The sequence below is a fragment of the Paenibacillus sp. OK003 genome, assembly GCF_900109515.1.
GTDB classification, from domain to species: Bacteria; Bacillota; Bacilli; order Paenibacillales; family Paenibacillaceae; genus Paenibacillus; species Paenibacillus marchantiae.
Genome location: NZ_FOBD01000010.1, coordinates 1 through 57,671 on the forward strand (window position 1 = coordinate 1; position 57,671 = coordinate 57,671).

General features: G+C 45.6%; 62 protein-coding genes, 1 riboswitch and 1 other annotated feature (1 of these 64 running past the window's edge). Of the genes, 56 read left to right on the forward strand and 6 right to left on the reverse strand.

The features are described from left to right. Positions 1 to 577: 577 nt before the first annotated feature. From BMW94_RS16760 to BMW94_RS16830, 15 genes are all read left to right on the forward strand, one after another. Positions 578 to 1,234 (forward strand): stage V sporulation protein AA, encoded by a 657-nt coding sequence (locus BMW94_RS16760; RefSeq protein ID WP_091000190.1) that lies wholly within the window; start codon positions 578 to 580, stop codon positions 1,232 to 1,234. Further along, a complete protein-coding gene (locus BMW94_RS16765) occupies positions 1,215 to 1,643 on the forward strand; it encodes a stage V sporulation protein AB (RefSeq protein ID WP_175480740.1) in 429 nt (142 codons plus the stop codon). The genes BMW94_RS16760 and BMW94_RS16765 overlap by 20 nt, the downstream gene beginning before the upstream one ends. Positions 1,644 to 1,726: 83 nt before the next feature. After that, positions 1,727 to 3,337 carry a spore germination protein gene (locus BMW94_RS16770; RefSeq protein WP_091000378.1) on the forward strand — a complete coding sequence of 537 codons (1,611 nt, stop codon included), beginning with the start codon at positions 1,727 to 1,729 and terminating at the stop codon, positions 3,335 to 3,337. A 104-nt stretch (positions 3,338 to 3,441) separates the two neighbouring features. Next, complete coding sequence (gene lysA, locus BMW94_RS16775; protein ID WP_091000194.1) at positions 3,442 to 4,773, forward strand: diaminopimelate decarboxylase; 1,332 nt, start codon at positions 3,442 to 3,444, stop codon at positions 4,771 to 4,773. A gap of 223 nt (positions 4,774 to 4,996) precedes the next feature. After that, positions 4,997 to 5,428 (forward strand): peptidylprolyl isomerase, encoded by a 432-nt coding sequence (locus BMW94_RS16780; RefSeq protein WP_024630947.1) that lies wholly within the window; start codon positions 4,997 to 4,999, stop codon positions 5,426 to 5,428. 146 nt (positions 5,429 to 5,574) lie between these two features. Further along, positions 5,575 to 5,738, forward strand: a riboswitch (FMN riboswitch). A 477-nt stretch (positions 5,739 to 6,215) separates the two neighbouring features. Then, positions 6,216 to 7,319: a bifunctional diaminohydroxyphosphoribosylaminopyrimidine deaminase/5-amino-6-(5-phosphoribosylamino)uracil reductase RibD gene (gene ribD / locus BMW94_RS16785; protein WP_175480741.1), complete on the forward strand. Its 1,104-nt coding sequence runs from the start codon at positions 6,216 to 6,218 to the stop codon at positions 7,317 to 7,319. 40 nt (positions 7,320 to 7,359) lie between these two features. Continuing rightward, complete coding sequence (gene ribE / locus BMW94_RS16790; RefSeq protein WP_064636805.1) at positions 7,360 to 8,028, forward strand: riboflavin synthase; 669 nt, start codon at positions 7,360 to 7,362, stop codon at positions 8,026 to 8,028. A gap of 51 nt (positions 8,029 to 8,079) precedes the next feature. Further along, complete coding sequence (locus BMW94_RS16795; RefSeq protein ID WP_091000196.1) at positions 8,080 to 9,318, forward strand: bifunctional 3,4-dihydroxy-2-butanone-4-phosphate synthase/GTP cyclohydrolase II; 1,239 nt, start codon at positions 8,080 to 8,082, stop codon at positions 9,316 to 9,318. 85 nt (positions 9,319 to 9,403) lie between these two features. Further along, positions 9,404 to 9,871, forward strand: a complete 468-nt coding sequence (gene ribE, locus BMW94_RS16800; RefSeq protein ID WP_024630943.1) for a 6,7-dimethyl-8-ribityllumazine synthase — start codon at positions 9,404 to 9,406, stop codon at positions 9,869 to 9,871. Between the two features lie 102 nt (positions 9,872 to 9,973). Further along, on the forward strand, positions 9,974 to 10,774 hold the full coding sequence (locus BMW94_RS16805) for a segregation and condensation protein A (protein WP_063565744.1): 801 nt from the start codon (positions 9,974 to 9,976) through the stop codon (positions 10,772 to 10,774). After that, the gene (gene scpB / locus BMW94_RS16810) at positions 10,743 to 11,405 is read left to right on the forward strand and encodes an SMC-Scp complex subunit ScpB (protein ID WP_091000200.1); all 663 of its coding nucleotides are present in this window, start codon (positions 10,743 to 10,745) and stop codon (positions 11,403 to 11,405) included. The genes BMW94_RS16805 and scpB overlap by 32 nt, the downstream gene beginning before the upstream one ends. A 188-nt stretch (positions 11,406 to 11,593) precedes the next feature. After that, positions 11,594 to 12,325, forward strand: a complete 732-nt coding sequence (locus tag BMW94_RS16815) for a DUF2953 domain-containing protein (protein WP_091000201.1) — start codon at positions 11,594 to 11,596, stop codon at positions 12,323 to 12,325. Between the two features lie 278 nt (positions 12,326 to 12,603). After that, complete coding sequence (gene ytfJ / locus BMW94_RS16820) at positions 12,604 to 13,098, forward strand: GerW family sporulation protein (RefSeq protein WP_091000202.1); 495 nt, start codon at positions 12,604 to 12,606, stop codon at positions 13,096 to 13,098. A 167-nt stretch (positions 13,099 to 13,265) separates the two neighbouring features. After that, a complete protein-coding gene (locus BMW94_RS16825) occupies positions 13,266 to 13,691 on the forward strand; it encodes a phage holin family protein (protein ID WP_254790268.1) in 426 nt (141 codons plus the stop codon). Then, positions 13,691 to 14,449 (forward strand): peptidoglycan recognition protein family protein, encoded by a 759-nt coding sequence (locus tag BMW94_RS16830; RefSeq protein ID WP_091000203.1) that lies wholly within the window; start codon positions 13,691 to 13,693, stop codon positions 14,447 to 14,449. Before BMW94_RS16825 ends, BMW94_RS16830 begins: the two co-directional genes overlap by 1 nt. 436 nt (positions 14,450 to 14,885) lie before the next feature. On the opposite strand, the gene BMW94_RS16835 is transcribed toward BMW94_RS16830, so the two are convergent. From BMW94_RS16835 to BMW94_RS16845, 3 genes are all read right to left on the reverse strand, one after another. After that, positions 14,886 to 15,122, reverse strand: coding sequence for a hypothetical protein (locus BMW94_RS16835; RefSeq protein ID WP_111620742.1), 237 nt, complete (start codon positions 15,120 to 15,122; stop codon positions 14,886 to 14,888). A gap of 197 nt (positions 15,123 to 15,319) precedes the next feature. Then, positions 15,320 to 15,589 (reverse strand): hypothetical protein, encoded by a 270-nt coding sequence (locus BMW94_RS16840; protein WP_091000207.1) that lies wholly within the window; start codon positions 15,587 to 15,589, stop codon positions 15,320 to 15,322. Between the two features lie 183 nt (positions 15,590 to 15,772). Beyond that, positions 15,773 to 15,988, reverse strand: coding sequence for a GT-D fold domain-containing protein (locus tag BMW94_RS16845; protein ID WP_091000209.1), 216 nt, complete (start codon positions 15,986 to 15,988; stop codon positions 15,773 to 15,775). 78 nt (positions 15,989 to 16,066) lie between these two features. Here BMW94_RS16845 and BMW94_RS16850 point away from each other — a divergent pair, with 78 nt between their 5' ends. The 18 genes from BMW94_RS16850 (at position 16,067) to BMW94_RS30215 (ending at position 35,487) form a co-directional block, all read left to right on the forward strand. Further along, the gene (locus tag BMW94_RS16850; protein WP_091000210.1) at positions 16,067 to 16,264 is read left to right on the forward strand and encodes a hypothetical protein; all 198 of its coding nucleotides are present in this window, start codon (positions 16,067 to 16,069) and stop codon (positions 16,262 to 16,264) included. 94 nt (positions 16,265 to 16,358) lie between these two features. After that, on the forward strand, positions 16,359 to 16,550 hold the full coding sequence (locus tag BMW94_RS16855; protein ID WP_091000211.1) for a hypothetical protein: 192 nt from the start codon (positions 16,359 to 16,361) through the stop codon (positions 16,548 to 16,550). 260 nt (positions 16,551 to 16,810) lie between these two features. Further along, a complete protein-coding gene (locus BMW94_RS16860; protein ID WP_091000213.1) occupies positions 16,811 to 17,227 on the forward strand; it encodes a Na-translocating system protein MpsC family protein in 417 nt (138 codons plus the stop codon). 739 nt (positions 17,228 to 17,966) lie between these two features. Further along, positions 17,967 to 18,533 (forward strand): sigma-70 family RNA polymerase sigma factor, encoded by a 567-nt coding sequence (locus BMW94_RS16865; RefSeq protein WP_175480742.1) that lies wholly within the window; start codon positions 17,967 to 17,969, stop codon positions 18,531 to 18,533. A gap of 146 nt (positions 18,534 to 18,679) precedes the next feature. Then, entirely contained in the window at positions 18,680 to 19,057 is a 378-nt protein-coding gene (locus BMW94_RS16870; protein ID WP_091000217.1) for a hypothetical protein, read from the forward strand. A gap of 497 nt (positions 19,058 to 19,554) precedes the next feature. Next, positions 19,555 to 20,187, forward strand: a complete 633-nt coding sequence (locus BMW94_RS16875; protein WP_091000219.1) for a lytic transglycosylase domain-containing protein — start codon at positions 19,555 to 19,557, stop codon at positions 20,185 to 20,187. A 42-nt stretch (positions 20,188 to 20,229) separates the two neighbouring features. Beyond that, entirely contained in the window at positions 20,230 to 21,024 is a 795-nt protein-coding gene (locus BMW94_RS16880; RefSeq protein ID WP_091000220.1) for a sigma-70 family RNA polymerase sigma factor, read from the forward strand. Positions 21,025 to 21,181: 157 nt separating this feature from the next. After that, entirely contained in the window at positions 21,182 to 22,369 is a 1,188-nt protein-coding gene (locus BMW94_RS16885; RefSeq protein ID WP_091000221.1) for a D-alanyl-D-alanine carboxypeptidase family protein, read from the forward strand. 18 nt (positions 22,370 to 22,387) lie between these two features. Next, complete coding sequence (locus BMW94_RS16890) at positions 22,388 to 23,014, forward strand: nucleoside recognition domain-containing protein (RefSeq protein ID WP_063568316.1); 627 nt, start codon at positions 22,388 to 22,390, stop codon at positions 23,012 to 23,014. Positions 23,015 to 23,020: 6 nt separating this feature from the next. Beyond that, entirely contained in the window at positions 23,021 to 23,554 is a 534-nt protein-coding gene (locus BMW94_RS16895; protein ID WP_063568317.1) for a spore maturation protein, read from the forward strand. A gap of 64 nt (positions 23,555 to 23,618) precedes the next feature. Next, positions 23,619 to 24,437, forward strand: coding sequence for a S1 family peptidase (locus tag BMW94_RS16900; RefSeq protein WP_091000222.1), 819 nt, complete (start codon positions 23,619 to 23,621; stop codon positions 24,435 to 24,437). 222 nt (positions 24,438 to 24,659) lie between these two features. Beyond that, positions 24,660 to 25,409, forward strand: coding sequence for a pseudouridine synthase (locus BMW94_RS16905; protein WP_063568319.1), 750 nt, complete (start codon positions 24,660 to 24,662; stop codon positions 25,407 to 25,409). A gap of 131 nt (positions 25,410 to 25,540) precedes the next feature. After that, a complete protein-coding gene (locus BMW94_RS16910) occupies positions 25,541 to 26,068 on the forward strand; it encodes a redoxin domain-containing protein (protein WP_063568320.1) in 528 nt (175 codons plus the stop codon). 14 nt (positions 26,069 to 26,082) lie between these two features. Further along, entirely contained in the window at positions 26,083 to 27,756 is a 1,674-nt protein-coding gene (locus BMW94_RS16915; protein WP_091000223.1) for a cytochrome c biogenesis protein ResB, read from the forward strand. Next, positions 27,753 to 29,015: a cytochrome c biogenesis protein CcsA gene (gene ccsA / locus BMW94_RS16920; protein WP_091000224.1), complete on the forward strand. Its 1,263-nt coding sequence runs from the start codon at positions 27,753 to 27,755 to the stop codon at positions 29,013 to 29,015. The genes BMW94_RS16915 and ccsA overlap by 4 nt, the downstream gene beginning before the upstream one ends. 143 nt (positions 29,016 to 29,158) lie before the next feature. Continuing rightward, entirely contained in the window at positions 29,159 to 29,875 is a 717-nt protein-coding gene (locus BMW94_RS16925) for a response regulator transcription factor (RefSeq protein WP_017687664.1), read from the forward strand. Between the two features lie 55 nt (positions 29,876 to 29,930). Next, the gene (locus BMW94_RS16930; protein WP_302848007.1) at positions 29,931 to 31,328 is read left to right on the forward strand and encodes an ATP-binding protein; all 1,398 of its coding nucleotides are present in this window, start codon (positions 29,931 to 29,933) and stop codon (positions 31,326 to 31,328) included. A gap of 196 nt (positions 31,329 to 31,524) precedes the next feature. Continuing rightward, the gene (locus BMW94_RS30215) at positions 31,525 to 35,487 is read left to right on the forward strand and encodes a BclA C-terminal domain-containing protein (RefSeq protein WP_139209359.1); all 3,963 of its coding nucleotides are present in this window, start codon (positions 31,525 to 31,527) and stop codon (positions 35,485 to 35,487) included. A 103-nt stretch (positions 35,488 to 35,590) separates the two neighbouring features. Here BMW94_RS30215 and serA read toward each other — a convergent pair whose 3' ends face one another. Beyond that, positions 35,591 to 37,186, reverse strand: coding sequence for a phosphoglycerate dehydrogenase (gene serA, locus BMW94_RS16950; RefSeq protein WP_091000225.1), 1,596 nt, complete (start codon positions 37,184 to 37,186; stop codon positions 35,591 to 35,593). A 199-nt stretch (positions 37,187 to 37,385) separates the two neighbouring features. Continuing rightward, positions 37,386 to 37,616, reverse strand: a binding site (T-box leader). Positions 37,617 to 37,962: 346 nt separating this feature from the next. Here serA and BMW94_RS16955 point away from each other — a divergent pair. The 3 genes from BMW94_RS16955 to BMW94_RS16965 are packed head-to-tail and all read left to right on the forward strand — an operon-like array spanning position 37,963 to position 39,817. After that, positions 37,963 to 38,556, forward strand: a complete 594-nt coding sequence (locus BMW94_RS16955) for a type II CAAX endopeptidase family protein (RefSeq protein ID WP_091000226.1) — start codon at positions 37,963 to 37,965, stop codon at positions 38,554 to 38,556. Continuing rightward, positions 38,553 to 39,005, forward strand: coding sequence for a hypothetical protein (locus BMW94_RS16960; protein ID WP_091000227.1), 453 nt, complete (start codon positions 38,553 to 38,555; stop codon positions 39,003 to 39,005). The genes BMW94_RS16955 and BMW94_RS16960 overlap by 4 nt, the downstream gene beginning before the upstream one ends. Continuing rightward, positions 38,993 to 39,817, forward strand: coding sequence for a metallophosphoesterase (locus BMW94_RS16965; RefSeq protein WP_091000228.1), 825 nt, complete (start codon positions 38,993 to 38,995; stop codon positions 39,815 to 39,817). Before BMW94_RS16960 ends, BMW94_RS16965 begins: the two co-directional genes overlap by 13 nt. A gap of 112 nt (positions 39,818 to 39,929) precedes the next feature. Here the strand turns inward: BMW94_RS16965 and BMW94_RS16970 are convergent, their stop codons facing one another. Next, positions 39,930 to 40,865, reverse strand: coding sequence for a polysaccharide deacetylase family protein (locus BMW94_RS16970; RefSeq protein ID WP_091000229.1), 936 nt, complete (start codon positions 40,863 to 40,865; stop codon positions 39,930 to 39,932). Between the two features lie 94 nt (positions 40,866 to 40,959). On the opposite strand from BMW94_RS16970, the gene BMW94_RS16975 reads away from it, so the two are divergent. From BMW94_RS16975 to BMW94_RS17055, 18 genes are all read left to right on the forward strand, one after another. Further along, positions 40,960 to 41,316 (forward strand): hypothetical protein, encoded by a 357-nt coding sequence (locus tag BMW94_RS16975; RefSeq protein WP_053780665.1) that lies wholly within the window; start codon positions 40,960 to 40,962, stop codon positions 41,314 to 41,316. A 187-nt stretch (positions 41,317 to 41,503) separates the two neighbouring features. Next, positions 41,504 to 42,118 (forward strand): genetic competence negative regulator, encoded by a 615-nt coding sequence (locus BMW94_RS16980; RefSeq protein ID WP_091000230.1) that lies wholly within the window; start codon positions 41,504 to 41,506, stop codon positions 42,116 to 42,118. A gap of 42 nt (positions 42,119 to 42,160) precedes the next feature. After that, on the forward strand, positions 42,161 to 42,856 hold the full coding sequence (gene prsW, locus BMW94_RS16985; protein WP_091000231.1) for a glutamic-type intramembrane protease PrsW: 696 nt from the start codon (positions 42,161 to 42,163) through the stop codon (positions 42,854 to 42,856). Between the two features lie 118 nt (positions 42,857 to 42,974). Then, complete coding sequence (locus tag BMW94_RS30565; RefSeq protein WP_167434663.1) at positions 42,975 to 43,145, forward strand: hypothetical protein; 171 nt, start codon at positions 42,975 to 42,977, stop codon at positions 43,143 to 43,145. Between the two features lie 122 nt (positions 43,146 to 43,267). Continuing rightward, positions 43,268 to 44,614 (forward strand): germination protein YpeB, encoded by a 1,347-nt coding sequence (gene ypeB, locus BMW94_RS16990; protein ID WP_091000232.1) that lies wholly within the window; start codon positions 43,268 to 43,270, stop codon positions 44,612 to 44,614. Between the two features lie 154 nt (positions 44,615 to 44,768). Further along, positions 44,769 to 45,422 (forward strand): flagellar brake protein, encoded by a 654-nt coding sequence (locus tag BMW94_RS16995; RefSeq protein ID WP_091000233.1) that lies wholly within the window; start codon positions 44,769 to 44,771, stop codon positions 45,420 to 45,422. Between the two features lie 71 nt (positions 45,423 to 45,493). Then, the gene (locus BMW94_RS17000) at positions 45,494 to 45,718 is read left to right on the forward strand and encodes a hypothetical protein (RefSeq protein ID WP_139209360.1); all 225 of its coding nucleotides are present in this window, start codon (positions 45,494 to 45,496) and stop codon (positions 45,716 to 45,718) included. 103 nt (positions 45,719 to 45,821) lie between these two features. Beyond that, positions 45,822 to 46,526 carry a (d)CMP kinase gene (cmk, locus tag BMW94_RS17005; RefSeq protein WP_091000235.1) on the forward strand — a complete coding sequence of 235 codons (705 nt, stop codon included), beginning with the start codon at positions 45,822 to 45,824 and terminating at the stop codon, positions 46,524 to 46,526. Continuing rightward, positions 46,523 to 47,110: a lysophospholipid acyltransferase family protein gene (locus BMW94_RS17010; protein ID WP_091000236.1), complete on the forward strand. Its 588-nt coding sequence runs from the start codon at positions 46,523 to 46,525 to the stop codon at positions 47,108 to 47,110. Before cmk ends, BMW94_RS17010 begins: the two co-directional genes overlap by 4 nt. Before the next feature lie 141 nt (positions 47,111 to 47,251). Beyond that, positions 47,252 to 48,466, forward strand: coding sequence for a 30S ribosomal protein S1 (rpsA, locus tag BMW94_RS17015; RefSeq protein WP_076288924.1), 1,215 nt, complete (start codon positions 47,252 to 47,254; stop codon positions 48,464 to 48,466). Positions 48,467 to 48,650: 184 nt separating this feature from the next. Then, positions 48,651 to 49,973, forward strand: coding sequence for a ribosome biogenesis GTPase Der (der, locus tag BMW94_RS17020; protein ID WP_024630683.1), 1,323 nt, complete (start codon positions 48,651 to 48,653; stop codon positions 49,971 to 49,973). Positions 49,974 to 49,984: 11 nt separating this feature from the next. Further along, entirely contained in the window at positions 49,985 to 50,608 is a 624-nt protein-coding gene (gene plsY, locus BMW94_RS17025) for a glycerol-3-phosphate 1-O-acyltransferase PlsY (RefSeq protein ID WP_076288925.1), read from the forward strand. Next, the gene (locus BMW94_RS17030; protein ID WP_091000237.1) at positions 50,601 to 51,641 is read left to right on the forward strand and encodes an NAD(P)H-dependent glycerol-3-phosphate dehydrogenase; all 1,041 of its coding nucleotides are present in this window, start codon (positions 50,601 to 50,603) and stop codon (positions 51,639 to 51,641) included. Before plsY ends, BMW94_RS17030 begins: the two co-directional genes overlap by 8 nt. A 101-nt stretch (positions 51,642 to 51,742) precedes the next feature. After that, a complete protein-coding gene (locus BMW94_RS17035) occupies positions 51,743 to 52,018 on the forward strand; it encodes a stage VI sporulation protein F (RefSeq protein WP_091000238.1) in 276 nt (91 codons plus the stop codon). A gap of 169 nt (positions 52,019 to 52,187) precedes the next feature. Next, the gene (locus BMW94_RS17040; protein WP_063566757.1) at positions 52,188 to 52,367 is read left to right on the forward strand and encodes a DUF2768 family protein; all 180 of its coding nucleotides are present in this window, start codon (positions 52,188 to 52,190) and stop codon (positions 52,365 to 52,367) included. 83 nt (positions 52,368 to 52,450) lie between these two features. Next, positions 52,451 to 53,068, forward strand: coding sequence for a hypothetical protein (locus BMW94_RS17045; protein ID WP_063566758.1), 618 nt, complete (start codon positions 52,451 to 52,453; stop codon positions 53,066 to 53,068). 16 nt (positions 53,069 to 53,084) lie between these two features. Next, a complete protein-coding gene (locus BMW94_RS17050) occupies positions 53,085 to 53,438 on the forward strand; it encodes a 2Fe-2S iron-sulfur cluster-binding protein (protein ID WP_063566759.1) in 354 nt (117 codons plus the stop codon). A 35-nt stretch (positions 53,439 to 53,473) separates the two neighbouring features. Then, a complete protein-coding gene (locus tag BMW94_RS17055; RefSeq protein WP_254790269.1) occupies positions 53,474 to 54,247 on the forward strand; it encodes a hypothetical protein in 774 nt (257 codons plus the stop codon). Between the two features lie 153 nt (positions 54,248 to 54,400). On the opposite strand, the gene BMW94_RS17060 is transcribed toward BMW94_RS17055, so the two are convergent. After that, on the reverse strand, positions 54,401 to 54,790 hold the full coding sequence (locus BMW94_RS17060) for a tautomerase family protein (RefSeq protein WP_063566760.1): 390 nt from the start codon (positions 54,788 to 54,790) through the stop codon (positions 54,401 to 54,403). Between the two features lie 456 nt (positions 54,791 to 55,246). On the opposite strand from BMW94_RS17060, the gene spoIVA reads away from it, so the two are divergent. Both spoIVA and BMW94_RS17070 read left to right on the forward strand, forming a co-directional pair. After that, positions 55,247 to 56,725 carry a stage IV sporulation protein A gene (gene spoIVA / locus BMW94_RS17065; protein WP_091000239.1) on the forward strand — a complete coding sequence of 493 codons (1,479 nt, stop codon included), beginning with the start codon at positions 55,247 to 55,249 and terminating at the stop codon, positions 56,723 to 56,725. Between the two features lie 217 nt (positions 56,726 to 56,942). Continuing rightward, on the forward strand, positions 56,943 to 57,671 hold the 5' portion of the coding sequence (locus BMW94_RS17070) for a sugar ABC transporter substrate-binding protein (protein ID WP_091000240.1). 369 nt of this gene lie beyond the right edge of the window; 729 of the gene's 1,098 nt are visible here — the first part of the coding sequence; it begins with the start codon at positions 56,943 to 56,945; its stop codon lies off the right edge, out of view.

Below are 57,671 nucleotides of genomic sequence, written 5' to 3' on the forward strand. Positions count from 1 at the left end.
ATAGCAGTGGAGGTTATTCGTGTTGGTCGGAAAAAGTATAACACGAAAAAAGAACTCATCCAACAAGAAATGCTTGACAAACATTAGCTGGTTTTTGTTTTGTGTTCGTTAGTCATAAAAGAAATGTAATAGGAAAAAGCTGTAATTAAACCAGCTTAAAAAATCTCCTACTACCGCCTCCCTGCACATTTATTGCAGGCCTTTGAAAAAAAGGGACCCGTGCAGCGGAGGGATGGAATCGGACAAAGGAGCGAAGCGTGAGGGCTCGTCTAAGGATACACACAAGCAACGTAGGCGGCAGATTTGACCTGAAGAAGCGAAGCGTTCGCCTTTGTCTCCAAATTTCTAACATTTAGAAATAAATCAAAAGAATTTGGAGACAACAGCGATCGGAAGGTTGGTCTGCAGCTGGAGCGCCTGCGTGTAGTTCCCTTACTAACCTGAGAGCAACAGCGACCGAGGCCGATCTATCCCGAAGCGCCCGCAGGGTCCACACAACCTTTTTCCAACCAGAATGTAATAAATTTGCACATTCTTCAAATACTAACCTAAATTACGCAGTAAAGGAGTGTTCCGGATGTCCCTGACACCCACTCCAACGGTCTATGTTCGTTTGCGCAGCCGTATTCGCATCCAAAGAGGCCGAAGTGTCAAGCTTGGAGATGTAGCTCACTTGCTCACCTCTCCCGAAGAACAGGAAGGAAGGCTGCTTGAGCTTGAATTGCTGCGCCCCGGACCGGAGGACGGCAATCTGATTCTCATTGATATATTGCAGATCATCCCCGAGATCCGTCGTGCCTTGCCAGATGTCACTGTTGAATTAATCGGCTCGGGTCATACGCTGGTTGAGGTGGTTGTGGGAAGTGGCAAGCCTTCCAAATCTCTGTTTATCCTGGTGTGGCTGCTGCTTTTCTTTGGATCAGCATTGACCATTATGAATTTTCATGCGGACGTAAACATGCAGGAAGTTCAGATTCGAATTGTAGAGATGATTACAGGCCGCCGGGATGAGCATCCGTATCTGTTTCAGGTGGCATATTCCATCGGGATCGGTTTTGGCATGGCGGTGTTCTTCAATCATTTATTTAAGAAAAAATGGAATGAAGAACCTACCCCTTTGGAAGTAGAAATGTTCCTATATCAGCAAAATGTAGACAAGTATGTGGTGATTGAAGAAACCGAACGTATGCATGAAGAGGAACGCAGGGAGATGAATGCGGATGAGCGTTCTTAACGGAGCAATCAGCATTGTGCTGGGCATTGCGGGGGGAATCGCTGTAGGAAGCGGTGTGATTGCGCTTATTCTCGTGCTTGATATGATCCCCAGACTAGCTCAGCTTACGCGATCCTATGACAAAACCCATTGGTATGAAGGGGCCTTAATTGGAGGTTCGCTGCTCGGTACCGTTGCGGATTTTTGGCACTGGAAGGTGCATGGAGTGCTGTTGCTCAGCCCGATCATTGGACTGTTTTGCGGTGTGTTCATCGGTCTGCTTGCGGCGGCACTGACTGAAGTGCTGAATGTACTGCCAGTGCTGGCGAAACGACTGGGCATGAAATCGTATTTGTTTGGATTGTTGCTTGCTATGATTTTGGGGAAGATGACAGGTTCCCTGTTTGACTTTTTTGTATACCAGCGTTAAAACGTTAGGCCTAAGGAGGATGGGAAATGGACGTAAGATCGGACAACGACGGGCATGACTCCAGCGAAGCAACATCCGAAGAGATGATGCATAAATCTCCTTATGAGATTCAGGAGGAAGAAGAAAAGAAGGCTTACGAAAAGAAGAAGCAAAATGAAATGTCTGACAGTATCGAGGAATCGGTAGAATATTGGCAGGAAAACGACGATATATCCCCTCGCATGAGTGATAACAAATATACGCTTCAGCAAGTGTTGGGACTTGGAGAGTCCTTTGATGTGAATATGAGGGAAATGGTTTTGGGTGGCAAACACGTTGGATTGCTGCTGCTGACTGGATTTGCGAAGGATGAGATTCTGCTTGAAGTGTTAAAAAGGTTAACCTATCTTACACCGGAGCAAGTGTCCGGACATGCGTTAAAATCGTATTTTGAATGTTACATTCCTCATATTCAAGTTGAGCGAGTGGAGAAAATGAGCGCCGTCATCAACAAGGTCCTCACAGGCATGAGTGCCATGTTTGTCGAAGGGGATCGTTCCGTTATTATTATGGATACCCGTAGCTATCCGGTACGTTCTCCAGAGGAACCTTCGCTGGAGAGAGTGGTGCGGGGTTCAAGAGACGGATTCACGGAGACACTTCTGACTAACGTGGCGTTAGTGCGCCGAAGAATACGGGACCCTGGGTTAAAGTTTGAAATTATGCAGGTCGGACGCAGATCGCAAACGGATGTCTGTGTTGTATATATTGACGATATCGTGGACAAGGTTCAGGTGGATTCCGTTCGTGAAAAAATCAAACGAGTAAATATCGATGGTATCCCTGCTGCCGATAAACAGCTTGAAGAAGCGATTATTAACAAGGGGTGGCACCCGTATCCATTGGTTCGTTATTCGGAACGACCGGATGTGACAGCTTCCCACCTGATGGACGGGCGGGTTGTTGTTTTTGTAGATACTTCACCCAGTGTGATGATTCTGCCCACGACCTTTTTTGACCTGTGTGAGCATGCAGAAGAGAACAGGCAGACCGCGTTTATGGGAACCTATCTGCGCTGGGTACGATTTGGGGGCATTCTGATTTCGCTTTTCCTGTTGCCGCTGTGGTTGCTGATGGTGATTGACCCTGCCATCAAGCCAGCAGGAATGGAGTTCATCGGTCCTCATGAGAATGCTCAGCTTCCGCTGATTCTGCAGTTCCTGCTTATTGAATTCGGGGTGGATTTATTGCGGATGGCCGCAGTCCATACCCCGACGCCACTCGCTTCGGCCATGGGTTTGATCGCGGCCATTTTGGTCGGGGATATCGCTGTGAAAACAGGATATTTTGTGAATGAAGTGGTACTTTACATGGCGATTGCCGCGATTGGTATGTTTGCAACACCCAGTTATGAGCTTGGTTTGGCGAATCGTTTGGTCAGATTGTTTTTGCTGGTTGCGGTGGCGATATTCAAGGTTCCCGGCTTCGTTGTCGGGACGACGTTCATTATCGTGGCTCTCACCTTGCATCGCTCCTACAACTCTTCTTATCTCTGGCCGTTCATACCTTTTAATGCAAAGGCTTTGGGTAACTTTTTGTTCCGTTTGCCGCTGTTGGAAAATAAAAAACGTCCTTCGATCAACAAAACGCGTGACAATACCAAAATGGACAGTGATCCAGACGGGGAGCTGCAAAAAAGTAAAAAACACAAATGATCTGCCGAAAAATCCATTCTTCTCATTTTCTAATTTGATATACTGGTGTAAAATCATTGGAATAACAGCTGTTCCAGTATATAAAAAAGTGAGGAATGCAGATTATGTATTTACATGGTACAAGTAAAATAAATGCACAGGGACATCTGGAAATTGGTGGAGTCGATACAACCGACTTGAAAGAACAATTTGGAACTCCCCTGTATGTTGTGGACGAGCAATTGGTTCGTGAGCGTTGCAGAGAGTACATGGAAGCGTTCCGTGCTTCAGGTCTGGGCTTTCAGGTTGCTTATGCAAGTAAAGCATTCTGCGTAATGGCGATGTGTGCCCTTGCTGCGGAAGAAGGACTTTCCCTGGATGTTGTATCCGACGGTGAATTGTTCACGGCACTGCAAGCCGGTTTCCCGGCAGAGCGTATTCATTTCCACGGTAACAACAAAACGCTGGAAGAGATCGAAATGGCGCTTGATGCAGAGATTGGCTGCTTCGTTGTGGATAACTTCAATGAACTGCACTTGCTGCAAGCTGTAGCCGCAGACAAAAATCGCAAAGTTAACATTTTGCTTCGTGTGACGCCTGGTGTTGAAGCGCATACGCATGAATATATCTCGACAGGACAAACGGATTCCAAATTTGGATTCGATATCGGAAATGGAACCGCATTTGAAGCCATTGAATTGGCTTCCAAGCAGTCAAATCTGGTATTGCTCGGTGTGCATTCACACATCGGATCCCAAATTTTTGAAGTTGAAGGTTTCCAAATGGCCGTTCAACGCGTTGCTGAGTTTGCAGCAGCTGTGTATGAGCGTCTTAACGTGGCATTCAAAGTGGTTAATCTGGGCGGTGGCTTCGGCATCCGCTATATCGATGGAGATACACCGCTTGAAGTTTCACAATACGTAAAAGCCATCACGGATGCGGTGAAAAATCATTTTGCTCAAATCGGCTATGCCGTGCCTGAGATCTGGGTTGAACCAGGCCGCAGCATCGTAGGTGAAGCGGGAACTACGCTCTACACTGTTGGAACAAGCAAAGATATTCCAGGAGTTCGTAAATACGTAGCTGTTGATGGTGGAATGACAGACAATCCACGTCCAGCGCTGTATGAGTCCAAATATGAGGCTGTATTGGCAAACCGTGCAAATGAGGCTGCTCAGGAAACGGTATCTGTTGCTGGTAAATGTTGTGAGAGCGGCGATATGCTGATCTGGGATCTGGACCTGCCTAAAGTGCAAAGCGGCGATCTGCTCGCAGTAGCTTGCACAGGCGCATACAACTACTCGATGGCAAGCAATTACAACCGGATTCGTCGTCCGGCAGTGGTATTTGTCAAAGACGGTCAAGGGGATGTTGTCGTACGCCGTGAGACGTATCAGGACATCATCCAGAATGATCTGGTACCTGAGCGCATTGCAAAACAGCCAGTTACCCGTTAATTAAAGAACAAATAGCGGAGCACTATAGGAAGAAGACAAAAAAAGGACACTCCTTTTTTGTCTTCTTTTGCATCTTTAGGGCTGAAATTTGAAAAAATCTTGCTGATTATTTTGCGATCAATCCATTTTCGGTGTACACTAAGAAAAGTGCTATAAAGCTTGGCCCAGGGTCATGCGTTCTGGCACCATTAACGATGGTCAATACGAAAGGAGTCATTTACATATGGCGAAACAAGCGAAAATCAAAATGGCAAACGGCGGAGAAGTTGTAATCGATCTGTTCGATCAAGAAGCTCCAAACACAGTAGCAAACTTTGAGAAACTGGCTAACTCCGGTTTCTACAACGGTCTTGTATTCCACCGTGTTATCCCGGGCTTTGTAGCTCAAGGCGGATGCCCTAACGGTTCCGGTGCAGGCGGCCCAGGTTACACAATTAACTGTGAAATCAACCCGAACAAACATGAGCGTGGAACATTGGCTATGGCACATGCAGGCCGTAACACAGGCGGAAGCCAGTTCTACATCTGCTACCAACCGCAACCACATTTGGATGGACAACATACTGTGTTTGGTAAAGTAACCAAAGGTATGGAGTTCGTGGACGCTTTCGAAGGTCGCGACAAAATGGAAACTGTTGAAGTAGTAGAAGCTTAATCAATAACTGTATGCAAACCGTTTCGCAATGAGCGAAGCGGTTTTTGTTTACACTTAAGCTTATTAAAAGTTAGTATGTGACAAAAAGGAACAAAAAACAATTGATTTTTTGGCGTTAAAGTGCTAACATCCAATTAATAACGCAACGAATCCTTCAGGGCAGGGTGTAATTCCCTACCGGCGGTGATGCAGTATGTGAGGGTATCTATCCAGCATTGATGCAAAGTCCGTGACCTGTCTGCCTGTGGCAGATGGCTGATCTGGTGTAATTCCAGAACCGACAGTATAGTCTGGATGGGAGAAGGAGAGGGTGCAGTCTTTACGGGCCGCATTCCGCAGTAGTGTTGCTGTACAGTTTTTGACGAATTCATTTTCATTTCCTGTGCAGGGAGAAATCCGGTTACTTCCGGCAATCTTCATACATATGCCACATCATAGAAGCTCTTTACCTGTTAATTGAAGTTCATTAAGGTATGTGTCTGCTTTCACTTGCCTGAAATGAAGTTTTGGGCGATGTGTTGTTGGCACTGTATCAATAGTACTGCTGGTGACACATGTCTCTCATCATCCCCATCGAACGGTTTGTTCGACGGGGATTTTTTTATAATATCAGTAAAGTAAAAACTTCGAAGCATGATGTTCCTGATATTGCAAGAAAAATTTCCGCTAAACGCGGTCTAGCTTTCTTGAAGTACTTCGATAGACGTTTTTCTTATTGGATATGGAACATGCCTCTCTGTTGGAAGGGAGGTCTAAACTTATGATTTTAACCGTGGGGTGAACGGACTTGGAAATGATTAATGATGAATTTTATATGGCGCTGGCACTGGATATGGCAGAGCGGGCACAAGGACAGACCGGAATCAATCCGGTAGTAGGTTGTGTCGTTGTAAAAGAAGGACGTATCGTTGGCCTCGGAAGTCATCTCAAACGGGGAACGGGTCATGCAGAGGTTCATGCGCTGAACATGGCGGGCAGTGATGCCGAAGGCAGTACAGTATACGTTACGCTTGAACCCTGTAGTCACTATGGCAAGACTCCACCGTGCAGCGAACGTCTCATTCATGAGAAAGTGAAACGTGTCGTCGTATGCTGCGAAGATCCAAATCCGCAAGTATCCGGCAGAGGGATCAGCATGCTGCGTCAACAAGGGATTGAAGTTGAAGTTGGAGTGCTGCGCGAGCGCGGAAGACGGATGAACGAGAAATTCATCAAATACATTACAACAGGTTTGCCCTTTGTAACTTTGAAGACAGCTTCTACACTGGATGGCAAAATTGCTACGCGTAGCGGTGACAGCAAATGGATTTCTAACGAGTCAGCTCGCGAGATTGTACACGCTCTTCGCCATCGCCATCAAGGAATTATGGTTGGTGTGGAAACGGTCATTGCAGACAATCCCGAACTCACGACTCGCTTGCAAGTGGAAGGGATCAGCCCAGTGCGAATCGTCGTCGATTCCAAGCTGCGTCTGCCTGTAGGCGCCAAAATGGTCAAGGATGGCCTTGCACCAACCTGGGTGCTTACAACGGATGAGGCGAGCTCTGAAGCGGCTGAGCGGCTGGAAGCCTATGGGGTGGAGATTATACGTTGTGGTCCAGGACCACGTGTCGATTTGTTGAGTGCACTTAGCAAGCTTGGTGAGCGTGAGATTGGTTCGATTTTGCTTGAAGGCGGTGGCACATTGAATGGGGCCATGCTGGAAGCACGGTTGGTAGATCGACTGCTCATGTTCATTGCTCCGAAAATTGTCGGAGGATATGATACACCAGGCAGTTTCCGCTTCGAGGGTGTGGAGCGCATGAGTCAGGCGATTCAATTACATCAGCTGGAAATGGAGCAAGTTGGAGATAATATCAGCATTGGCGGAATTCCGGTTTGGCCTGAATAAATGAACTAACGATATCGAAATAAATAAAGGAGGCGGTAGCATGTTTACCGGTTTGGTGGAAGAAGTCGGTCAGATTCGGCGTATAGGTCGGAAAGGCGAAGCGATGGTCCTGAATATCGGAGCTTCCGCCATTATGAACGACTTGAAGATTGGCGATAGTGTAGCTGTAAACGGGGTATGCTTAACTGCAACAACCCTGGAGGGTGGCGGTTTTACTGCTGATGTGATGCCTGAGACATATCGACATACCAATCTTAGTCAATTGCAATCCGGCAGCAAAGTTAATCTGGAGCGAGCCATGCTGTCAGGCGGTCGTTTTGGCGGGCATATCGTTCAGGGCCATGTCGATGGCACTGGGGTCATTGGCAGCATTACACGTGACCAGAATGCGATTGTATTCGAGATCAAACCTGACGATACGCAGCTGTTTAAATATCTGATACCCAAAGGGTCTGTAACCCTGGACGGAATTAGTCTGACCGTTGTGCATACTTCACAGACCGCATTCACCGTATCCATTATTCCACATACCATTGGTGAGACCGTATTAAATGTGAAAAAGACGGGGGATACCATCAATATTGAGTGTGATATTTTGGGCAAATATGTGGATCATCTGCTGCACTATGGTAAGGGACATCAGGAGACTGGTGCGGGCAAGCCGCGAAGTATCAGTGAGGATTTCCTCGCTAATCACGGATTTGCGTAACTAATCGATTAAATACAAATATAAATTAAAATGGAAACTGGAGGGGGACCTATGTCAGAGAAATCCATTCTGAATTCTATTGAGGAAGCCATCTACGATCTCATGCAGGGTAAACCGGTTATTGTGGTGGATGATGAGGATCGGGAGAATGAAGGCGACTTTATCGCTTTGGCGGAAAAGGCTACACCTGAAGTGATCAATTTCATGATTACCGAAGGCAGAGGTCTGGTGTGTGTTCCCATTACGCAGCAACGTGCCGATGAACTCAACCTGAAACCTATGGTTCAGCAAAATACGGACTTTCATGGGACGGCTTTCACCGTCTCTGTAGATCATAAAGATACCACAACGGGCATCTCGGCTCATGAACGCTCCATTACAGTTAAGGGTCTAATCGATCCTGAAGCGAAAAGTGGAGATTTCCGCAAGCCGGGCCACATGTTCCCACTTATCGCCAAAGACGGCGGTGTGCTAAGACGCGCGGGACATACGGAAGCGGCTGTAGATCTCGCCATTATGTGCGGTTCCTATCCGGCAGGTGTAATCTGTGAAGTGATCAAGGAAGATGGCACGATGGCCAGACTTCCCGATCTGCAGGAGATCGCCCGCAAGCATGATCTGAAGCTAATCAGCATTCAGGACATGATTCGGTATCGGAATGAGAAGGAACAGCTGGTTCAACGCGAAGTAGCTGTGCGTATGCCAACGGACTTTGGTGAATTCCAGGCAGTGGCGTACACCAATGCGGTGGATAACAAGGAGCATGTCGCTTTGGTTAAAGGCGAAATTGACGGATCGAAGCCTGTATTGGTTCGTGTACACTCCGAATGTCTCACAGGAGATGTATTCCATTCTCATCGATGCGACTGTGGTCCACAATTCGATGCAGCATTGAAACAGATTCATGACGAAGGCAATGGCGTTCTGCTCTACATGAGACAGGAAGGACGAGGCATTGGACTGATCAACAAGCTCAAAGCCTACAAGCTGCAAGAGGAAGGTCTGGACACCGTGGATGCCAATCTGAAGCTTGGGTTTGCTGCCGATCTTCGAGATTACGGCATTGGTGCCCAAATTCTCAAGGATCTTGGTGTTCGTCAAATACGTTTGTTAACCAACAATCCACGCAAAATTAAAGGGCTTGAAGGTTACGGACTTGAAGTGGTGGAACGAGTTCCGATTCAGATGGAAGAGAACGACGATAATACGGTCTACTTGCATACGAAGCAGGCGAAGCTCGGCCATATGTTGAATTTCGACGATATCGAGCAGAATGAAGAAAAAAACTGAGCAGATTTCTGAGGTTATACGGGGTGAAATAGTTCCCGAAGATATGCTGCGTACATCATATAATACAATTAGGGAGATGACTTGAATGCCACACTTTTTTGAAGGACATTTGGTATCAGAAGGATTAAAATATGGAGTGGTTGTAGGACGTTTTAACGAGTTCATTACAAGCAAATTGCTCAGCGGAGCACTGGACGCGTTCAAACGTCACGGTGTACAGGATGATGAAGTGGATGTAGCCTGGGTTCCTGGAGCCTTCGAAATCCCGTTGATTGCCCAAAAAATGGCTGAAAGTGGCAAATACGATGCTGTCATTACGTTGGGGACGGTTATCCGTGGTTCAACAACACATTATGATTATGTGTGCAATGAGATGGCTAAGGGTGTAGCCGCAATTAACCTGAAAACAGGCGTACCTACAATCTTCGGTCTGGTTACAACTGAGAATATTGAACAGGCCATTGAGCGCGCTGGAACAAAGGCAGGAAACAAAGGCTGGGATGCAGCTACTGCCGCGATTGAAATGGCGAACTTGACGAAACAGCTAAAATAGTGCTTATTTAATATAGTGCCCTGCTCTGCGCAGACGAAAACGGGAGACCGGATTCGGCGGCTTAGCGGGGGTTTTTATTTTTCTGGCGGGAGGATTCGTCTAGTGACGGTAGTTACATACAAACTGGAGACTTTTGAAGGGCCTTTGGATCTGCTGCTTCATCTGATCGATAAGGCAGAGATTCATATCCAGGATATTCCCATCAGCGATATTACCGATCAATATATGGCGTATCTGCATTCGATGCAGGAGCTGGAGCTGGATATTACGAGTGAATTTCTGGTAATGGCGGCAACACTGCTGTCGATCAAGAGCAAACTGTTATTGCCCAAACCACCGGTAATCGAGGACTTTGAGGATTATGCATATATGGAAGATGAAGATTATGATCCACGTGCCGAACTGATTGCACGTCTGATTGAATATCGCAAATACAAGGGAATCGCGCGTCACTTGCACGAACGGGAGTGGGAACGCAGCCTTATTTTCTCCAAAGAACCCGAGGATTTGCGGCCGTATATGCCTGTAGAAGCACAATCGAATCCGGTCGAGGGTTTGCATACCTCGGATCTGATTGCGGCCTTCCAGAAGGCGCTGCGCAAGGCGGAGAAGCGGACAACCGTAACTCGAATCCATCGGGATGAAATCTCGGTGAAGGATCGTATCCGCGATGTCATCGGCGCGTTGGAAAGTATGGGACCGGGAGGCAGGCTGTTATTCTCCAAGCTGCTGGATAACCAAATTTATCGGCATGAGATTGTCGTAACTTTTCTGGCGGTACTGGAGCTGATGAAGATGAAGCAGATTGTCTGTTATCAGGAGCGGATGTTTGAGGATATCGTTATGGAGTGGAGAGGGGAAACAAAGAATCATGGATTTTCTGAAATTGAAATCGATTATTGAAGGCCTGCTGTTTTTGTCCGGAGAAGAAGGTCTGAGCATTAAACAACTGGCCGAAATCGTGGATCAGCGAACTGAACTTGTGTCGGATGCGATTGAAGAAATGATCGCTGAGTTTGCCAAGCAGGGACGAGGCGTACAAATTCTTAAAATTGCAGGGGTTGTCCAACTGGGTACATTACCGGAACATGCGCCTTATTTTGAGAAATTGGCGTATTCACCTGCACGGACTTCTTTATCCCAGGCGGCACTGGAGACGCTCGCTATTGTGGCTTATCGTCAGCCTATCACTCGTGTGGAGATTGAGGAGATCCGTGGCGTAAAATCCGAACGTGCCATTCATACCCTTGTGAACAAGGATCTCATTCAGGAAGTGGGACGGGCTGAGGCCATTGGACGCCCAATTCTATATGGCACTACCAAGTCCTTCTTGGATTACTTTGGTTTGGCTTCGCTCAAAGATCTGCCGGAGCCAGGGTTGTTTGAAGATTCCGAGAATCTGGAGGAAGAAACACAGCTGCTTTTTGAAAAATTGGATGTGCAGCATGCGGACCTGGACCTGGATAGAACTAATCTCGAAGACGATGCAAATGCAAATGATATAAATAATGAAGATGATCCTTTGAACTCATAAATTTGCAGTCTGGATCGATTCAAAACCGGTACCCTTTCGGAGGGCCGGTTTTTTTGACGTGGTTTGCGGAATGGAGTTCAAGGTGGTCCAAAGATTTAATATGGAATTTTAAGGTCAGACGTGAATTTTTTCCTATATAGAGTGTCATACTAGACGAGAAAAGAATTGAGGGCTTGGAGGTAAGGCCTGTGTGGATTTGGCTTGGAGGAATCGGCTTGTTGATCGCACTGCTTCTTGTCGCAGTCCTCATCTCATATGTTCATGTGCATTTCACATTCAAGAAACACAATCATGACGATTATGCCAAGATTACGGTTCGTCTGCTATATGGCATTGTGCGTATTAACTATGAAATTCCTAGTATTGTCTTTCGTAATATGAAGGAAGGTTTTCTGGTGAAGACGGAGCAGCGAATGAATCATTCGAGGGGAGAAACCCAGAGCAGCGAGCGTGTTAACAAACGTAAAGTCAAAAAATGGGCTAAGGATGTAAAAATCATGCTCAGGGCAACAGAAGCATTAAAGCTCTGGATCAAGCAAACGCTCTCTCGTGTACATATGACTCATTTGTCCTGGTCTACTCGCATTGGCGTCGGAGATGCAGCTTATACGGCTGTTCTTATAGGTTGGGTGTGGAGTATCAAGTCGATCCTCATTGGATACCTCTCTTATCAAATCCGTTTTGGACAAACGCCAAATTTACAAGTTGTGCCGGTGTGGGAAGACGAGATGGAGTTCCAAACCGAGCTGGATTGGAAATTAAAGATCCGCATTACAGCAGTTATGATTGCAGGACTTACGCTCTTAACCCGGGTGCTCCAAGTAGATGGCGGATGGCGGATGTGGTTCAAACTTTTACAAGAACAACGGCGTAGACGTAAGCTAAAGCTCAAGAAACAACACAGTAAATCGCAAATTTAAGTGTTGTATTGTTCCCGAGTTATATAGTTTTCATAAAGATGATTGCGGTTGGAGGGTGGAACTATACCCCTTGGCTGGATCAATTTGGGAGTGAAGAAGCAACCGAGTATGCGAAAATTTTCTACAGTTTGCTTGCTACTGCCGGGTTTAATTTTGCCGAGTCAGCGGTTTGAAGTATTGAGGTTTAGTTAAAAGGCTGGCTTACATAAGTCCCTTCAAGTTGGGGGATGATATGGTTAGATCAAACCTAGCTTAAATTGAAACTGGAGGGAATTTAAATGTCAGATCATCCAATTCAAGGCTTAATGGAAACCGCAATGGAAAATATCAAGGCCATGGTGGATGTCAATACAATCGTGGGCGATGCGGTTGAAACACCTGATGGTACTGTAATTTTGCCGATCAGTAAAGTGGGATTCGGGTTCGCTGCGGGTGGCAGTGATTTTCATGTGAGTGACGGAAGCAGCAAAGGTGGAAGCGGTGGTGGCAGTGGAAACAGTACTACTGAACATGCCAGCACTGCATCGGTTGCGTCACCATTTGGCGGCGGAAGTGGGGGCGGCGTATCCATTCGTCCGATCGCATTCCTGGTGGTTGGCAAACAGGGCGTTCATATCGTGCCGCTTGACAACTCAACGCATTTGTTCGAGAAATTGATTGATTCCACACCGTATGTGATGGACAGAATTCAGGACATGTTCCGCAATCGTAATACAGCACAACCTGCGGAGTCCGGCATTCCTGTCACACCTAATCCTTCTACGTATAGCTAAATGATTTGTTTAAAATCCCTTCCGCAGCGCATGCGAGAGGGATTTTTGTTGTTAGCTTAGTGAAATGCTTGTGAGTATATCCAAAGGGAACGATATCTAATGAGACTTATCTCCTTGTTCCGCCTAACCTAAACATGAAAAAGAAGATGTTGAAGGGGGAAGGCAAATTGCAAAGAGATACGATTTTTACCGTTTTATTTGGATGGCTATTGTCTGCCATGGTGTACTTGGTTGGAGGGATGGATCACCTGTTTATTGCAGTAACGATTTTTGTGGGACTCGATTACATCACAGGTGTGTTATCTGCATGGTACAAAAAAGAACTTTCCAGCAGGGTCGGATGGTGGGGACTTGCCCGTAAGTCGTTAACATTTGTATTCGTCATTATTGCTCATCAACTGGATATTGTAGCTGGCAATTCGAACGACTTTATGAGAGATGCCATGCTGATGTTCATCATCGGTACTGAAGGAATAAGCATTCTTGAGAATATGGGGAAATTGGGACTTCCTGTCCCGAAATTTATCACTTCTGCTCTTTTCAAGCTTCGGGGTGAGGAAGATAATCAAGCTGAAGGCAAGGAGAAGATTTAATGCTTCCGATTACAAAGGACTACATACCTGTTAATAAATACAGTCGAGCGGGAATGAAACTGAAGGCTAAACGAGGAATTGTTATGCATTATACGGCTTCCCCAGGCGCATCGGCCAAAAACATCAGTACATATTTTGCAAGCTTAGCACAGCAAGTTGGAAAAGGTCGTTACGCAAGTGCACATTACTCTGTAGATCGAACCTCCATTTATAACAGTCTGCCAGATAATGAACTTGCATACCATTGCGGTAGCGATACTTACACAAATGAAGCTGTGGCCCGTCTTGGAACATATCCCAACAATAGTACGGTTGGTATTGAAATGTGCATTGAGAAGGATGGTAGCATTCATGAGGATACATTTAATAACGTTGTAGACCTGGCAGTATATCTGATTAGAGAACGTGGCTTTCCCAATGTGTTTTTTACGCATAAAGAAGTTGTCGGGTGGAAGGAATGCCCACTACCTTGGATCAAAACCCCTGGGGAATATGAAAGGTTTAAGCAAGCAGTCAATTCTAAATTGAATCCACTGAAGGAAGAAGTGGTCACGGAGGATGAAGATGATATGAATAAAGTGCTGGATTATGCGCAATGGACATGGAATGAACTTGATAAATACATAGGAGATGCCTATAACGACAAAATCATTGACGAATGGGCATGGGTGGAGAAAGTACGCAAGAAGAAGCTGACCTACGGGGAATTGCTCATGTTGAAGGTTCTGATTGATGAACGAAGACGCAAAAAAGGATGAGATAAGCCACGAACTGAAAAAGGGGCTATTCGGTACGTCTTTTTAACCAATCATTAAAATGAGCTGCGTCTTTCAAAAAATAATAATGTTGTATGATCACAATTTTGTTAGGATGTTCATGCTCATATTGTGAGTGAAACAAGGATGAATCTACGGTTCCAATTAGAGGGTGATGTAAGTCTATAACATGTTCAAAAATTTCTTGGGTCATACAACCGTCCTTTCGTTAAAAGATTCATATTGAAGAAGTAGATATCCGCGATGTCTCCTTCATTTCTATACGAATTCAGAGAAAGGGTGTTAAGACGTCACATGTTAAATTTGAAAAAAGTAGAGCCCCAAGTCCAATGACTTGAGGCTCTACTTTTTAGCACGCTTCCTTTTCTAAGAAACCTGTATCCGGTCAATCTAATTGGTAATTACTAAAACGCTGTAGCTACTCTTGTAAAAAAGCGGAAAGGGCCTCATCTGCAAGATCGAGTTCTGCGAAGGCTCTGCACACTTTCTGGAAGGATCTAATGGTATTGGTCTCGTATAAAATGTTAATGGGATCGAAACCTAGCATAACTAGTGAATCCACAAGTTCTGTCTGGTCCACTTCGATATGGTGCAGTGCTTCAAGCATGGTTTCAATGACTGCTAAAAATAGAATTGCTTTATTTACTTGATCCATACGTGTTGCTCCCTTCGTTATTTTCATTTCTCCTGTCATTCTGCCAAGGTACATTCTTAGAATAAGCAGGGTGAGATGGAAAATAACGCGAATCACGTAAGCGAGCCATTATTAACTAAATAAATCTGAAATGAGGGGAGAACCAAGGCATGAAAAAAGTCAGATGATTTTCAATGAATCTCCCCTCGTATGTAAGATTAAGCGTTCTCGTTCACTTCATTGATGATGGAATCAATTAACTCATCATCAACCAATGTGCTGGCTTTTTCAAGAGCGGATAAAATGCCTTCTGGATTATCGAAAAAAACATTGAACAGGACGGGAGCGACGTCGTCTATATCAATTTTTTGGGCTTTAACCATACTAATCAGGGCAACAACGATCTCGTGCCCTTCTACATTGCCTTCCATGAATCTATTTCTTAAGTGAGTTGCGACTGCTTCGGTCTTTGACTGCGAGTACGCCATTACATTCCCTCCAACGATTGAATAATCTAAGTAGTGCTCCTCTTTTATGCAAGTCTAAACCAGGTTAGATTAGGAGTTATCTTAACAATAATAAGTCAGTTAGTTCAAATTATCAATAACTACTATAGCAATGAAATTTCACTTGAATCCCGTCTTTACTCAACAAAAAAGACCCTGGACGGGTCATTTTTTGGGTCTTCCTTCCCAATAATCGGGAAATCCCTCGTAATCCCAAGCATATAGGTTTTCGTTGTCCGCCTGAATAGCAACATCTGCTCCTGAGCCAAAATCAACACCTACAGAGCCAAGTTCTTTTGCTTTAATGGCTAATACCTTGCCAGGTGCCCCTGCACATATGAGAGCCAGTTTCCAAGGTGTTTTTTTGTGGATGTTTTCCATTTCTTTAGAGGCTGCGCTCACATGAGACCAAGAGGGACAGTACGTTAGAACATTAATTTAGCCAGAAGGTATTACTAGATGAATATTGGACTCACCGCTCATTTCTATTTCAAGGGAAGTGGCAAAAAGAAAACAGTGACATGGATTGAGGACAATCCCCGGCTGCAACAGAAAGAGAAGGGTTCCGATAAGGTTGTTCGCGAGATTCCTTTAAATGCCGATGAAGTCAAGCAAGAATCCCGCAGACTTTTTACCAAACATAAAATTGAAGGATAGTCGATCACTTTGGAAGATACATATGATGTTGTGCACATCATTGATCTCACTGATGTTCGCAATATTGAACTAACTTCAAGGGAGGAAACCATCGATGCTGTACAGACTGACCTTTGCGTTGAATCATAAGGAGATTATCACGATGGAGATGACCACGGAGAAGGACGACCTAGTTGGTGCAACGGAAGAAGCGTTCGATGTAATTGAGAAGGAATATGGTGCCAATGTGGTCTTGAATCTGGTGGCGTTCAGCCTGCTCAAAGTTGACGTGCCTAATAAACAATAAGGTTAAAAATAGATGCTAAAACGAGATAGTATAGTTGTAAACTTAATGTGCAGCTTTATTTGCATAATTGTAAACCATAGTAAAACCAGTAATATACCCCAAGCCTACTTCTGGGGTATATTCCTTTTTCATGAAAAGATCGTGGACTTTAGTTCGTAAACGCATTGAAACTTGTCTTGTGTAAGGAGTTTTGATTATATTAGGTTTGATTATTGTATTCAGGGGCATTATTGTATTCAGGGGCAATAGGAGGAAAAAGGATGATTGTAGGGAGGGATGTGAACATTGAAATAAAAGACTTGGAAAGAGAACTCGCGAAAATGGCATCAAGAATAAGGAAAGATTTTACTGAACGCGGGCCAGTAGATACCAGAGTCGTCATCATGAATCATTTTATCATCCTGAAGTTTACAGCGAAATTCACCAAACCTGAAGCGTTCATGCTTGAACACATGCAATCGCATTCCAGTCAGATCTTTACCGAATACAAGCTGAAGCTTGCACAAATGATGAGAGAAGATTTCAGTCCTGTATTCTCCTATATTCACCTGGGTTTGAAAATTGAAGATATTGAAACCATGTTCTTTGGCACTGATTTTGCGGAACAGGTAACTGTCTTTAAAATGAACAAGGATGTTGAGGGGTTGCTGAAAAATAATGCTATAAACATGCCTTAAGGCCCATTAAAGATCATTTTTTTATTGGATAGGTTCTTCGGAACTAATTTTGATGTTGACAATATCCTACATATTTCCTTATACTACCCTTATGGCGATCAGATAGAATTAATAATCTTGACGAAGCCTGTAATCGTATTAAAGGGCTTCAAGACCATATCTTCGGTAATTGGAACGAAATAGATGTCAGACCAAGACCGACACATTCCACCATTTTGGTATTTTCCTAGTGGTGCGCTCTGTGTTGGTCTTTTTGTTTGCAAAAAACGGGCTTTACGTTTCGCATTTGGCTTCGTATATAGTGGGTAAATGGTGTACTAAAGAAGTTGATAAAAATATGTTGCGAACATTAGTTCGTATTTGTTATTCTGAATGTAATAGGTTGGAAAAGTATCTCTGATAAATTGTCCCATTGCTGAGCTTTGAAAGTTAGTTTTATATCTTGATGTGGATCGGAAGGGGAGGTGGATCATCTACGCAATTTTTATGTAATGCAAAAGACTTATCTAGCTTCAAGCATTGCCTAAAGAAGAAGTTTTCATATTTACGAAGAAGTGATAACACTACATATTTGATATGGTTTTTTGGACATCGGGAAGCAATATTTGAGGTTTGATACGGTTAGAGATAGTAGATTGCTGAGTGAGCAAGAATTGATCAAAATTTTAACGATAGAAATGCAAGTTTGAGTTTAAACAAACAACTGAACAACTAAAATAGTCATTGGGGGAAAATGATGATGTCTGCTACAACTGCTATGGGGTTTGATGATTTATTTGAAATTGGGGATATAGATATGTTCTTGAACAAAGCACAGGAAAAATGTCGTCACAAGCTTAGAGGCAAAACGTTTGCAGGAATGGAAAAAGAAGATGTAACGCAGGAGATCATGATTAAGTTGTATAACGCGCTGGACAAGTATGACGCAGAAAAAGCAAGAATGTCGACATTTGTAGATCACCTGATTGAAAATAAAATCAAGGATATGTACCGCAAATGCATGTCTGAGAAAAACCTCAGTGTCGTTAACGCTGTCCAGCTTGTGTGTACTGATCTTGGTGCAAGTGATGAAAGTGATGGAACAGATACAGCGCTAACGCTTGGGCACGCCGGGTTTGCTTTTGAGAATTTTGAATTCGTAACTGACATCATGGAGAATATGAAGCTTAATGATCGGGAAATAGAGATTTTTAAACTTCGAACCTCGGGGTACGAATTTGTAGAAATTGCAGCAATGTTAGGTGTATCCAAGGCACGCATCTCACAGTTGTGGAAAGCGATTCGCGAGAAATACGAAGCTCTGTAGTTTTATAATGAAGTGGCAATTCATAGCCAAAGTTTGTTGCAGATCGACCGAAACGTTACATAGAACTAAAAGCACTCTTAACGGAGTGCTTTTTTATATCGTATAGAGTAATTAATCGATTGAATAATGGAAGGTGGCAGAAGAATATGCTCAGTGTTGTTGTGTTGGGATTTACGTTGGACAGTCTGTCGGGATTTTCTGATATTGCTTGGGCCCACCATGATTCATCCACAGCTTCCGACCTAAGTAACTGGGAGTATGCGTTGATTATTGAGAAGGTTGTGTTTCAAGCGGATGCGTTGCTCGTTAATCTTGATGTGGAAAAGCTGACTCCTACTGAAATAGTGATCTTGCATCATGCGTATATTCAAAACAAACCAATCGTGGGTGTAGGACTCAGAGTATGGGAGCCTGTCATTGAAGAGATGTTGTCCAATCGAATAAATGATCTTGAGCGGGCTGTAAAGCATATTCGAACGCATTATACGCTCATAAGTGGCGCCCTAAATGTCTCTCCTGTGTAAATCGTTAACTGCTAGTAATATAACGCGTATAGAGAAATTGAAGAGCTGGATAGCTGGGTCCAAGATAATTTAAATATATGTAGGAATGATTGTATGACACACATGATAAAAGCAAAAGATGATACATTAACCGAAGAATTGGTTGCAAGTCTGATTGGAAAATGCGTTCACGCAAGATATCGCTGTAAAGATGTTTACATCACCATCACCAAGCGATCTAGAAGAACAGATTAATATCTGGATGAATGACAAACCAAATGTATTGGTCATTGGACTTGATGTTACTTCCTCTTACGATTCAGCAAATAGCAGGATAGAGTACACAGCAATCTTGGCATATCAGACCAGTGAACGAGATGAATCTTAATAGAAAAAGGGAAGCCTTTAGTTCGAAAACAGACTCTCTAATTAATTGGGCCACAAGTTCGTACAAGCAGTGAAAAATCACGGTTTACTTCTATTATATAAGGCTTAACCTAAGGAGGTGAGCAATCCCGTTGGTCACTTTTGAAAAAATCGGGATTATCATTACGGCGGTACTGGCATCGATAACGATATATGGAGGGCTGATTGTACCAGCTGCTATTAATCCGATTGGAGAACAAAATAAAAAACAAACTTTAAAGCAAGTTAAGTCAGATTCGGACTCTACGTCCCATAAAGAAATGGTGGATATGTTAGAGCTTTATATCGAATCTTATCAGGAGAAGATAGTAAGCCAGCCTAAGCTGCTGAAGTATGTGAAGTGGGTGGACCATTATAATGAAGGCTCCAATATGGATTCCGTGTGGATATTGGCCATGATGTGGCAGGAGAGCCGCTTAATAGAGGATAGCACATCATCTCATGGAGCCATTGGACTGCTTCAAATACTACCAAGTACGGCCAAATCGTTTGGTGTTAGCGGCAGTAACTTATACAAGCCGGAAGTTAATATCAAGACCGGTATTGAATATATGGAATATCTGTTGGAAAAGTATGACGGAAACCTCCGTACAGCAACAATTGCGTACAATCAAGGGGAGGGCAATGTAGACAAAGGCAAGGCTCGCCCCTGGTATTACAACCAAGTGAAGAAACACCATAACAATATGATTCAGATGCTAAAGAAAATCAATAAAGAACGTTAGATTGTTGGTGAACTTCCACAACATTTACATAGGGAGATCTAGATGGATAAATTTTCAGAACATATTAGCATGAATTTGAAGTTGGACAAGAAATTTTACTCTATGGACCTTGTAGGAAATATTGAACGATGTAAAGTCGATGAACATTTTCTCGGAGATAGTATTTTGGTTAATGAGAACTTGATTTGGCATTCAGTACATAAATACATTGGAAAACCGGAAGTCATTATCAAAAATCATTGTGTGGAAAAAGACGATATTCTTCAATTGGGGCGCCTTGGATTCATTAAAGCGGTCAAAGCATTTGATACGAGCCGTGGTGTGAAATTCAGTTCGTTTGCTGTTACTGCGATTGTAAGGGAAATCCGATGTTTTCTGAGAGACAGCGCAAGTATTATTCGCCCCACTCGCACGGCTACAGAATTAATTAACCGAATCAATCGGTTGGAGCACGATATGGGGTATCTACCGACAGCTCATGAAATCGCCCTGTTGCTTGACGAGGAAGAGGAGAAAATCAACAAGGCCCTCCAAGTAGGCAAGGGAGTTAAATACCTGGATGAGCCCGTCGGAGCAGATGATCAGCAAGCCCAAGCAGTTACATTGATGGATACCATTTATAGCGGGGAAAATATTGAAGATGGAGTGGTCGACAGAATTTATGTTGACGCAGTTATAGAATCGGTAAAGCGCAAGTTAAGCGAAAAGGAAGTCACTGTCCTGAAGCATCGGGTAGAGGGCTTTAATCAAACACAGACAGCAGAGATGGAGGACATTAGCCAGATGAGAGTCTCCAGAATTATGCGAAAAGTAGCCAAGATGCTGGACCATAACTAAATTTAACAAATACTAGCAACTCTTCTTAAAAGAAAAAAGTATCCCTTCCGCAGCATATGCGAGAGGGATTTTTGTTGTTTTCGAACACTGGGACATACTTCGGGTTGTCCAGACATAAGCTAGTACAAGATTCCAAGTGACCCGGAGGAATGAATCGATGCGAAAATTAATGAAATTTATGGCATGTATGCTTGTACCTTTGTTTCTGTTTCCCTCATTTGGGCTTGCTGAAGCCCAGGGAACCATACCTGGCCCCTCAAACCATGCGCAAAGCGCTGCTCTCATTGATGTGACATCGGGCCGAATATTGTACAGCAAGGACGGGGATAAGGAACTCAGAATTGCCAGCTTGACCAAAATCATGACAGCAATTGTTGCAATTGAACACGGTAAACTGGATGACAAAGTAAAGGTAACTTCTTCGGCTTTTGCCAAAGAAGGGTCGTCCATCTATCTCAAGCTGGGTGAAGAAATGACACTTGAAAACATGCTATATGGGCTGATGCTGCGATCAGGCAACGATGCGGCCTCGGCGATTGCTGAACATGTCGGTGGATCTGAAGAAGGCTTTGTCCTGTTAATGAACAAAAAGGCAGAGCAAATTGGTCTGACCCACTCCCATTTTATGAATCCCCATGGACTTGACGCAGAAGGTCATTACTCCACCGCCAATGATCTGGCACGCTTAACCGCGTATGCACTCAAGAATCCGGTGTTCAAACGTATTGTAGCTACGGAGAACAAGTCGGCTCCAAATCCGAATGAGAGCTGGGAGTACTCCTGGCAAAACAAAAATAAAATGCTGCGGTTGTACGAGGGGGCCGATGGCGTAAAGACCGGATATACCAAAAAGGCGTTCCGTTGTCTGGTCAGCTCTGCTACTCGCAATGGGCAACAGCTTGCTGCGGTAACCCTGAATGACGGCGACGACTGGAATGATCATGCACGTATGCTGGATTTCGGTTTTGAAAATTTCCCTTTGGTGGAAATTGCCAAAAAGGAACAGCCTGTGCAGAACACGGATGTGGTCACAGGCCGCGGGTTCACCTACCCTCTAGCGAAGAGTGAGACAGCCTCATTGACGAAAAAGCTGATTTTACTCGAAAACCGTGCCCAGGAGGGTACGGAGGGAGAAGCAAAATCGACAGATCCTTCTTTTGGACTGGCAGGCCGAATTGATATGCAGCTTGACGGGAAACTTGTGGGTTCAATTCCTGTGTATCGCAAAGGAAGTTATATTCCGCCAGAGCCGAAGACAGAGGATGCAACTCTGGGGGGAATCGGTGAAGTATCTACCTGGGCTTCCGCGTGGCGCGCAGTATTAAGCCATTTGTTATCTCCATAATGAGGGGAGGGTTATCCTTTGATCAATTTAATCTGGCTTCTCATGATTGTAACCGGATTTGCTTTTGCAGCAGCACAAGGCAAAATTGAAGTCGTTACGCAGGCGGCTTTTGATGGAGCAGCCACCGGAGTAACGGTTTGTTTTGGGCTGATCAGTGTGCTCGTGTTCTGGATGGGCATGATGAAAATGGCTGAGGATGCCGGGCTGCTGGGCCGAATTGCGAAGCTGCTGGGTCCGGTTGTTGGCTTTTTGTTCCCGGATGTTCCGCGGAATCATCCAGCCATGGGCTATATTTTATCCAACATGAGTGCCAATCTGCTCGGCCTCGGCAATGCGGCAACCCCAATGGGGATCAAAGCCATGCAGCAACTGCAAGAGCTGAATCCGGATAAACAAACGGCTTCCCCAGCCATGTGCACTTTGCTGGCTCTGAATACAGCGAGTATCACCATTATTCCGACAACCCTGATAGCCATTCGACTTAATTATCATTCCGCGAATGCCACGGAAATTGTAGGCACCACGCTAATGGCAACCATTATTGCGACATTTGCTGCTATCGTAGCCGATCGCTGGTACCGAAACAGGGCACTTCACAGGCCGCCGCGTGTACATAAAAGTGACAATCCCGGTATGAAAGGATGAGCAACGTTGTTAACCTTCATCAACTGGATTTCCGTCTGGGCCATTCCGGTTATCATCGCGTTTGTTCCATTATATGCGTTTACCAAAAAGGTCCCGGTCTACGAATCTTTTGTTGATGGGGCCAAAGATGGCTTCTCTACGGCAATCAGCATTATTCCCCATCTGGTAGGCATGATGGTTGCGATCAGTGTATTCCGTGCTTCCGGTGCATTAGATTATGTGATCAGCCTATTCGCACCACTTGTGTCCTGGATGGGGGTTCCGGGAGAAGTATTGCCGCTCGGTATTTTGCGTCCTTTGACCGGCACAGGCTCGCTTGCCTTTACGACAGACCTGATCAAAACCTATGGACCTGACTCTATGATTGGTCGCATGGCTTCCACGATTCAAGGCAGTACGGATACAACACTATATGTATTGACTGTTTATTTTGGAGCGGTAGGTATACGCAATGGTCGCTATGCGCTCAAAGTTGGGTTGTTTTCCGATCTGGTTGGATTCATTGCTGCCTTGGTTATTTGTTTAATTGTATTTGGTTAAAAATATGCCCTCTCCTTCCGATATACGAATTATGCTAGAATGATAGCGGAGGAGAGTGAGAACCATGCAAAAGAGTTGGAAACGAATGCTCCGCTTTGGGATGTCAGGTATGCTTGCCATTGCGTTGCTTGCGGGACAGACGGGATTGGCTGCGGCTCAAGCCGTTAATACGATTCATTTTACGGGTTACTTCGATAAACAACTACGTGCTCAGTTGGCCGTTACAGCGGATTCTTTTCCAGTTGTGAACGTACGTCTGGTCAAGCAGGATGAACCCGATTCAGTATATTATGATGTAGGTACCTCCATACTGATCGCCAAGGATGAGGTGCTAACCAACTATCATGTCGTTCAGGATTATGCTGAACTGTCTGATGGGGATGAAGGCACACTTACTGTAGCAAGCCCAGGTCATCTGGACAAGCCGGTTAAAGCCAAAATCATCAAAACAGATCCGGTGACAGATATGGCATTGCTGAAGCTGGAAAAAGATATCGACGCACAACCGGTGACGTTTGCAAATGCGAAAGATAATCAAATCGTCTATACCATCGGATTTCCTAAAAATTCCGCCGGGGAACTTGTGCTGTTAGACGAAGAATTTCCTTCAACTTACAATACAATCGCCAAGAGCCGAGTATTTAATTCACAGGATTCGGACGTTCCAGGCAAGAAGGGCATTGGCAGTATCGTCAAATCAGTGGCACAAGGCAATTCAGGTGGCCCTGTTCTGGATCAGAACAATCGGGTTATTGGCATGATGACCTTTGTATACGGAGGACGTACTTATTATATTACTTCCAAAACGTTGCAATCCTTCATTAAAGAAAGTGCAACCCCTGCGAAAAAACAGGTCGTTGTTGCTGGTAAAGTAGCCAATTAAACTTATTCATGTTGCAGTGGTTACATATGGTTGGAATTGAACGGCTCACCTTAACGCTCCTGTCGCATACCGGCAGTGAGAGGGTGAGCTTTTTTTGGCCTAAATTTATAGCTAAATGCAGCTTAAAAGGTGTCTACAACCCTTGTGTTAACAAAATCGATGGATTATCCTTGTGATTTCCGGCCTTGATGGGTATCATTAGTGTGAGGTGACATGACAAACATGGAAAGATTACAAAAAATTATCGCACAGGCAGGCATTGCATCCCGCCGCAAGAGCGAGGAACTGATCCTGTCCGGCAAAGTAGAAGTTAACGGGGAGGTCGTAACCGAACTGGGTACGAAAGCGAACCCCGAAGAGGATATGATTACGGTTAATGGTAAACCGATCCGCAGTGAAAAGAAAGTGTACATGATGTTGAACAAACCGAAGGGTGTTATCACAAGTGCTTCAGACCCGGAAGGTCGGAAAATTGTCTCCGACTATCTTAAAGGTGTCAAAGAACGTGTGTATCCCGTTGGTCGTCTGGATTATGACACAGAAGGATTGCTCATTCTGACCAATGATGGCGAGTTTGCGCATTTGTTGACGCATCCGAAGCATCACGTACCCAAAACGTATCATGCAACAGTTAAAGGTGTTCCACATGGTTCGGCTCTGGAGAAATTAAAGACAGGCATTATGCTGGACGACGGTATGACAGCTCCGGCAGAGATTGAGTACAAAGATGTGGATACCGCAGCAAATGAATCTGTTATCTCTATTACGATTTACGAAGGGCGTAACCGTCAGGTTAGACGTATGTTCGAAGCGATTAACCATCCGGTAACACGTCTGAAACGGATTTCGTTTGGTGGTATTTTGCTTCAAAACCTGAAACGGGGACTCACACGCAATCTAACCAAAGAAGAAGTCAACAACCTGATTACGCTCGCAAAATCAGAACCCGCCAAAAAAATGAAAAAAAGGTAATGTGAGGACACATAATTTTCATAAAAGCGCCGCAGTTTTGTGACGAAATTCGCTATAATTGTTCATAGGATGTTCACAGTTGTCCAAGACCGTTATATGCGAATGCTAGTCACTTAAAAGGGGAGCAGCACATGGGGAAATCAAGAAGAGCGGTGCAAATCGTCATTTTGTTATTGATCCTGGTGTTGGGCGGATATGCGATTACGACATCGGTATCCGGCTCGAATGGCAAGCCAAAAGAAGGGGACAAAGCTCCTTCTTTTGAACTGCTGGGCCTGGATGGACAAGTTCATACGTCTGAGGAATACAAAGGCAAAGCCATGGTAATCAACTTTTGGGGAACATGGTGTGAGCCTTGTGTCAAAGAGATGCCTGCGCTGCAAGCGCAAGCGGACAAATGGAAGGACCAGGGTGTGCAATTTGTTGGTATCAATGTTGGGGAAGACCAAATGACCGTGGAAAATTTTGTTCGACAGGTGGGCGTTACGTTTCCGATTATGCTCGACCGTGACAAAAACTCAATCCGGGATTTTGGCATTTCGCCGATGCCAACGACATTTTTTGTCTCCGACACGGGCAAAATCTCCACCATTCATATCGGTCAACTTGATTTGGACACACTTGACGCTCAAATTTCACAACTGGCGAAACAGCCCTGACAGGAGGTCTAGTCGTGTTCCAAAATACGAAATGTGAGTGCGGACACCAGAATCCGGTGGGCACTGTGCTGTGTGAAGCCTGTGGCAAGCCGCTGCTGGAGGCCGAGGTCAAATCGGATGAAGTATTGGAAATGCGTTATGATGGCATGGCACGTCGTTCGCAGCGTACAAATCCCAAAATCATTGACCGCATATGGAACTTTTTCTCATCGGTCAAAATTGCTGTTTACATGATTGTGTTTACACTTGTAGGTTCCATGCTGGGCACAATTTATCCACAAGAAAGTACATTTCTAAATATTGATCCATCCGTATATTACAAGGACACATACGGTCAGTTGGGTCATATCTATTATCTGCTGGGTCTGTCCCATACATACGAATCCTGGTGGTTTATTTTGTTACTGGTGCTGATTGGTGCCTCACTGGTCATATGCAGTCTTGACCGTGTGCTTCCACTATACAAAGCGCTGAATAAACAGAAAATACGCAAACACATGCAATTCCTTACACGCCAGCGACTGGTGTACCAAGGTTCCATAAATGAGGAATCAGAAGACTGGATTAAGAAAGCGGTTACGCCGCTTAAAAAGAAAGGTTATCGTGTGCATACCGAGGGTACTGCTTTGCTGGCTGAGAAACATCGATTCAGTCGCTGGGGGCCTTATGTTATCCATATCGGATTGATTATCTTTCTGCTCGCAGTACTTGCTCGAGGACTTCCCGGGCTGAATCTGGATGAGCATGTTGCTTTTCCCCAAGGGGAAATCAAAAAAATACCGAATACCTCCATGTATTTGAAAAATGAACAGTTTAATGTTGAATTTTACAAAGTAGATGAGGTTCCTGAACAGTTCCGTAATTTGAACAAAACCGTTCCAAAACTGTTTGAAACCAAAGTGGTATTGTACGAATGTACAGCAGATTGCTCGGATCCTTCCAAAAAACCTCAATTGACCGAAGTGGACCGACATGATGTTCGAGTGAACCATCCACTGAATTACAACGGGTTGAAGGCATATCAATTTGATTATGATTTGACGCCAACGATTCGATCGGTAACGCCTGATTTGGTCAATGCCCAGACGGGTGAGAAGTATGGAGCAATTCAAATTGCTATGGTGGATACGCAGCGATCGTTTGAGGCTGGACCCTATAGTCTTACTGTAAAAGAAAAATATATGGACTTTGGGCTGGATGAAAATGGAGAGCCCAAATCAAAGTCTCCTTCGCCTAATGCGCCTGCATTTCTATTTAACATCAAGGGGCCTGATTTACCCGAAGAGGGAATGCAGTACTTGTACTTTGCGAAGCAGATCGATAAACAGCGTTTTCAGCAGGACGCAATTAACAAACAGCTAAATGGAGGAGAAATTCCTCTGCAGCTAGAGGTTGACAGCATGGATAAGGTAGATATCATTCAATCCGTAAGTTACCTCAATATCCGTATTGATAAGGCTATGCCTTTTGTGTGGGTTGGGGCAGGAATCGTTATGTTGGGTCTGGTTATGGGCTTTTACTGGCACCACCGACGCATTTGGATTCGGATTGATGATGGACAACTCACCCTGGGCGGCCATACGAACAAAAACTGGTTTGGCTTCAGGCGTGAAATTGCAGCCGTGTTAAAACAAATGAATGTGGAAGTGGATGAGAAGTCGTTGGATAACGGGGGGAACCAAACATGAGTTTATTGGATTTCAGCAGCGACGCATTTATCGTATCTTTTTTTCTATATTGTGCTGCATTTATGTTATATGGCGTTGCCGTCATGGGAAAGAAATGGAGTAATCGTGACCCGCAAGCTCATGTAGAACGATGGGGGAAACGAGCCTTTATTGCATCAACTGTTGCACTAGCTGCACATCTCATCTTCTTTGGTACACGTTGGGCTGGAGCAGGCCATATACCCGTAAGTAATATGTATGAGTTTATGAGTTTTCTTTCCATGATGATTATGGTGGCATTTATTGTAGTTTACGCTATCTATCGCAAGTCGTTGCTAGGACTGTTTGCATTGCCACTAACCATCATTATTATGGCATATGCAGCCGTATTTCCTCAGGAAGTACAGCCGCTGATCCCTGCCTTACAATCGATATGGCTCAAGATCCACGTGACGTTGGCAGCTCTTGGCGAGGCATTCTTTGCCGTAGGCTTTGCGGCAGGATTCATGTACTTGTTACGTACAGTCGATTTCAGTGGCAAGGATAAGTCATCCAGACGCCAGCGCGGGTGGGTTGAATTTACATTAATCACTATCGTCGTTGTCGTTGGGTTTATTGGGTCGGTATTTGCTTTCCGTGCATCCGGATATGAGGCGGTTTTTGTTCAGAAAACCACTAGCATTGACACAGAGGTACAGGAAAATAGTACAATAGAGAAAGTGATTTATCGCATGCCTCCAATATTTGCGCCTTATAATAGCGAAGTGGAGAGCATAAAACCGTTTCTTGGTATGAAGGAACCTTTGCTTGAGACGCCTTCCTGGATGAACGGAGTTAATGCTGGACGTAAACTGAATACGGTAGTATGGTCGTTAATTGTAGGGCTAATCTTATATGGAGTTATTCGTTTAATTGTAAGAAGACCGCTTGGACAGGCTCTGCAACCGATGCTGGATGGCATTGATGCGGATGATCTTGATGAGATTAGTTATCGCGCAATTGCTATAGGATTCCCTATATTTACATTGGGAGCATTAATTTTTGCCATGATCTGGGCCCAGATTGCCTGGAGCCGTTTCTGGGGATGGGACCCCAAAGAGGTGTGGGCACTGATAACATGGTTATATTATAGTGTGTACCTGCATTTGCGTTTGTCCAGAGGCTGGCAGGGCCGCAAGTCTGCCTGGCTTGCAGTACTTGGGTTTTTGGTCGTTATGTTTACGCTTGTTGGTGTGAATTTGATCATCGCCGGGTTGCATTCGTACGCAGGGGCAGACTAGGATAGGCAGTTTCGTGAAGTTCCCGAGAGAAATCCATGAAACACATACGTAAGCCCCTACGTCCAATGGGGCATTCAAATATTGTTCGCCAGATCGAACATAATAGAAGTGATGAGGAGTTATTGCAAAGGGGCTGGAGTGGAATGGCTGAACATGAGAACCGTATACTCGTCGTGGATGACGAGGAAAGAATCCGACGGCTTTTGAAAATGTATCTCGAAAAAGAAGGCTATGAAATCGATGAAGCAGAGGATGGGGAAACTGCGTTGCGAAAAGCAACTGCAGGTGACTATGGTCTGATTTTGCTTGATGTGATGTTGCCGGGCATGGACGGCGTTGAAGTATGTACCCGTCTGCGTCAGGTAAAATCAACTCCGGTTTTGATGCTTACTGCAAAAGGCGAAGAAATTAACCGCGTTCAGGGCTTTGAGGTTGGAGCAGATGACTATGTCGTTAAACCGTTCAGTCCACGTGAAGTGATTTACCGGGTGAAGGCTATTCTGCGTCGTTCTTCTGCGACAGCGTATCTGTCCAAGGAGAGTAATTCAAGCAACAATATCGTATTTCCTCATTTGGTCATCGAACATGATGCTCACCGCGTAACCGCGGGTGGGGAAGAGATCAGTTTAACACCGAAAGAATATGAACTGTTGCATTATCTCGCGACATCTCCAGATAAAGTTTTTTCCAGAGAAGAGCTGCTGAAGGATGTATGGAATTATGAATTCTTTGGTGATCTTCGTACTGTGGATACGCATGTGAAGCGTCTTCGCGAGAAGTTAAACAAGGTTTCGCCAGAATCAGCGGCGATGATTACAACGGTGTGGGGTGTGGGTTATAAACTGGAAGTACCGAAGTAGTTTTAGTTTCTGGAGATCGCTGGTCGGGAAGTTATGGATTACAATTATTTGCCTTGTGGGCTGTGTACTCATAGCATTGGGTCTCTTTTTGCTGCCATATATTGATACAAATTTTGCGGAGTCTGAGTCGAGAGATATCAAACGTTTGTTCACGTATGTTTGTATTATCGGATTCAGCTTGACGACCTTTTTTGCGCTGTTTCTTTTCACGAAAATTACGCAGCCGATGCAGCAGTTAATTCAGGCAGCCAATGCGATTCGGAAAGGAAACTACGGTACGCGTCTCTCCCTTGTAACGAGCGATGAGATTGGAGAATTGGGTAATACATTTAACCACATGGCTGCACAGCTGGAAGATAACATTCGCAACCTTAACCATGAGAAAGAACATCTGGCGAGCGTGCTCCGAAGCATGACCGATGCGGTAGTGACATTTGACGGTGAAGGCAAAGTTATTTTGACAAACCCCCCTGGTGAGAAAATCATGCAGGCTTGGTGTGATTTGGACTGGGCACAGATGGGAGAGGGACAGGATTCGGAGAATGCTGTGAGTTCTTCACGAGAGGTGCCGGAACCACTCGTTCCTTTGTTCAAAATGGTGATGGAACAAGGTGGCGATCAGAACTCTAACGTGCATGTGCAGCAGGGTGTCTGGTCTGTTCAGATGGCGCCTTTGTATGCAGATAGTGTCGTACGGGGTGCTGTTGCTGTGCTCCGTGACGTAACGGAGGAAGTACGACTGGAGAAGATGCGTCGTGATTTTGTCGCCAACGTATCTCACGAAATACGTACTCCGCTATCCATGATGCAAGGGTATAGTGAAGCTCTTTTGGATGGGATGGCGGCTTCTCCAGAAGAAAGCGAAGAATTAATTCAAGTGATTCATGATGAGTCTTTGCGTATGGGCAGATTGGTTAAAGACCTGCTTGATCTTGCGCGAATGGAAGCGGGTCATACGGATATGGCCGTGAAGGAAGTGGATCTGGTTGAACTATTGGAGCGTGTATATAGAAAGTTCTCGGTACGTTCCAAAGAACAAGATATCCATCTTCGTTTTGAATGCAAACAGACTGCGATTGAACTTCACCAGGCGGACGAGGATCGGCTTGAACAGGTATTTACAAATTTGCTGGATAATGCGTTTCGGCATACGCCATCAGGCAAAAATGTTGTCATATCGGCAGAGCTGTTAACGGATATTCGGACACCTCTAGCTAAAGTGACTGTAAAAGATGAAGGCGTAGGCATTCCGTCTTCTGATCTGCCATTCATCTTTGAACGATTCTACAAAGCAGATAAGGCACGTGTTCGGGGTGAAAGTGTTGGTACAGGACTGGGGCTGGCAATTGTAAAAAATATTGTGGATGCCCATCACGGTACTATTATCGTTAACAGCGTACTTGGCGAAGGTACAGAGTTTATTTTACAATTTCCTGTGGATTCTTCGAAATAGCCCGATTTCATACAAAAAGTGCGAAAGCACCCTCATGCTGAGGGTGCTTTTTTGTTGAACAGTACCGTTTAATCTTGTTCAACGTGGAACAGTATGTTCACTTTTTTTTGCATCAAAAAAGGTGTCCAAGATAATTTTGCCTCTTATGAAACATAAGCTTGATAAGCGAAGAAGTTAAAGGAGGAGTGGATTAGGCATGTCTGATGAAAGAAAAAGGGTGAATATTAAAGCTTTTTTAGAAGGAAGATCGTTTCGAGCAGGATCACCGTTTATTCCAATTACATCGAGTGAAGTGGAGCAGTTTGAGTCCATTTTGAAAGCATTGGCAGTGACTATTCCTGCAGCCGTTAGTCAGCCTACAGCGTCTAATATTCTTGCATTGCAAAACAGTTTACGGAGCTTGCTGACCTTTGTTAATACCTCTGGTTTCCGAGCTGCAGTAAAAGCGGAGTTGCAATCCGTCCTGGAACTAACCATAGCAGGTTCTGAAGTTGTGCCTGTAGCCGTCATCAATTTGGCTGGTAACTTGCAAAATTTGCTCGATGATTTATTAAGTGTGACGTTGCTACTTGAAGTTCCGCCTGCAGAAAAAGATAAACTGGTCGGATTGATTCGCTCCATATCCGTATCCTTGAGCCGTGCTACCAGTTCATTTGGTACCTCGGGAACCCCTGGCCCTCCAGGTCCCCCAGGAGTTCCTGGGGTTCCGGGTGTCCCCGGAGTTCCAGGTCCGGCGGGGCCAGGGGGAGCTGGAGGACCAGTAGGTCCGGTAGGTCCTCAAGGGCCCCAAGGCGTACCAGGTCTACAGGGGGTGCCTGGAGTTGGATTGAATGATATTTCCGTTTTTGATCCAGCCCTTGCACCTGGCTATGTGCAAGGTCAAGTGGTTTCGTATAATGGCAGTCTTTATGTTGTTAATGTGAATGGACCCACGGGTGTACCGGGAAGTTCTCCAGACTACACGTTGTTTTTGTCAGGTGGAACAACTGGAACAACTGGAGCAACAGGAGCAACAGGGGCAGGTTTAACGGGCTCTGTTCCATTTGATCCGGCGCTTGCACCAGGTTATCCAGCAGGACAAATTGTAACATTTGGCGGCAGTACCTATATTACTAATGTGGCATCGCCAACCGGAACACCAGGTAGTTCACCGGATTATACGTTGCTAGCAGCGGGCGGAGATACCGGAGCCACGGGGGCAACAGGTGTGGGACTCGGTGGTTCTGTTCCCTTTGATCCAGCTGTAGCACCAACGTATCCAGCGGGTCAGGTCGTAACATTTGACGGCAGCACCTACATTACTAATGTGGCTTCGCCAACTGGAACACCAGGTAGTTCGCCGGACTATACACTTTTGGCAGGTGCAGGACCAACAGGACCAACGGGAGCCACTGGCGTAGGCTTAAGTGGAATATTACCGTTTGATCCAGCTGTAGCACCAACGTATCCAGCGGGTCAAATCGTGACATTTGACGGTAGTACGTATATTACCAATGTAGCTTCACCAACAGGGACACCGGGCAGTTCACCGGACTACACATTGCTTGCAGGTGCTGGAACGACAGGAGCAACCGGAGCTACAGGTGTGGGCTTAAATGGAGCAGTTCCGTTTGATCCAGCAGTGGCGCCGACGTATCCGGCTGGTCAAGTTGTTACTTTCGATGGCAGTACGTATATTACAAATGTGGCATCGCCTACGGGAACGCCGGGCACATCCCCGGATTATACATTGCTTGCAGGCGCAGGACCAACAGGGCCTACAGGTGCAACGGGGGCCACCGGTGTAGGTTTGAGTGGCATTGTAGCGTTTGATCCGGCAGTGGCCCCAACGTATCCGGCTGGTCAGGTGGTGACGTTCGATGGTAGCACATATATTGCTAATGTCGCGTCACCAACGGGAACACCGGGTACGTCACCGGATTACACGTTATTGGCAGGCGCGGGAGCCACAGGTGCAACCGGAGCGACTGGATTAAGTGTAACCGGTAGCACGGGAGTTACCGGCGCAGCGGGTGTAACGGGACCCACCGGTGTAGGTTTGAGTGGTATTGTAGCGTTTGATCCGGCAGTGGCCCCAACGTATCCGGCTGGTCAAGTGGTGACGTTCGATGGCAGCACGTATATTGCGAATGTGGCATCGCCAACGGGAACACCAGGCACATCCCCGGATTACACGTTGCTGGCTGGCGCAGGAGCCACCGGTGCGACAGGGGCAACCGGAGTAGGTGTAACGGGGAGTACCGGGGCCACCGGAGACACAGGAGTTACTGGCGTCACTGGAGCTACAGGAGTAACGGGAGCCACGGGTGCCAGTGTAACGGGAAGTACGGGAGCAACCGGAGATACGGGTGTGACCGGAGCCACTGGGGTCACTGGAAATACCGGAGCTGCGGGAGTAACGGGGGCCACGGGTGCCAGTGTAACAGGAAGTACCGGGGCAACAGGCGATACGGGTGTAACCGGAGCCACTGGGGTTACTGGAGCTACAGGAGTAACGGGAGCCACGGGTGCCAGTGTAACGGGAAGTACGGGAGCAACCGGAGATACGGGTGTGACCGGAGCCACTGGGGTTACCGGAGCTACAGGAGCTGCGGGAGTAACTGGGGCTACAGGCGTTGGTGTAACAGGAAGTACCGGGGCAACAGGTGATACGGGTGTAACCGGAGCCACTGGGGTTACCGGAGCTACAGGAGCTGCGGGAGTAACTGGGGCTACAGGTGTTGGAGTAACAGGAAGTACCGGGGCAACAGGTGATACGGGTGTAACCGGAGCCACTGGCGTTACTGGAGCTACAGGAGCTGCGGGAGTAACTGGGGCTACAGGCGTTGGTGTAACGGGAAGTACGGGAGCAACCGGAGATACCGGTGTGACCGGAGCGACTGGGGTTACTGGAGCTACAGGAGCTGCGGGAGTAACTGGGGCTACAGGCGTTGGTGTAACGGGAAGTACGGGAGCAACCGGAGATACCGGTGTGACTGGGGTTACTGGAGCTACAGGAGCTGCGGGAGTAACTGGGGCTACAGGCGTTGGTGTAACGGGAAGTACGGGAGCAACCGGAGATACCGGTGTGACCGGAGCGACTGGGGTTACTGGAGCTACAGGAGCTGCGGGAGTAACTGGGGCTACAGGCGTTGGTGTAACGGGAAGTACGGGAGCAACCGGAGATACCGGTGTGACCGGAGCGACTGGCGTTACTGGAGCTACAGGAGCTGCGGGAGTAACTGGGGCTACAGGCGTTGGTGTAACGGGAAGTACGGGGGCAACCGGAGATACGGGTGTGACCGGAGCCACTGGGGTTACTGGAGCTGCGGGAGTAACTGGGGCTACAGGCGTTGGTGTAACAGGAAGTACCGGAGCAACCGGAGATACGGGTGTGACCGGAGCCACTGGGGTTACCGGAGCTACAGGAGCTGCGGGAGTAACTGGGGCTACAGGTGTTGGAGTAACAGGAAGTACCGGAGCAACCGGAGATACGGGTGTGACCGGAGCCACTGGGGTCACTGGAAATACCGGAGCTGCGGGAGTAACTGGGGCTACAGGCGTTGGTGTAACGGGAAGTACCGGAGCAACCGGAGATACGGGTGTGACCGGAGCGACTGGGGTTACCGGAGCTACAGGAGCTGCGGGAGTAACTGGGGCAACAGGAGCCACAGGAGGTACTGGAGGAACCGGAGCTACAGGAGTCACTGGAGGTACTGGAGCTACAGGAGTTACCGGAGGTACCGGAGCTACGGGCGCTACTGGCGCAACAGGGACTACCGTAACGGCTACATCTGCATTTGGTGAAAACACGAGTGGAACGATTGCAGTCATTTTGGGTGGAACTCTTGTCCCATTACCGAATAACCAAAATATTGGAACAGGAATAACAGTTAATGGGACCAGCGATACGTTCACTCTTCCTAATACGGGAAATTATTATATCTCTTATCAAATTAACTTAACCGCAGCTCTTGCCATTCAATCTCGTGTTTTGCTTAACGGAACTGCAATTCCGGCCAGTGTGGTTTCTCCAGTACTTTCTCTTAGCCAATTACAAGCTAACTTTATTGTTGCCGTTACGGCTGGCTCTACAATTCAACTTCAACTGTTTGGTCTTCTAGCAGCAGCTGTCCTTTCTCCACCAGGTGCAACATTAACAATCATTCAGATAAGCTAATATCAGAATGTTGATTGAATATTAATTTGATCTCATAAGAATGCAGAAAGAGACGGATCCCTTACCAGGATTCCGTCTCTTTCTTAGTTAACCTCAAATTATACTAGCCGAGTACAATTTCAACGGCAGTATTGATTTCCTGAAGAGCTGCGAGTTGCACCAGCACATCTTTTGGAACTTCTTTGTCAACAGTCAGAATCATGATCGCTGCCCCACCAATGATTTTACGTCCAACCTGCATGGAGGCGATGTTAACTTCGTTCTCTCCAAGTAAAGTTCCAACACGCCCGATAATACCTGGTTTATCGTTATGAGAAATCAGAACTTGGTGACTTTCTGGAGCAATATCCACTGGGAATTTGTCCAGACGCACGATCCGCTCTCCATAACCTGCAAGCAGCGTGCCCGCCACACGACGCTCCTCGGCATCCTGATTCGTCACAAGTGTGACGGTAATCAGATTAGTAAATCCTTTCGTCGCGGAAGTTTGGCTAACCACTACGTTAAGATCCCGCACTTTAGCCAAATGCATGGAGTTGACAATATTGGCTTCTCCGCCTAAATGCCTTGCGAGAATCCCTTTTACAATGTAACGAGTCAAAGGAGAAGTATCCACTTCAGACAGATCTCCAGCGTAATCGATTCGAATTTCCTGAACTGCATTTTGAGTGATCTGAGCTGCAAAGCTACCCAGTGTTTCACCCAGTTTAAAGTACGGCTGCAGTTTATTCATTACAGTTGGGGCTACTGCAGGCATGTTAACTGCGTTTTTGAACGGTTCATTGCGCAGGATATGCAGGACTTGCTCGGATACGTCGATCGCTACATTTTCTTGTGCTTCTACTGTGGATGCACCAAGATGAGGCGTTACAATAATGCTAGGATGATTCAGGAACGGGTGATCAGCAGCGGGTGGTTCGCTCTCGAATACGTCAAATGCTGCACCAGCAACGATACCTTCATCAATTGCTTCTACAAGTGCCATTTCGTCAACGACTCCGCCACGGGCACAGTTGATAATACGCATGCCTTTTTTCATTACTTCAAATTGTGGGCGGGAAATCATATGGCGTGTCTCAGGTGTTAATGGTGTGTGAACGGTCATGAAGTCGGCATTGCGAATGATGTCATCCACACTAGCCAGCTTAACCTGAAGTTTCTCTGCCCGATCTTGAGTGAGGAACGGGTCATAAGCTAGAATATCCATTCCGAATGCTTTGGCACGTTTAGCTACTTCGCTACCGATCCGTCCCATACCGAGCACACCCAGTGTTTTATTTCTTAACTCCACACCCAGGAAGGTTTTACGATCCCAAGTACCTTGGATGGTTTTGGCATATGCCTGAGGAATATGTCGTGCCAGTGCCATCATCATGGCAAATGTATGCTCACATGTCGTAATCGTGTTACCGTCAGGGGCGTTAATAACAATGATACCGCGTTGGGTAGCAGCTTCCAAATCAATGTTATCTACACCTACGCCAGCACGTCCGATGACTTTAAGGTTTGTACCTGCCGTCATAATGCGATCCGTTACACGAGTCTGACTTCGAACTAGAAGGGCATCATAATTGCCAATAATTGCAACAAGCTCATCTTCGCTAAGACCTGTTTTCTTCTCAACTACAACATCATTTGCATCCACCAGTTGCTGAATTCCCAGATCACTAATGGGGTCCGACACTAACACTTTGTACATGGTTTCTTCCTCCTTAGGTATGTGTATCTATATCGTCAAGGTCTCACCTCACGAAAGAGGCATTCCTTAAAACCATTGAAACTCTTCCTCTCAACAACGCGGTGTCGCAGTAGAGGAGGAGGGTGTAGCAAATAGGGCGATTCCCACGTATTACTCTAAAATAAATCAAAAAACTCTCAATCCACATACTGCTTGCGCAATAAGGGACGAGAGTTGTCGTGGTACCACCCTAATTCACCGCCGTTTCGCAACGACAGTCTTAGCGGTCAATGAAGACCGAAGAGGATAACGGGTCTAAACCGATTGCACCTACTCCAATTTCAATGCAATAACTCAGGAGCGCTCAAGATCATCTGCCTGCCACCGATTTACACCATCCATCGGCTCTCTGTAAGACAAAGCAACGTCTTTTTTCCATCATCGTGTTTAACGTGACTAATTTTTTCATAATGTATCATGGCTGACATGAGCATGTCAATAGGCTTAAATGTTTTAATTCGATTTACTAATATCATTTTCTTCAGTGGAGGAGAAGGCGTATAGATGTTAAGGATTGACATCCTTCGTTGATCAAAATAGCTCGATTACAAGCTGTTTTGTGAATCGAATTTTAATGCTTTAATGAACTAATTCATTAGATTTGGATTCGCTGAAAAACCGGGAATTGGGGCAGGCCTTGAACCTATTTGGTTTTTTGGCTATCATTTAGTATACTATCCGATTGGACAACGAATTTGTTATCCATCAAATATAAGTCAAGAGGACAGACACAGGCGATGAAAAAATTAAAGTTTCCCAAGTTCAAGATTCAGAAGGCTGAACCACAACAACTTACCGAGCGTTTGCTTCTGATCAATCTATACTTTACACAAGGGTTAACTTTGATCATTGGGGTTGTATGGATTTTATTGCAGAAGAGAAATCTTTTTGATGTACTTGCGTGGCCTCACAGTTACCATTTTATTTGGTGGGGGCTTGGTCTAGCTGGTATTATGCTTGTTATGGACCTCGTTCTTTCTTATGTTATTCCTCAAGAAAGCATGGACGATGGGGGAATTAACGAGATGTTGTTTCGCAAGCGTCCAATCTGGCACATTGTATGCATAGCAGCCATCGTTGCTGTTTGTGAAGAATTATTATTTCGTGGAGCCATACAGTATGCGCTAGGTCCTTACTGGACAAGTATTTTATTTGCGGTCATCCATATACGCTATTTGCGGCACTGGATTCCGACGGGTTGGGTATTTGTGTCGAGCTATGGATTGGGTTGGATTTATATGCAATCCGGCACATTATGGGCGCCTATATTATGTCATTTTATTATTGATTTGGTGTCTGGATTAGCGATACGTTTTCGGAGGGGATCATGAATCAGCAATTAAGTAGAATGAAGACATACGGCAGTCAGCGCCATCGTCACTCGGATAAGACAGAGACATCTGAGCGTCCTGAAGCTTCTCAAGTAAATCTGGTTGTTGAACCAGCTGCTGCCTCAGAGGTGGGAGGACTCACACCAATTACCTCGGTCTCCATACCAAGATCACAACGCAAGTCTTATACATCATCGCTGGAAAGTCCGGTACTTCCCCGGCGGGCACCAGCACGTGCCAACAAAGCAGAAAAGCCATCAGAAGAATCTGTTTCCGAAGCGGGCACACTTCCTACGCGGACTGAGCTTCATCCATCTCGCCGTTTACGTCTCAGTAAACGATTTGTTAACTCGCTCATATTTATATTTGTTTTGCTCACGATCAGTCTGGTTTGGTGGGGGATCAATGGAGCGCCTACTTTGGATACTTTCCTTCCATGGCCATGGTAATACTGGTCTGGTTCGTTGCCGTTATTTTGGCTGTGATTGCCTTGCTGGTTCATATGTGGCGTGAGGCGCATCTTCATCACATTGTTTCAGAAGAGGTTGAACTTCGGAATTTGCCCTCTTCTTTTGATGGCAGCAAAATCCTGTATTTATCTGATATCCATAAACGCAAGCTGAATAAGAATGATCTGGAACATCTTCGCAATCAGGTGGACTGGGTTATTATTGGGGGAGATGTGGCTGAAAAAGGAATTTCATGGTCCATCGTCAGACATAATATGAGCTTGTTATCTTATATTGCACCAACCTTTACAGTGTATGGGAACCATGATAAAAGAGCAGGGACTGTGCATCTTGAACGTATATTCCGAGATACGGGCGTTCAACTCTTGCAGGATTCTAACGTCTACCTTCGTAAAGGCAAAAGCAAACTGTGTCTGGTCGGGGTTGATTATCGTTCACGGCGAGGGGATTCGCTGCTTGCAGAATTGGACAACAAAGATTGCAAGATTGCCGTCGTGCACGATCCCTTAGAGGCTCTTCACTTGAATGCACCTGTTGATCTGATGTTGAGTGGTCACACCCACGGTGGACAATTGGTAATTCCAGGCTTCGGCCCTGTCTTTCTTAACAAAGCGTACCGCTCCGTGTCTAGCGGGTGGTTCTCTTTGAAAAAGGATGGTAAGGATACCGGGCAAGAAGGCAAAATGCTGGTTAGCAAAGGATACGGAACAAATCATTTGCCGTTCAGACTTTGTTGTCCCGCAGAAATGCATATCATTACTTTGCGAATGCTCTCAAACAAACAGCCTTGATCCGCATAGGACCAAGGCTGTTTGTTATTACTTTGTAAGTTCCTTCGTGTCAATTCCAACTAACTCATCAATGATTGATATTAAGCCGAATATGGACAAATATAATCGAAGCTCAGCGGGCTTCCAGTTCAATGGAGCGAGGGTCGACAAATATGTAGCCTTTCTGTTCAAGTTTGGTTAACAGCTCATCCAACGCTTCAACCGTCCATGGCAACTCATGCATCAAAATATTACTGCCGGGATTTAACTGATCCATCACATTCTGGATGACTTTTTCCGGTTTATTTTTGGTGCTCTTATCCCAGTCCAGTGAGCCATTGGACCATGTCATATATAACATGTCGTTTTTCTTGACGGTTGCCTTTAGTGCATCATTTCCAGAACCGAACGGCGGGCGGAAGAACTCGGGTTCCACACCAATCGTTTCTTTCACAATCTTTTGCACATCGGATACTTGTTTGGCGGCTGCCGTGGTAGACATTTTTTTCAGATCTTCATGATCCCACGCATGATTTCCTACCACTTGACCACGTTCATGAATGATCTTGAGCAGCTCGGGATGACTTTTCACTCGGTATCCGTTAACAAAAAATATCGCTTTCGCGTTATGTTTATCCAAGGTATCGATTAATCCGTTAATCATTTTTTCCTCTTTTGGCCCATCGTCAAATGTCAACAATACAATCTTGCTTTCACTCGTTTTATCGTTGGGTTTGATGTAGTAATTGGCGTTCATGTGATACGTTTTTTCGATATTATCTTCGGCTGCTTGTGACTCTGGACTGTTATTAGTTCCTTCTTTTTCTGTCGAAGATGTTTCGTCATCACTTGGCGATTCTTGATCCGAATTGGAGTCCGTTGAGGACGGAGAATCAGTGGTTGGCGTTTCACCTGTGCCAGTGACAGTTGGCTTGTTCTGCTGATCCTGCGTTGAAGTAACCGATTCATTGTTGGACTTCGTGAATTCAGTTGTTTTTTCGTCCTTGCTCCCACAAGCAGACAACAGCATGCATGCGATCATAATTAAGGCGGTGGTGTGTCTAATCATGATTTCAACTCGCTTTCCTGTATTTATGCGGAATGAGATGACGCACTCCCGCAAACACTAGTTGTGATTTTAACATTAAAAGGAGGTTGGTGTAATGAAGGCGTCATCCTTTTTCTGGGGTGTTGTAATTGGCGTAGCAGCCAGCTCTTGGCTGTCCAAAGGTAAAATGTCTATGTTGTCTTCCGGTTCATCCCGCAACATGATGAATCAGGCCAAACACAAAATGATGGAGATGACGTTCCCGGGCATGGACGGATTCAGCTCCAAGCCAAACGAACAAAGCGGAGATTCCCACAAAAGCACGCATAAAAAAAGTGCAAAGCCGATCACTCCGCAGGAAAAAGAGGAGAACATGAACATGCTCAAAGATTTTATTCGCACCAATCCGGATGTTAAACATGAAGTTGAGCAAATTTTAACTCAAACAAACACAACAGTACCGGGTTTATAAACACAAACCTCCCATTAGAATCATCCACAGTCCTGTTTTGATGTGGAATGATTCTTTTTTTGTCGATTTTACTTCGTGCATTTGCAGGTATAAAATGATAACATAACTACATAGATTTATTTTCAGCACATATTGTTTTGTGCTTCATAATCTGTTATAAGACTTGCTTATAAAGGGGAGATCCTGTATGAAAATAGAACGATTAAGTCACGATAAGATACGGATTTTCCTGACCTTTGACGATCTGAGCGAGCGCGGAATACAAAAAGAAGATATGTGGCAGGAAATACCTAAAGTTCATGAACTGTTCACTGAAATGATGGACCAGGCTTATTCCGAACTTGGATTTGATGCTACAGGTCCACTTGCTGTCGAAGTATTCGCACTTCCCGCTCAAGGGATGGTTGTCATTGTCACCCGGGGGAAATATGATCCGCAACAATATGGTTCAGGTAATGAGGATGATCTGCCTGAAGAAGTATATGAGATGGAAGTTACACTTGAGCAGAGCGATTCCATCGTCTATGCATTCAAAGATTTTGAAGTGCTAATTGAGGCTGCACATATGCTGCATCAGCACGTAACGGATGCTGGAAGACTTTATTCCTATAAAGACAAGTGGTTTTTGCATTTTGAACCGGATGACTTGGATTCCACCAAACATGCAGCATTGATTGCGTTGCTTGCTGAATTCGGTGAAGGGTCTTCAGTCACTCCAGCAGTCATGGAAGAGTATGGAAAGGTTGTTATGCCTGAACAAGCGGTTGAGGTTATCTGCACCCACTTTAAACGTCAGGAGTAAGCTCTAGTTGTAATCGCGTCTTAGTCGGAGGAGGGAATTTCGGTGCTTTTGTTTTCGGTTTTAGCGGCAGCAGTAGCTCCGGGTCTCGCCTTGTTAACATATTTTTATCTGAAAGACCGTTATGACTCTGAACCTCTTCACATGGTATTTCGAGTCTTTCTCATGGGGATTCTGATGGTATTACCTGTGATGATTATTCAGCGTGGCATGATGATCTGGCTTGGAGATAATCCTTATGTTGAAGCCATCCTGATTTCAGGTGGGGTTGAAGAATTCATTAAATGGTTTGTGATATACCATATTATTTATAACCATACCGAATTTGACGAGCCATATGATGGGATTCTATACTCCGTTGCGGTTTCACTCGGATTTGCTACGGTTGAGAATGTGTTGTATGCCTTTGCGGGGAATGCTTCCGTCTCAGCCATGTTCATTCGTGCATTGCTTCCTGTATCGGGTCACGCCATGTTTGCAGTAATTATGGGTTATTACATGGGGCGGGCCAAGTTCTCGGATGGCAAGAAAAAACGTTGGTTTCTTATGCTCTCACTCGTTTTACCGTTCTTCTGGCATGCGCTTTACGATGTCATTATGAATACCATGGTGAATCATTGGTTATGGTTCATTGCGCCGTTGATGGCGGGATTATGGTACGGTGCGATGGGCAAGATTACAAGGGCCAACAATCGTTCTCCTTTTCGTTTTGTGAAGCGTGAGGAAGAGATTAAATTATAAAAATACGGACACACTGGTGGACATGGAGCGCAACCTGCGCCTGATGCCCCGGTGTGTTTTTTGTTGCGATAAAATAAAAATTCCCGGGGAAAGACCAATAGAAACGGGGATAAGCGTGATGAGAATCAAAATTAAAATCAGATGCAAGCAATGTGGAGAACGTTTTACGCTGCGAGGCAAGAAGGAACGAGGAAGAATTGAGACCGGTTTTAAACAGTGTTTGTGTGACAATCGGGACCAGTTCGAAATTGAGGAAGATGGCGGCACAAGCTGGGTGCAATTGAATTAAACAGACCGTTTGGGGCCATGCGTGATAAGCCCGTCCTTGGACAGACTGGAAATCGCATGCATAAGAGGTCTTTCTTCGATCCACAATAGAGGTAGTGGCTTAGAAGAAAGGAGACTCTACCGATGTATAAACGTTTAAGTTCAGTTATGTTTCCGATATTTGCAGTTCTGTTAATCGGTGCTCTCGTATGGGGTTACCAAGAGAACCAGGAGAAAAATGCAATTCTGATCAAGGCAGAGAATCAATATCAGCGTGCTTTTCACGATTTATCTTTTCATATGGACAAATTGCACTCGGAGATTGGGAATACGTTGGCAGTCCATGCTACGTCCCAAGGGATGCATCGCAAAGGTCTGATGAACGTATGGCGACTCACCAGTGAAGCTCAGAATGAGATTAACCAATTGCCGCTTACGATGCTGCCATTCAGTGAAACGGAGGAGTTTCTCTCCCGCATCTCCAACTTTGCTTATCAGGCGTCCATGCGTGATCTGACCAATGAACCTTTAAGTGAAAAAGAAATGGGCAACTTGAAAAAACTGTATGCTAATTCATCCGAGATAACCAAAAATCTGCAGGATGTACAGCAGAAAGTCATTTCTGACCGTTTACGCTGGATGGATGCCGAGTCAGCTATGGCAACGGAAGAGCAAACGATGGACAATACCATCGTGGATGGATTCCGGACAGTCAACAAAAAGGTACAGGAATACCCTGAACTTGACTGGGGTCCTTCAGTCTCCAGCATTTATGCCAAACGTACGGTCAAAAAGCTGGATGGCTTACCAATGACCAAAGAGCAGATCCAGACTAAAGCTGCAAAGTTTTCCGATGCTGAACACGGCAAGATTCAAGTACAGGAAAATGGTAAAGGTACAGATTGGGAATCGTACACAGCCACGATTGATCAATCCAAAGACAGTAAATTAAGTATGGACTTCACCCGTAATGGCGGTTTGCTCATCTCTTACAGTGATACTCGTCCAATCGGGACGAAGAAAGTAACACGTAAAGAAGCCATGTCAAAAGCGGATCGATTCCTTTCCAATAAGGGTTACAAAGATATGAAGGCAGTCAATTATGACGAGTTTGGTAATCTCGGTAACCTGACCTATGTGCGCAAACAAGGCGATACCCTGATTTATCCAGAAAAAATGTCTGTTAGGGTTGGCCTTGATAATGGGGATGTTACCGGCTTCCAGGCAAGTGATTTTGTATATGAGCATCAGAAAAAGCGGGAGATTCCAAAAGCTGCGCTCACGGTTGAACAAGCCCGCAAAAAGCTGAATCCAGAATTCAAGGAAAGCTACGCTCGGAAATCACTCATTAAGAATGATTACAGCAAAGAAGTTCTGTGCTACGAATTTGGTGGACGCATTAATGGTGCAAAATATAAAATTTACATCAACGCCGATACAGGTATGGAGGAAGCCGTTGAGGAGATCAAACCGGTGAATGAGACCACATAAGATCAAGAGAAAGGCAGCCTGTAAAATGCAAATAGATGACGGAGCAGACCACGTGGTGGTCTGTTTTTTTGCTGTCCACTATGAGAAAGGTCATGGTATAATAGTCCCTGTACATACGATATGAAGATAAAAAGCTAAGGTGGCGGTGAACAGCTTGTTTCCCAAAATAAATGAAGTTTTATACATCCAGATTGCCTCTGCAGATGAAAAAGAGGAAAGCAAAGAATATAAATCACGTATAGCGGATGTGGATGATAACAGTTTCCTGATCGAAGTTCCGATGCAGCAGGGAAGCAGTCGGCTGAAACGGTTGTTTTTTGGTGAGGAATTGTCCATTTCTTATATTACGGAAGACGGGGTACGTCATTATTTCAACACGTATGTGACCGGATTTGAAGAAGATGTAGTTCGGCTTGTACGAATTCGCAAGCCATTGCCGGACGACATCACCAAAATCCAGCGTCGCAGTTTTCTGCGTGTTCATGCAAACCTTGAAATGGCCATCCAGAGCGAAGATCTAACCCGAGCCGTGGGATTGACTGAAGATATCGGCGGCGGGGGATTGTCCATTTATGGTGAACCCGGTTTTGCTATTGCGGAAGGGCAGAAGCTCAAGTGCTGGTTGCTTATTCCTTATCGTAATGCAGCGATTGAGCATGCGAATTTTGAAGCTGAAGTGGTACGGATCAAAACACTGGAAACAGGCAGACAGCTATGGATGTTAAAGTTTGTGCAGATTACGGATTCGGAACGGCAGAAGATCATCAAGTTTTGTTTTGAACGACAATTGGATTATCGTACGAAATAAAGAATGGGGATTGGCTGGGATAAAAAAATGCAGCAGTGGGCACTGTAATGGAAAAAACGGAGGTTCAGCTTGTGAACAATCGCCATGCATCCCGCAGATACGAGCGCCTATATTATGTTTTATCCAAGCGAATGGAAAGGAGAGCTCTGATACTAATTACAGCTCTTCTTATTATGCTTGTGATCTATCAGTTGTTACTTCTTGTGCCTGATATGAAAAAGAATATGACCTCGATTGATCGTCTGGAAGGAACACCAATTCAGATGCAAACGGTACACGAACAATCGCATCACTGATTTGTCTGTTTTTGCATCCATGTGTATAGTGTGGTATAATTTTGACGATGCAGGCAATGCCTGTTTTTTTATTGAGGCTTATCGTTTGAGGAGGAATGCCCCGTTGGCAAGCCAGAACACATCAGAGAACGGGAAGATGAACGTTGCAATTGACGGACCTGCCGGCGCCGGGAAAAGCACGGTGGCCCGATTGGTTGCAGAGGCGCTCGCGTATATATACGTCGATAGTGGCGCAATGTACCGTGCGGTAACCTTGCATATGCTTCGAAAAGGTATTTCACCGGAAGATGTGCCAGAGGTGCTTCAGGAAACCCAAAAGCTGGTCATTGATTTACAACCGGATCCCGACGGACAGAAAGTGTTCTGTAATGGGGAAGATGTAACCGCGGAAATCCGCTCCCGTGAAGTGACGGGAATCGTGTCCCGATATGCGCAAATCGAGGGGCTGCGTACGCAATTGGTGGATACACAGCGGCAAATGGCTTTGCGCAAGGGCGTCGTCATGGATGGACGCGATATCGGAACGACAGTATTGCCCGACGCGGAAGTGAAAATCTTCATGACTGCCAGTGTGGAAGAGCGTGCACTTCGCCGCTTCAAAGAACTGGACCCCTCAGAAGGACTGACGTTGCAGCAGCTTGAGCGAGACATTGCCACCCGTGACAAATTGGATGAAAGTCGGGAAATATCCCCGCTTCGTTGTGCTGAGGACGCTACAGTGCTCGATACAACCGAGATGAGCATCCATGAAGTGGTTGACAAAATCGTGTCTTATTGCACAATGGTCAGAGGAGAGATCGGTCTATGATTTACACATTTTGCAGCACATTACTGCGGATCATTTACACCATTCTTTTCCGCCTGGAGGCAGTTGGACGGGAGAACATCCCGAATGAAGGCGGCGTACTTTTATGTTCTAATCATATTAGTAACTTTGATCCTCCAACGGTTGGTATCAAGATTCGTCGTCAGGTGCGCTTCATGGCCAAAAGCGAATTGTTTGATATTCCGGTGTTTGGCCGAATTATCAAAGCCGTAGGCGCTTTCCCTGTTAAACGTGGAGGCGTCAGCAAGGAATCCATCAAGACCTCACTCAACATTTTGCGTGGTGGTGAAGTGCTTGGCATTTTCCCATCGGGAAGCCGACACAATGATGGAGGCATCGGCAAAAAAGGGGCAGCGAGCTTTGCTCTCCGAAGTGGTGCTACAGTTATTCCTACTGCTATTATCGGTAACTACAAGGTTTTTCGTAAGATGAAAGTTGTGTATGGAGCACCGGTGAATTTGGACGAGTTCAAAGAAGATCCATCCGGCGATGCGCTGGAGAGAGCGACGGAGAAGATTATGTCCAAAATTAATGAAATGGTGCAAACAGGCGTGCCGAGCAAATAACGGTATCGTCGGACAACTGAGTGCATGTTTCCATTTTTTTGAGGGAAGCTAAGCTATGCATTCAGTTCTGAAAGTGTTTTGAACTCTGCTACAGGCAGGTTTGAATATAATGGGGTTTTTGAATTGAGGAGGGTATTTGACATGTCGGAAGAAATGAAAAATCAAGAAGCAACCCAAGATGAGTTGGATCAATTCGTTTCCTTGAAAAAAGGAGATACCGTAAAAGGAACCATCGTCAAATTGGAAGATAACCAAGCCTATGTGAGCATTGGATATAAATATGACGGTGTAATTCCAATTCGTGAACTGTCTTCCCTGCACGTAGACAGCGCGTCTGATGCAGTTGAAGTTGGACAAGAAGTTGAAGCTAAAGTACTTAGCATCGACGACGAGAAAGAAAAACTCGTTCTGTCCAAACGCGCAATCGACAGCGAAAACGCTTGGGATCAATTGCAAAAGCATTTTGAAGACCAAGACGTATTCGAAGTTGTTGTAGCTGACGTGGTTAAAGGCGGTCTGGTAGCAGACGTGGGCGTTCGCGGATTTATCCCGGCTTCCATGGTAGAGCGCCATTTCGTTGAAGATTTCAGCGATTACAAAGGACGCACATTGCGTGTTAAAGTGAAAGAGATCGACCGTGAGAACAACAAAGTGATCCTTTCCCAAAAAGACGTACTTGAGCAAGAATTTGAAGCAAACAAAGCTACAGTTATGGCTGGTTTGCAAGAAGGTCAAGTGATCGAAGGTACAGTACAACGCTTGACTCAATTCGGTGCTTTCGTTGATGTAGGCGGAGTAGACGGATTGGTTCACGTATCTGAGCTCGCTTGGACACACGTTGACAAACCATCGGACGTTCTGTCTGAAGGCGATAAAGTAAACGTTAAAGTGCTTAAAGTTGATCCTGAAAAAGGTAAAATCAGCCTGAGCATGAAAGCTGTTCAACCAGGTCCTTGGGAAACAGCTGGCGACAAATTCAACTCTAGCGATATCGTAACAGGTGTTGTAAAACGTCTGGTTGACTTCGGTGCTTTCGTTGAAATCGCTCCTGGTGTTGAGGGACTTGTGCATATCTCGCAAATCTCCCACAAACATATTGGCACTCCGCACGAAGTGTTGAAAGAAGGACAAGAAGTTCAAGTTAAAATCTTGGACATGAATCCTTCTGAGCAACGTGTAAGCCTGAGCATCAAGGAAACTGAAGAAGCTCCTGCTCAAGCGCCAAAATCAGAAAGACCTGCTAGAAACAACGCTCCACGTGAAGAAATCAACAACCCGAACGTTTCCTTGAGCAATCAAGGTCTGAGCATCACGCTTGGCGAGCGCTTCGGTGACAAACTCAGCAAATTCAAATAAGTTATAAATGCATGGTTCTAAGTTATATACTGCATATTTTGCTGAACAATAAAAGCAAGATCGGCGAGCCCCAGCGGGTTCGCCGATTGTTTTTATTGCGTGTATAACGGCATGAAACGTTAGCCAAGACAGGCGTTTTTTGCTATGATGAGTATCGTAAGTATGGACAGGAGGAGTGGAATGTATGGCAAGACCCGTTGTGGCAATTGTCGGGCGACCGAATGTGGGCAAATCCACCATTTTTAATCGGATCATCGGCGACAGATTGGCCATTGTGGAAGACAAGCCGGGCATTACCCGTGACCGTATCTACGGAATCGGCGAATGGAACGGTAAACCATTTAGCATTATCGATACAGGTGGTATCGAAATCGACGGCGAGGACGTCATTTTAAAATCAATCCGGATGCAGGCAGAGCTCGCCATTGAAGAAGCGGATGTTATTGTATTCATGTGTGATGCAAAAGCAGGGATTACGCAATCTGATGAAGAAGTCGCAGAGATGTTGTACCGCTCAGGCAAGCCTATCGTTGTAGCCGTTAACAAAGTGGATAATATCGGGCGAAGTGAGCTCATTTATGAGTTTTATGGATTTGGATTTGGTGATCCAATCGGAGTATCGGGAAGTCATGGTACAGGTGTAGGTGATTTGCTCGACGCCATCGTAGAGAAATTGCCTGAACTTGAGGAAGAGACTTACGATGACGATGTCATTCGTGTAGCTCTGATCGGACGTCCTAACGTGGGTAAATCTTCATTGGTGAACGCCATTTTGGGCGAAGAACGTGTTATTGTCAGTGATGTTGCTGGAACGACACGGGACGCAATCGATACACCGTTTGAAAAAGACGGTCAGCGTTATGTGTTGATTGATACAGCAGGTATGCGTAAACGTGGTAAAGTCTATGAAACCACGGAGAAATACAGCGTAATGCGTGCGATGCGTGCCATTGAGCGTGCAGATGTTGTTCTGATTGTAATTAATGGCGAAGAGGGCATTATTGAGCAGGACAAGCATATAGCGGGTTATGCATTCGAAGCCGGTAAAGCTTCCATGTTTGTTGTGAACAAATGGGACGTTGTAGAGAAGTCTGATAAAACAATGAATGAGTTTGAGAAGAAAATTCGGGATCATTTCCTGTTTATGACTTATGCTCCGGTTGTATTTTTGTCAGCCAAGACAAAACAACGCTTACAAAAATTGTTGCCTGTTGTGCAACGTGTAGCCCAACAGCATTCTATGCGTGTTCAGACGCATCTGCTTAACGATGTAGTGTCTGATGCCGTGGCGATTAATCCACCACCAACAGATAAAGGACGCAGAATGAGAATCAACTATGTGACTCAGGTTGCCGTTAAACCTCCGACCATGGTTATTTTTGTGAACGATCCGGAATTGATGCACTTTTCTTATGAACGCTACCTGGAGAATAAAATTCGTGCAGCGTTTGATTTTGAAGGGACGCCAATTCGCATATTTACTCGGAGGAAGTCCGACGAAGGTTAGGGGAGAAGTTTGTGATTTTACAAATCGCAGCGATTGTACTGAGCTACCTGCTCGGTTCAATCAGCTTTAGTGTCCTCCTTGCAAAAGCGCTACGGGGGATCGATATCCGCCAGCACGGAAGCGGAAATGCAGGAGCTACCAATACATTGCGGATATTGGGTAAAGGACCGGCAATTCTGGTACTGCTGCTGGATGTTCTCAAAGGTATTGCGGCCGTTTGGATTGGGGTTTGGTTCAGCAATGGTTCCGATTGGATTCCTGCACTTAGTGGTATAGCTGCCATTGCAGGACATAACTGGCCGCTGTATTTCCGTTTCCGTGGAGGAAAAGGAATCGCGACAGCGATTGGTGTACTCGTGACTCTTGCACTTATTCCTGCGCTGTGCGCCGGGGTATTTGCCATCCTGTCCATCGTATTGACACGATATGTTTCATTGGGTTCCCTTATTTTTGTAGCTTTGACACCGCTCTTCATCCTTGTGTTACCCGGATATTCAATGAGTATCTTCTGGGGAAGTCTGATTATTTGTCTGTTTGCGTTCTGGAGACATCGTACCAATATTGCGAAGCTCGCCAAAGGACAGGAAAATAAATTGGGATCGAAAAACCCTGGAGGGGGAAAACGCGTTGTCTAAAAAAGTTGCTGTTCTGGTTGCGGGTAGTTGGGGTACTGCACTTGCCAGTGTATTGGCTGCTAATCAACTGGATGTGATCATGTGGACACGTGGTGAAGACCAGGCCGCAGAGATCAATAATAAACATACAAACCAACGCTTCCTTCCCGATGCAGAGCTGTCACCCCTTATTCAGGCAACAACGGATATGGCGACGGCAGTTGAAGGGGCTTCTGCTGTGTTAATTGTTGCTCCTTCATCGGCAATGCGTTCGGTTGCTCATCAGCTTAAGGCCTATTACAAACCGGAAATGTTAATCATTCATGCAACCAAGGGATTTGAGACAGAAAGCCTGAAACGCATGTCCACGGTCATTTCGGAAGAACTTGAATGTGAAGAAGGACGTGTCGTCGTACTTTCTGGCCCAAGCCATGCGGAAGAAGTGGTTAAGCGTTGCCCAACAACGGTGGTTGTGGCATCACTGGATAAAGCTTCTGCCGAGGCAGCCCAAGGTTTATTTATGAATGCTTATTTCCGTGTGTACACAAATCGAGATATGATTGGTGTAGAACTGGCGGGAGCGTTCAAAAATATTATCGCGCTGGGAGCAGGTATGTCAGACGGGCTTAACTTTGGTGACAATGCCAAAGCAGCGTTGCTAACACGTGGGCTGGCCGAGATCACACGCATCGGTGTGGAGATGGGAGCGAATCCGCTCACGTTCTCTGGACTTGCAGGGATCGGCGATTTGGTCGTGACTGCGACGAGTCAGCATAGCCGTAACTGGAGAGCAGGTTCTATGCTGGGCAAAGGACAGAAGCTGGACGATGTGTTGAATTCCATGGGCATGGTTGTGGAAGGAATCCGGACTACGCAGGCTGCATACTTTATTTCTCAGAAATACGGTGTGCAAATGCCGATTGCAGATCAGCTTTATCATGTTCTTTTTCAGGAGAGACAGCCGCGGGATGCGGTTGAAGCTTTGATGGGACGTGATCCCAAGACCGAAATGGAAGTTATGACGCTTGAGACTTGGGAGCAGTGGCATTCCTGATGTTAGAGCTTAGGCAGCTTTCCCGAAATGAGAAGCTTATTCACCTTTTTTGCGGTGCACTCATATTATACACATGAGTATTGCCGGAGGAGGGGAGACGAATGGGTAACAACATTTCCAAGGAAGCGCTGAAAGCGATCAACAAAAAAACAGGAAAATCGATCACGGAAGGTGCCGTCAAGAAATTGGCGAGTACAGTAAAACCGTCCACCATGCAGAATGAAGCTCAGTTGCGCCAACTGATCAAGCAAGTATCCGCCATGGCGAAAGTGCCGGTATCTGAGGATACAGTTCAGGATATCGTGAGTGCCGTCAAAAAAAGCGGATTAAACCCAAACAGTATGGAATCATTAATGAAAATGATGATGAAAAAATAAGATCGCGCCTGTTATGCAGGCGATCGAGCAAGACAAAAAGACAAGTCGGCATCTGCCGGCTTGCTTTTTGTCTTTTTTTTGGAAAGCTGAGCAATGTTTCGTGTTATAATAGTTGCAATTGTCACAGTGTCAGTGATGAATAACGGACTGAAGGGGAGAACTCTCGATTATGAACGCGATGGACAAGATGTGGCTATCATTGGTCGCAATCCTCATTATGGGACTATCTGTATTCCTGATTACGTTTGCTCGATCCAAAACGAAAGGCGTTGTACGGGGCATTCTTTCTTTAATCGCTTTTCTCATTATGCTGATTGGCCTTTTCGGCGGAATAGCTTCTCTGACCTGATCTTTCTCGCCTGAGAGATAACATCCGCATAAACACATCATAAGAACTGACACAACGAAAACGGATGAAGGGAAGGTGAGCCGATGAGGTCGCATGAAACGGAGGATCGGACAGAGCGCTATCCGGAATTACACGCGGCTTTGCTGGAAACGGCGAAAGCTTGGGATGCAGAGCCTTATACGTGGCTGCTTGGGGGAAGCTGTGGGTTGTTGCTCCAGCAGGTGGAATTACAGCAGGCTCCCAGAGATATTGACATTTACGCTGATATCACCGCCGCGAAGTTGCTGCATAAATCTGCGCCTGGAATGGTACTGGACGAGCCTGTCGTAGATAAGACGGGACCTTATGCCTCGCTACTCAGTCATTATCAGGTAGGGACTTGTGCCTTGGAACTGGTTGGGGGTTTCGAAGTGTGGTCACGTAAGAGTTGGTACCGCATTGAAATTGAGCATGTATTGGCCGAGTATGCACCTGAAGCCAAAGTAGGTTCTTACACATTGCGTCTAATGCCGCTTGCTCATGAGCTGTTGTTCAATCTAATGAGAGGCCGTGCCGATCGTTACGAACCCATTGCAAGGCAGATTCGGCAGATGCCTGAATCACATCAACCTCTAATGACTTTATTGGGGAAGCAAAATATATGGACAAGCCGATTCAGAGCAGAAGTGGAAGAGCTCGTTGGCTTCGAATGGCCTCAGTAGGTTGGGAGGAAGAATGATGGATTACAATATTACATTTTTACCGCAAAATAAAACGATTCGGCTAAAGCCAGGGGTAACGCTGTTAAATGCTGCACGCCGTGCAGGGGTTAAAATAGCAACGCGATGTGATGGAAAGGCAGCCTGCCTGATGTGTAAGGTGAAAGTAGATTCGGAACATCTAGCAGCGCTGCATCCACCAACAGATGCGGAGAAGCGTAAGCTAGGTTCACTGCTGGATGCAGGCACTCGACTGTCATGTCAGGCGAAGGTGCGGGGATCGGTGACGGTTCATGTTCCGGAGGACCCTCTGAAGGCAGCGATTCGTAAACAGTTGGAGCGTCAGCAGCAGGAAGAGGACGATTGGTTCTAAGAATACCTGAGTGGAACGATTCAAGGAGGATACGGATGAACGTGAATATGACGAAGAACGTGAAACCAAGAGGGCAGAGGCGTCATTTGCAGAAGATGTCCTGTCTACTCTTATTCCTATTGTTTGCTTTTACAGCAACGGGGTGTATGTATCAATCCCAGAGTAATCCCGATCCCAAAATAGCTTATAGGGAAAGCGTAAGCCGTATTCAAACTGCGGTAGAAGCATTCCAACAGGATCAGGGGATTTTGCCCATGGTCAACGCAGATATGGAAACACCGAAATATGAAAAATTCAGAGTTGATCTGTCCAAGCTGAAACAGCAGGGGTATCTAGATGAAATACCCGGCACGGCGTTTGAAAGTGGTGGGAGCGCTTACTTTCTCATTCAGGATGAAGAAGTGAACCCGACAGTCAAAGTCATGGATCTTCAAACGGTACAGAAAGTAAATGATGTTCAACGAATGGTCAATCAGTACAAGTCCGTACATAACAATCAACTGCCAAGTGGGGAAGAACTGTATCCGGGGCTATACGCTGTAGATATGGAGCAAGCCGCACAGGCTGGTGCCCCAGCGGTTACACTGAATAGTGTATATTCGGGTCAGGAGCTGCCTTTCATGATGGATGACGAGGGCAATGTCTATGTAGATTATGCTTTTGACATTATGCAGGCTGTAGAGAAGTCAGATAATGCTCCAACAAAAGTGGAAGATTTGCGTGAATTCTTGCTGGAGCATTCTTACTTTGTCCCTGTAAAATCAGTCGCCTATACCTGGCAGAATAACACCCCGATTGCAACAAAGTAATAATGAGCGTTAATTCGATTCGAATGCACGCAATCTATTGATTGTCCTTAAGGTAAAAAAAAAGAGATATTCCGCATCACGGGATATCTCTTTCTTATAAGTTGGTTTATAGTCACATCATATGGTCCATAAGCTATATTCAGATTACTTTGTTCAGACCTCCACTTTATAACTCAAGTCAAGTTCATCACCGGGTAATCCCCGAATACCCCAATGACTGCGCGGTGTTTCAAATATAGTAATCTCCACATCATTGGGCGACAATTTCAACTGTTCGTTCATCCGTGTGAATAATTGCTGAATGAGTTCTTTCTTGACTTGATCTGTTCGGCCTTCGAACATGCTGATTTCAATAATGGTATACCCTGCTGAACGATCAGAGGGAAAAAGAAAATCATCCGTGTTCATGGGAAAGTAACGTTGAAACTTCTTGTTCTCCGGTAATCCCACAACATCCACCATAACGGAGTGTATAACTTGTGAAAGCTGCTCTTTCAATGGGTTCAAGTGCTCACCTAGTCCATATACTTTGATCTGTGCCACGCTCATCTCACCTTTCTCAGCTCGTTATCTCTGCTCTTCTCTGCTAAAAAATGCCTTACCTTCACAGTATACCTCCTGTACGGCTTGAACGGTACCACGAAAACCAAATCAATGATCCGGCATAAAAGCTTCGGCACGCTCATAAAGTAGATTGTAATAAAGACGCGCAGTCCGAGAGCGGGGCGATTCTCTTAAGGCAGCTACCTTGAGAAAAAAACAAAAAATACGCGTCATAATGCTGCATACGGATACATAAGATGATACTAGTCCAATTGCATGTACGAGTTAACGCCGCTTTCGCCGGTTTCATCAGAATGCAACGTTCGGCGGCGGACGACTTCCGGGCACTCACAAAGGCGGCTCTACCGTTGCAGGGATTTCAGTCTTCTGATTGAAAAAACGAAGCGGATGCTCTTTAGCATTTTTCCTTCGGAGTAATTTAGGGAGGGGATTTCATTGGAGAAAGTGGACATTTTTAAGGACATTGCCGAGCGGACCGGAGGGGATATCTATCTCGGGGTTGTCGGCGCAGTCCGGACAGGTAAATCAACATTTATCAAACGTTTCATGGAAACGATTGTGTTGCCAAACATTACAAACGAGGCAGACCGCGTGAGGGCAGTAGATGAACTGCCACAGAGCGCAGCTGGCAAAACAATCATGACTACGGAGCCAAAATTCGTACCGAATAACGCGGTTCAAATCAAGGTAGCCGAGGGACTTGATGTCAATGTGCGCCTTGTGGATTGTGTAGGTTACGCAGTGGAAGGAGCCAAGGGATACGAGGATGAGAATGGACCACGCATGATCTCCACGCCTTGGTTCGAAGAACCGATTCCTTTCCAGGAAGCTGCCGAAATTGGTACACGCAAAGTCATTCAGGAGCACTCCACACTGGGTGTGGTGGTCACAACAGATGGCACGATCGCTGAGATTGCCCGGAGTTCCTATGTGGAATCAGAGGAACGCGTCATAGCCGAACTGAAGGAAGTGGGCAAACCGTTTGTACTGGTGATCAACTCGACTCGCCCTCGCAGTGAAGAAGCGCTGCAATTGCGCAGTGAGCTTGCTGCCAAGTATGACATTCCGGTTATGACACTCAGTGCAGCTACAATGACAGAAGATGATGTGACAGGTGTGCTTCGCGAAGTGCTGTATGAGTTCCCTGTACACGAAGTGAATGTGAATCTGCCGAGCTGGGTGATGGTACTGAATGAAAACCACTGGCTGCGCAGCAACTACGAAAATTCCGTACGCGACACGGTTAAGGATATCCGGAGGCTGCGTGACGTGGATCGGGTTGTTGCTCAGTTCATGGAATATGAATTCATCGACCGAGCCGGTCTGAGCGGCATGAATATGGGGCAGGGTGTGGCAGAAATTGATCTGTATGCACCGGATGAATTATACGATCAGATCCTCGTGGAAGTGGTTGGCATTGAAATTCGAGGCAAGGATCATCTGCTGCAATTGATGCAGGAATTCTCCCATGCGAAGAGGGAGTATGATCGCTTCGCTGAGGCGCTGGAGATGGTCAAAACGACTGGCTACGGTATCGCAGCTCCATCCCTTGCCGAGATGGCACTGGATGAGCCAGAACTCATCCGCCAGGGTACCAAATTCGGCGTCCGCCTGAAAGCAACCGCACCATCCATTCATATGATCCGGGTCGATGTGGAATCGGAGTTTGCACCGATTATCGGAACGGAAAAACAGAGTGAGGAACTGGTGAGGTACTTGATGCAGGACTTCGAGAACGATCCGATCAAGGTATGGGATTCAGATATGTTCGGTCGTTCACTGCACTCCATCGTGAGAGAAGGCATTCAGGGTAAAATTGCGATGATGCCAGACAACGCACGATACAAGTTGCAAGAGACGCTGGGACGTATCATTAACGAAGGTTCAGGTGGATTAATCGCCATCATTCTGTAACTCCAAAAGGCCGTAGGGGTACCCCTGGCGGTCTTTTTCTTGTTTAATTTTCATGATTTTGGATGAACTGGATAAGATACTTTAGTTTCAAATAAAAACTTAACGAGTTTTAGCTTTAAATTACTAAAACCCATTTACATACTAGGGATTAGCCGTTATATTAATATTCAACTATTGTGATCGAGATCACAGAGAGTGTGAACAGGGGGAGAAAGAGATGAGAAGGAAAGATACAAAATGGGTATGGTTGAGTGTGCTGCTTGTATTTACATTGGCGTTGTCCGCTTGCGGAATTAAAAAAGAACCTGCTTCAACTACAGCTTCCGGAGCAACAGAGGACAAGCCTCAAACCGAAGCAGTAACAGGTCCACTCAGCGGAAAACGAATTGCACTGATTATGGAATTTAATACAGGTACGTTCTCACAGCAATATGTGCAAGGAGTTAAAGAAGAAATCGAAAAATTCGGTGGACAACTGACGACGTTTGTTGCCGATAATGATAAAGCCAAAATGGTATCGTTGCTCGATAGCGCAATTAACCAGAAATTCGATGCCATTCTAACGGATCATGGGGATTCCTTGCTGACGCCGGGCGTGAAAAAGGCAGTAGAACAAAATATCCCGGTTGTTGTGTTCGATGCAGACATTAGCGTTAAGGGCGCAACAGTGTTATCCCAGGATGACCAGAAGATGGCTGAGCTTACGCTGGAGCAAATGAAAAAAGATATTAATGGCCAAGGCAATATCGTAAAAGTATGGGTGGCCGGCTTTGCACCAATGGAACGTCGTCAGGTTGCTTATGGCAAGTTCCTGAAAGAGAACCCGGACATCAAGGAGATTGCAACGTTTGGTTCAGCTCAGAACCCGGCGCTGGATACACAAGCCAAAATGGAAGCGATTCTGAAACAATATCCAAAAGGTGAAATTACAGCAGTATGGACTGCA

Excerpts from the sequence above, each read along its gene's own strand:
- BMW94_RS16885 (WP_091000221.1), top strand. The coding sequence starts at position 21,182 with ATGCGAAAATTAATGAAATTTATGGCATGTATGCTTGTACCTTTGTTT.
- BMW94_RS16835 (WP_111620742.1), bottom strand. The coding sequence starts at position 15,122 with ATGGATCAAGTAAATAAAGCAATTCTATTTTTAGCAGTCATTGAAACC.
- ribE (WP_024630943.1), top strand. The coding sequence starts at position 9,404 with ATGCCACACTTTTTTGAAGGACATTTGGTATCAGAAGGATTAAAATAT.
- BMW94_RS16970 (WP_091000229.1), bottom strand. The coding sequence starts at position 40,865 with ATGATTAGACACACCACCGCCTTAATTATGATCGCATGCATGCTGTTG.
- BMW94_RS30565 (WP_167434663.1), top strand. The coding sequence starts at position 42,975 with ATGAGAATCAAAATTAAAATCAGATGCAAGCAATGTGGAGAACGTTTT.
- rpsA (WP_076288924.1), top strand. The coding sequence starts at position 47,252 with ATGTCGGAAGAAATGAAAAATCAAGAAGCAACCCAAGATGAGTTGGAT.
- ccsA (WP_091000224.1), top strand. The coding sequence starts at position 27,753 with ATGAGTTTATTGGATTTCAGCAGCGACGCATTTATCGTATCTTTTTTT.
- BMW94_RS16765 (WP_175480740.1), top strand. The coding sequence starts at position 1,215 with ATGCGGATGAGCGTTCTTAACGGAGCAATCAGCATTGTGCTGGGCATT.
- BMW94_RS16955 (WP_091000226.1), top strand. The coding sequence starts at position 37,963 with ATGAAAAAATTAAAGTTTCCCAAGTTCAAGATTCAGAAGGCTGAACCA.
- BMW94_RS16900 (WP_091000222.1), top strand. The coding sequence starts at position 23,619 with ATGCAAAAGAGTTGGAAACGAATGCTCCGCTTTGGGATGTCAGGTATG.
- der (WP_024630683.1), top strand. The coding sequence starts at position 48,651 with ATGGCAAGACCCGTTGTGGCAATTGTCGGGCGACCGAATGTGGGCAAA.
- BMW94_RS16980 (WP_091000230.1), top strand. The coding sequence starts at position 41,504 with ATGAAAATAGAACGATTAAGTCACGATAAGATACGGATTTTCCTGACC.
- BMW94_RS16870 (WP_091000217.1), top strand. The coding sequence starts at position 18,680 with ATGCTCAGTGTTGTTGTGTTGGGATTTACGTTGGACAGTCTGTCGGGA.
- BMW94_RS16780 (WP_024630947.1), top strand. The coding sequence starts at position 4,997 with ATGGCGAAACAAGCGAAAATCAAAATGGCAAACGGCGGAGAAGTTGTA.
- BMW94_RS16845 (WP_091000209.1), bottom strand. The coding sequence starts at position 15,988 with ATGGAAAACATCCACAAAAAAACACCTTGGAAACTGGCTCTCATATGT.
- BMW94_RS17010 (WP_091000236.1), top strand. The coding sequence starts at position 46,523 with ATGATTTACACATTTTGCAGCACATTACTGCGGATCATTTACACCATT.
- BMW94_RS16795 (WP_091000196.1), top strand. The coding sequence starts at position 8,080 with ATGTCAGAGAAATCCATTCTGAATTCTATTGAGGAAGCCATCTACGAT.
- BMW94_RS16975 (WP_053780665.1), top strand. The coding sequence starts at position 40,960 with ATGAAGGCGTCATCCTTTTTCTGGGGTGTTGTAATTGGCGTAGCAGCC.
- BMW94_RS17045 (WP_063566758.1), top strand. The coding sequence starts at position 52,451 with ATGAGGTCGCATGAAACGGAGGATCGGACAGAGCGCTATCCGGAATTA.
- ribE (WP_064636805.1), top strand. The coding sequence starts at position 7,360 with ATGTTTACCGGTTTGGTGGAAGAAGTCGGTCAGATTCGGCGTATAGGT.
- BMW94_RS16770 (WP_091000378.1), top strand. The coding sequence starts at position 1,727 with ATGATGCATAAATCTCCTTATGAGATTCAGGAGGAAGAAGAAAAGAAG.
- lysA (WP_091000194.1), top strand. The coding sequence starts at position 3,442 with ATGTATTTACATGGTACAAGTAAAATAAATGCACAGGGACATCTGGAA.
- BMW94_RS16840 (WP_091000207.1), bottom strand. The coding sequence starts at position 15,589 with ATGGCGTACTCGCAGTCAAAGACCGAAGCAGTCGCAACTCACTTAAGA.
- BMW94_RS17050 (WP_063566759.1), top strand. The coding sequence starts at position 53,085 with ATGGATTACAATATTACATTTTTACCGCAAAATAAAACGATTCGGCTA.
- serA (WP_091000225.1), bottom strand. The coding sequence starts at position 37,186 with ATGTACAAAGTGTTAGTGTCGGACCCCATTAGTGATCTGGGAATTCAG.
- BMW94_RS16830 (WP_091000203.1), top strand. The coding sequence starts at position 13,691 with ATGCTTCCGATTACAAAGGACTACATACCTGTTAATAAATACAGTCGA.
- BMW94_RS16850 (WP_091000210.1), top strand. The coding sequence starts at position 16,067 with ATGAATATTGGACTCACCGCTCATTTCTATTTCAAGGGAAGTGGCAAA.
- BMW94_RS16960 (WP_091000227.1), top strand. The coding sequence starts at position 38,553 with ATGAATCAGCAATTAAGTAGAATGAAGACATACGGCAGTCAGCGCCAT.
- ytfJ (WP_091000202.1), top strand. The coding sequence starts at position 12,604 with ATGTCAGATCATCCAATTCAAGGCTTAATGGAAACCGCAATGGAAAAT.
- BMW94_RS16855 (WP_091000211.1), top strand. The coding sequence starts at position 16,359 with ATGCTGTACAGACTGACCTTTGCGTTGAATCATAAGGAGATTATCACG.
- BMW94_RS16880 (WP_091000220.1), top strand. The coding sequence starts at position 20,230 with ATGGATAAATTTTCAGAACATATTAGCATGAATTTGAAGTTGGACAAG.
- scpB (WP_091000200.1), top strand. The coding sequence starts at position 10,743 with ATGGATTTTCTGAAATTGAAATCGATTATTGAAGGCCTGCTGTTTTTG.
- BMW94_RS16905 (WP_063568319.1), top strand. The coding sequence starts at position 24,660 with ATGGAAAGATTACAAAAAATTATCGCACAGGCAGGCATTGCATCCCGC.
- ypeB (WP_091000232.1), top strand. The coding sequence starts at position 43,268 with ATGTATAAACGTTTAAGTTCAGTTATGTTTCCGATATTTGCAGTTCTG.
- BMW94_RS16925 (WP_017687664.1), top strand. The coding sequence starts at position 29,159 with ATGGCTGAACATGAGAACCGTATACTCGTCGTGGATGACGAGGAAAGA.
- BMW94_RS16865 (WP_175480742.1), top strand. The coding sequence starts at position 17,967 with ATGTCTGCTACAACTGCTATGGGGTTTGATGATTTATTTGAAATTGGG.
- BMW94_RS16910 (WP_063568320.1), top strand. The coding sequence starts at position 25,541 with ATGGGGAAATCAAGAAGAGCGGTGCAAATCGTCATTTTGTTATTGATC.
- BMW94_RS17055 (WP_254790269.1), top strand. The coding sequence starts at position 53,474 with ATGAACGTGAATATGACGAAGAACGTGAAACCAAGAGGGCAGAGGCGT.
- BMW94_RS17040 (WP_063566757.1), top strand. The coding sequence starts at position 52,188 with ATGAACGCGATGGACAAGATGTGGCTATCATTGGTCGCAATCCTCATT.
- BMW94_RS16965 (WP_091000228.1), top strand. The coding sequence starts at position 38,993 with ATGGCCATGGTAATACTGGTCTGGTTCGTTGCCGTTATTTTGGCTGTG.
- BMW94_RS30215 (WP_139209359.1), top strand. The coding sequence starts at position 31,525 with ATGTCTGATGAAAGAAAAAGGGTGAATATTAAAGCTTTTTTAGAAGGA.
- BMW94_RS16760 (WP_091000190.1), top strand. The coding sequence starts at position 578 with ATGTCCCTGACACCCACTCCAACGGTCTATGTTCGTTTGCGCAGCCGT.
- BMW94_RS17035 (WP_091000238.1), top strand. The coding sequence starts at position 51,743 with ATGGGTAACAACATTTCCAAGGAAGCGCTGAAAGCGATCAACAAAAAA.
- BMW94_RS16860 (WP_091000213.1), top strand. The coding sequence starts at position 16,811 with ATGATTGTAGGGAGGGATGTGAACATTGAAATAAAAGACTTGGAAAGA.